Below are 57,231 nucleotides of genomic sequence, written 5' to 3'. Positions count from 1 at the left end.
CTCATCGGCGCCGTGGCCAACATCATCCTGGACCCGGTGTTCATCTTCGCCCTGAACATGGGGGTGGCGGGCGCCGCCGCGGCCACCGTCCTCTCCCAGTTTCTCAGCTGCGCCTTTACCGCCTGGTTCCTCTTCTGCAAGCCGCCCATCCGCATCGGCCTGTGCCGCCCGGACTTCCCCCTCATGTTCCGGGTGGCGGGCATGGGCTTCCCGCCTTTCCTCATTCTGGCCACTGACAGCATCATCCTCATCGCCATGAATGCCGTCCTCCAGTACTACGGCGGCCCTGAGCAGGGGGACGCCCTCATTGCCTGCGCCACCATCGTCCAGAGCTGCATGGCTCTCATCACCGGGCCCATGCTGGGCATCAGCAGCGGCACCCAGGCCATCCTCAGCTACAACTACGGCGCCTGCCGCAGCGACCGGGTCCGTCAGGCCGCCCGCTGCGTGCTGCGCATGTGTCTGGGCTTTACCGTCATCATGTTCGTGGTGTTCCAGCTGCTGGCGGGGCAGATCGTCCGCATCTTCACCTCCGACGCCTCCCTGCTGGAACTGTCCGCCTGGGGACTGCGGGTCTTTACCCTGGGCATCATCCCCCTGGCCGTCCAGTACGCCCGGGTGGACGGCCTCACTGCTCTGGCCCGCACCCGCACCTCCCTGGCCCTCTCCCTCTTCCGCAAGGCGGGCTTTGTGCTGCTGACCCTGGCCCTGCCCGCCTTTTTCGGAGCCCGGGCCGCCTTTTACGCCGAACCTCTGGCCGACGTTATTTCAGCCTGCGTCAGCGGCACCGTCTTTGTCCTGGTGTTTGAGCCCCAGCTGGCCCGCCGGGAGTTCCACGCCGCGGAGCAGCTGTTCCGGGAGGACTGACCTGCTGTTCGCCCTGTCCCGTCCCGCCGCCGGACAGGGAAGAGGGGATGGGATTTACAATTTCCTTACAAAAACTTCCTTTCCAAGCCCGAAAACCGGCCCGGCAGGCAGATTTTGCCGCTGCTGCGCCGGTTTTTTCACATACTGTTTCTTTACGAATTCGACACATCGTGCTATAATAGAAAGGTGTTCGCTGCCGCGAACGCCTCTTTTTTGTACGCATTACACAATTTTACATGTGTCGCTTTGGCCAGTATGACCGGGCGCGGCACCCATCCACAGTAAGAGGAAACATCCATGCAAACGCTCAAAACCCGCATTCTTGACCGCACCTTCTGGCTGCAGACCGTGCTGCCCTGCCTGCTTGCGCTGGCAGCGGCCTTCATTGCCCGGTATCAGCTGGAACTGTCCGACGGCGTCACCGCCGACTACATGGCCGGGCAGTGGCCGGTGTTCGCCCCTCTCAACGCCCTCACCGCCTTTTGCCTGACGCTGGTGCTCTTCGCCCTGCTGGGCAAGTGGTCCCGGGCCACCGGCATTGCCGGGGCGATCTTCACCGTGCTGTCCATCGCCAACTACTACACCCGGGACCTTCACGGTTCCGCCCTTATGCCCCAGGATGTGCTCAACATCGGCACGGCGGCGGAGGTCATGGGCAGCTACACCCTGCGTATCAACCAGACCGTCATTACCCTGGCGCTGCTGTATCTGCCGGTGCTGGCCATGGCCGCTTTGCAGGCATGGCTGGTGCACCCCCGCAAGGGCGTAAAAATCAGCTGGAAACGCCGGGGCATCCGCTATGCCGCCAGCCTGGTCTGCGCGGCGCTGATCCTCTACATCGGCTACTTCAGCCCGGCGCCCATCAAGCCCAAGGCCACCTACGGCTGGGCCTGGCAGGAGACCTACTACAAGTACGGCTATCTGGCCGGCACCATTGAGGCGGCGTCTCTGCTGGTGGACCCCATCCTCATGCCCGACGGCTACTCCAACGACGCCGCGGCGGAGGCTGCCGCCCTGGGCCAGGATTACCAGCGCACTGCCCCCGAGGTGGATGCCGACGAGTACCCCGACGTCATCCTGATTCTGTCCGAGAGCTTCTATGATCCCTCTCTCGTCACCGACCTGCAAACCGACGTGGAGTACATGTCCACCATCAAAAACCTGCCCAACAGCATTCTGGGCCACACCGTCAGCCCCCATGTGGGCGGCGGTACCAACTCCAGCGAGTATGAGATGCTGACCTCCAATTCCCTGATGCTCATGCCCAGCATCACTCCCTTCAACTGGCTCAACCTGCACAACGCCAACAGCCTGGTGAGCTATCTGGAGGACCTGGGCTACGCCACCATGGCAGCCCATCCCTACACCAACTCCAACTATCGCCGGGATTCCGCCTGGCTGGCCCTGGGCTTTGACGAGACCCACTTCCAGGAGGATTTCCCCACCCAGGAGTACTACGGTAACCGTCCCTACCAGACCGACTCGGCCACCTACAAGGACTTTGCGGCCCTGTATGAGGCCATGCCGGAGGATCAGCCCCGGTTCGGCTTCCTGGTGTCCATCCAGAGCCACGGCGACTACGACATGAACGACGCCTCCCTGGATCTGGTCCATGCGGCCACCGACTACGGCGAGTACGACGACGAGGTGGACGAGTATCTGTCCTGCATGTACATGAGCGACCAGGCCATCGGCGAACTGTGCGACTACTTCACCAAGGTCTATGAGGAGAGCGGCCGCAAGGTGATCGTGGCCCTGGCCGGCGACCACGCCCCCAGCTTCATCGACCACATTGCCGACCAGAGCATCCCCGAAAACGACCGGCAGCTGCTGGAGCGCAGCACGCCGTACTTCATCTGGGCCAACTATCCGCTGGAGAACGCGGGCTATGTGAACGAGAACGACGCCCTCAACCGCATGGACCTGTGCGACCTGGCTCCCACCCTGGTGGAGCAGGCGGAGCTGCCCCTGTCGCCCTTCTATCAGTATCTGCTGGCCATGAAGCAGGATGTCCCCGTCCAGACGGCGGGCAACGATTACATGGCCGCCGACGGCACCACCCGCACCTACGGCGAGAACGCCGAAAACGATGCCTGGATGAGCGGATATTTCTATCTGGAATACAACAACATCGGGGCCAAGGCCAGCCGGAATCAGAGCCTGTTTGCCCCCCTGACCCCCGCCGCCTGATTGCCGGACCGGGAAGAAAGTGTGAGGATATGGAGCAAAAACTCGGTCTTGTGCTGGAGGGCGGCGCCATGCGGGGCTTGTACACCGCAGGCGTGCTGGATGCCTTTCTGGAATCGGGCATTCATGTGGACGGCGTCATCGGCGTATCCGCCGGGACGGTACACGGAGTGTCCTATCTGTCGGGCCAGCACGGGCGCAGCATCCGGTATTATGAGAAGTACCGCAGCGACAAGAGGTTCATGGGACTCTACCCCCTTTTGACCACGGGGGATATTGTGGACAAGCAATTCTGCTACCATGACATTCCCTGGGAGCTGGACCCCTTTGACGACGATGCCTTTCAGGCGTCGGGGGTGCCCTTCTATGTGACCTGCACCAACGTGGAGACGGGCAAGGCGGAGTACATCCGCTGCGACTCCATGCGGAAAGGGGATAACATGGAATACCTGCGGGCGGGAGCCTCCATGCCGTTGGTCTCCCGCATTGTGGAGGTAGGGGGCAAAAAACTGCTGGACGGCGGCGTGGCGGACAGCATTCCCCTGGGGGCCTTCCGCCGGATGGGCTACCGCAAGAACATTGTGGTGCTGACCCGGGCGGCGGGATACCGCAAAAAACCGGCGGCCATTCTGCCTTTCAAGATGATGTATCACGACTATCCCGAATTTGTGAATGCCATGGCCCACCGCCATGAGGTCTACAACGCCGAGCTGGCCGCTGTGGAACAGGGTGTGGCCGACGGCGATGTCTTTGTGCTGCGGCCCAGCGTGGACCTGGAAGTCTCCCGCACCGAGCACAGCGTGAAAAAGCTGCGGGAACTGTATGAGCTGGGCCGGGCGGATACCCTTTCCCGTCTGGGCGAGCTGCGGCGGTTCTGCGCAAAGTAAAAACGGCCACAGCTTGCGCTTTTGTCCGCTGTGTGCTACAATATCGGGCGGACGATCGGTCTTTCCCGCAATTTGCGGTTCGTTGCCCGCAGTACGCCTCCTCGGCGGCGATGGCCTTTGCCATGCTGCCATGCGGCGGGGAAGATCTTTCCGTTTACCATGATCGGCGGGCGCGCCGCGGGGGAAACCTCTGCGGCGCGCCCGTTTTGGGTTTTGCGGGGGTTTGGGGGCTTGTTTGGCTTTGAAGTTTTTAGGCTGTTGTGGCTTTGGGGCAGTTGTGGATGTAAGGCTTTTCGTGTTTTTGGGGAACGGGCGGCGGGTGGAAGGCCCGACTTTATTAAAAGTTTTTATTTGGTAACCCGTTATATGGTTGAGGTACAACGCTTCGGACAAACGGCAAATAACAGCAGACTGCCGCTTTTTGACCGGTCAAAAAGCGGCGGAAAAACCCGCCCCTAGTTCCGAGGCGGGGGGCACGGCTTAAGGGGCCTGCGGGCCCCTTAAGAAACCCCGGAGCAAGATGTGGGTCGCGCCGAGAATTGCCTCCTGCAACTTGAGATAACCGGTCTATGGGTCGTGCCCCGTGCATCACAAGATAAGAGCTCACCCGGCCTCCCATATTTGTGCGGCGGCCCGCTCCCGCAGACCGCCGCCTGGGGGAAGTCAGTCGTTTTCATTTTGGGGGCGTGATTCCTCCAGACTGACGCCTGAGAGAAAGGCTTTTCCTCATCTATACAGACATAGGCTCTTGCAGGGTGCCTGGGGGAGAGCTCTCTATACCGCATCCAAGACCACTTCTAAGTTTCGGCCAGTACAAAGCCTCCACGGTGCTTTCACCGGACGGCCCATTGCTTTTCAGCCACCCGTTTTCCCTCACATCCCCAACGCCGCAGCGTTTCAGAGATGGAGAAGGCGGTTTTTCCGTTAAGAAAATGTACTGTGTTCATTTTTAGGAAAAATCGCCTTCGACCTCCTCTTTGGGGGTCTTGGGGGCGGGCAGCCCCCAAGTCGTGCGGCCGCCGCCTCGAAACCGGCGGCGGGTTTTTCCGCCGCTTTTTGACCGCACAAAAAGCGGCAGTCTCCCGACAGGAAATGTCTGCCCGAAGCGTCGTACCTAAACTACACAACGGGTTACCTAATAAAAATCTCAAATAAACCGGGCCTGTAAAAAGCCGCCCGTCCCCCCCTAATCCGACTAACCCAAAACAAACCTGCCCCTCCCCATAGAACAACCACCCTGTCAAAACCCATTCCTGTTTTTTGTAAGTTTTCGACAAAACTCGTGGCAGAAAATGGGTGCGGGTGGCGCGGGAGGGCGGCGGCGTGGTATATTGGTATCAGAATTTTCCCCTGCACGGCGGGTATGCCTTTCTCCCGGAACTCTTTCCGGGAGATTTCCCTGTGGTATGCCCCTTGCCCTGCAGGGTTCCGGCGCTCTGCCGCAGCCGGCGGCGCTGTCTTTTCCGGGAGATGAGAAAGTATGGAATTTCTTTTGACACGGGGTGTGGCCATCTCGTCCCAGTGGTCCAGCGAACCCCTGCGCCGGGGGATCACCCGCTTTCGGCGGGATTTGGAGATGACCCTCAACGAGGGCGACCTGATCCCTTCGGGCCGCATCCAGCTCTGTCTGGCCCGGGACCTGGCGCCTGAGCAGTTCTCCATCGACCTGCAGAGCAGCGAATCCATGATCATCCGTGCCGCCGACGATCTGGCGGCCATTTATGCCCTGCTTCACCTGAGCCGTTCGGCCCTGGGAGTGACGCCCTTCTGGTTCTGGAACGACCAGCAGTTTGAGCGCAAGGAACTGGCCGCCGTCACCACCGAGCACTATCTGAGCAAACCGGCGTCGGTGGCCCTGCGGGGCTGGAACTTCGACGGCGGCCAGCTGCTGCAGGGCTGGAACACCCCGGCCTCCCCCGACCTGGGCTGGGAGATGGCCTTTGAGGCCCTGCTGCGCTGCGGCGGCAACTTTGTCTCGCTGCCCCAGGGCAAGCCCGCCGCTCTGGCCGGCGCCATGGGTCTGTGGCGGATGCAGTGCGGGCCCTGCCCTCTGGACGCCGCCCCCTTTGACCGGGCGGTGCCGGGCAAGTCCCCCCTCTATGCCGAGAGTGCCGACGCCTACGCCCGTCTGTGGGCGGACGCCGTCTCCAGGCGCAAGCACGAGAAAATCATCTGGCGTCTGGGCCTGCCCGCCCAGGGCGGCGAAATTTTCGACCGGCGGGAGCTGGCCGCCGCCACTCTGGTCCGTCAGGGACAGCAGATCGGCCGGGTGCTCCGTGCCCAGTACGACGCTGTCCGTGCCGAGCTGCCCAGCGCCCCCGTCTGCCTTCTGGACGACGAGACGGCGGCGCTGGAACGGGCCGGCGTGCTGGATCTGCCCCAGGATGTCATCCGCATCTGGCCGGACAACGGCTACGGCAAGTTTGTCAGCCCCCGGGAGGGCAGCCGGGATTCCCGTACGCCGGTGCTTCCCGACCAGCCCACCGGGGGACGGGGCGGCGTCTTTTTCCATGCGGCCTGCAGCGACGGCCAGTCGGGCAACTGCCTGACCATGCGCCCTGCCGCCATGGAGCTGGCCGCCCGGGAACTGTGCGATGCCTTCGAGAAGGGCGCCCGGGCCATGTGGCTCATCTGTGCGGGGAGCGTCAAGCCCCATGTCTATCCTCTGGACGTGCTGGCGGCCCTGTGGCGCAATGTGGACGCCAACCTGGACGCCCACCGGGCAGGGTATCTGCGCACCTACTACCGCGCCCCCGACGGCTGGGCCCTGCAGGACCGCCAGCTGGACGACCTGGCCACCTGCCTGAAATCCTGGTTCCAGTCCACCGCCGCCTTCGGTCCCTGGCCCGACCAGCGGGCGGGGGAACAGCTCATGGCCTGCTCCGCCCGGGCGGTGGCCACCGCCTGGCTGTCCGGCCGGACCAGGAGTTCGCTGCCGGAGCTGCGCTGGGCGGCAGGGGACCAGTCCTTTGCCGAGCAGCTGGCCTGGCTGCGTGGAGTCTGCGCCGACGCCGTGCCCGGTTTCGACACGCTGCTCTCGGGCTGCGAGTACGCCGCCCGTCCCACTACCCGGCTGTGGGCGGACACGGTGCTGGGCCAGGTACGGCTCTACCGCTACTGTCTCAAGGCGGTGGTGGACCTGTGCGACGGCTGGCAGCTGTGGAACGCCGGGGACTACCGGGCCTGCTACCGCAAGGTGGGTCTGTCCGCCGCAGGCTTTGAGGCCGCCCGCCGTGTGGTGAGGGATTTTGCCCACGGACGCTGGGCAAACTTCTACCGGCAGGAGGAGACCCAGACCGACCTGGCCAAGACCGTCTGGGTGCTGCGGGGACTCACCGCTCTGCCCCGGGCGGCAGGGGACGGCCCCGACTACACCAACTGGCAGCGGGAGGTGCTGGGCAAGGACGCCCCTCTCTCGGCCATGCGGGACGAGGCTCTGCTGGCCATTCTGGAGCAGGCCGACGCCCGGGCCGGGCACTGACCCCACAGCCCCATTCTGTCACAACCGCCAAACAGGGAAGGGAAGCACTTTATGACCGTATCCTTTGACAGCATCCGCAAGAACACCGAGATCGCCGCCTACATCCGCAAGGCGGACGAATCCCTCATTGCCCTGGGCTACACCGAGCACAGCTTCGCCCATGTGGGCCGGGTGGCGGACACTGCCCGGCGCATTCTGCTGTGGCTGGGCCAGGACGAGCGCACCGCCGAGCTGGCCGCCATTGCGGGCTGGCTACACGACATCGGCAATGTGGTCAACCGGGTGGACCACGCCCAGAGCGGCGCCGTCATGGCCTTCCGCATTCTGGACAAGCTGGGCTTTGACCCCGACGAGACCGCCACCATCGTCACCGCCATCGGCAACCACGACGAGGGCACCGCCTTCCCGGTGAACGCCGTGGCCGCCGCCCTCATTCTGGCCGACAAGACCGACGTGCGGGCCAACCGGGTCCGCAACCAGGACATGGCCTCCTTCGATATCCACGACCGGGTCAACTTCTCGGTGACCGAATCTCAGGTGCGGTTTGAGCCGGGGGTCATCCGGCTGTCCCTCACCATCGACACAAAGGTCTGCCCCCTCATGGACTACTTTGAGATCTTCCTGGACCGTATGATCCTCTGCCGCAAGGCCGCCGAAAAGCTGGGCGTCCGCTTTGCCCTGACCATCAACGGCCAGGCCATGCTGTGAGGGGCTGACATCTTGTAGAACGCCGCCGGCCGCACAACAAGATATGGCCTGAAGAAAAAGTTTTCTTCTCTTTTTTCGGGAAAAAACACATACAACAGGCAAAAAATCCCTTTCGGGTGTTGACAAAGGCCTTGCGGATGGGCTATAATCATAGTCTGCAAGGCTGTCCCTCGATGGGGCGTAGCCCAGGCATCGAAATTCACCCCAAAATCGGGACAGGAGGATATGTAAAATGAAACAGACTTTCCAGCCGAAGAAGCGTCAGCGCAGTGCCGTTCATGGTTTCCTGAAGCGTATGTCCAGCAAGAATGGCCGCAAGGTCATCAACGCTCGCCGCGCCAAGGGCCGCAAGAGCCTGACCGTCTGATCGTCCTTTCGGGACATCGGCGTCATTGACGCACAGGCCCGGCTGCGGGCCTTCTTTTTGAAAATGTACGGTTTCTCGGGTATTTGCACAGGACTTCATGTCAGTCGACCCACGAATCCACCTTCAGGCTGCTGATCCTGGTCAGATGCAAGACCGAAAAAAGCCCGCCGGTATTTTTGCCGGAGGCTTTTTTCCTTGCGTTTGACCGTGCGCTCGGCAGCCTTTTTTCAAAGCCGCACGCCGCGGCGAAAGGGGTTTTATGCGCTACCGCACCATCTGCAAAAACAAAGAGTTTACCCGGGTGTATGCCCGCGGCAAAAGCTACGTCCACCCCCAGCTGGTGCTCTACGTCGCCAAAAACCGGGTGGGTCACACCCGCATCGGCCTGACCGCCACCAAAAAGGTGGGCTGCGCCGTGCTGCGCAACCGGGCACGCCGGGTCATGCGCGCCGCCCTGGCCGAGCATCTGCCCGCCGACATCGGCGGCTACGATGTCATCCTGGTGGCCCGCGCCCAGACCCCCCGCCTCAAGAGCACCCAGGTCAGCAAAACCCTGGCCAAGCTCATGCGGGCCGCCGGTCTGCCCGACCGCGCCGTTCCCCGCACATGACCCCGCCGCTGCTCACCCGGCCCTTCGTTGCCCTCATCCGGCTGTACCAGAAGTACCTGAGTCCCCACCTGGGACATCACTGCCGGTTTGTGCCCACCTGCAGCCAGTATGCTGTGGAGGCCCTGACCACCCATGGTCTGCTCAAGGGCGGCGTGCTGGCCGTGTGGCGGATTCTCCGCTGCAACCCCTTCGGGAAGTTCGGCTACGACCCCGTGCCCGAAAAGGGCCGCTGGCGCAATCCTGCCCGGCGTCTTACCCGGGAAAAGTAGCCCGCCCCATCCCCGGCGATGGGAGATCCCCATGTTTTTCGTCCCTGTGCTGCGCTGCGGGGGCTTTGGATAAAAACATAACGAAATGCCCTGTGCGCAGGCGGGGCGGATTGGACAGGCTATGACTGAAATTTTAGGTTTTCTCTCGATCATCCTCGGCCCCCTGATGGCCCTGATGTACCAGGCCATCCCCAGCTACGCGCTCACCATGATCATCTTCACGATCCTGATCCGCGTGGTGTCGCTGCCTCTCGCCATCAAACAGCAGAAATCCATGGCAAAGATGTCGGTCTACACACCGATGCTCAACGAGATCCAGCAAAAGTACAAAAACAACCCCGAAAAGCAGAATGAGGAACTGATGAAGTTCCAGCAGGAGTACGGCTACAACCCCATGGCAGGCTGTCTGCCCATGGTGCTGAACATGCTGATCCTCTTCGCCATCATCCAGGTGGTTTATCATCCGGTGCGCTACATTCTGGGCATCCCTGCCGACGCCATCAATGCCGCCTGCACCGCCCTGGGCATCAGCACCTCCAACGTCACCCTGGCTGAGACCCAGCTCATCACCGCCATCAAAGCGGGCACCGATGTGGCCACCAGCCTCACCGCCGAGCAGATCGGCCTGATCCAGGGCTTCAACACCAGCTTTTTGGGCATGGATGTCTGCACCACCGCAGGCTTTGCCCTGTCCCCGCTGCTGATTTTCCCCATCCTGGCCACCGTCACGGTGTTCGCCTCCAACATCATCGTTACCCGCATGTCCGGCCAGCAGGCCGCCACCCAGGGCAGCATGAAGATCATGCTGTGGGTCATGAACCTGATGTTCGCATGGTTCTGCTTTACCGCACCCATCGGCTTCTCCCTGTACTACACCACCTCCAACATCTGCATGATCCTGCAGTCGGTCCTTACCAACAAGATCTACAGCCCCGAGCGCTTCAAGAAAGAATATGAGGCCGAACTGGCCGCCAAAAAGGCCGCCAAAAAGGCCAAGAAGGAAGTGGTCGTGGTGGAGGAAGGCCAGGAAGTGACCAAGCAGGTCAACGAGGCCGAGCTCAACCGTCTGCGCCTGGAACGCGCCCGCGCCCTGGACGCCGAGAAGTACAAGGACGAGCGCACCCGTCCCCTCACCGAGGCCGAGCGCATGGAGCTGGAAGAACAGTCCAAGAGCAAAAAGAAGAAAAAGGGAGGCAAATAAACGATGCGTGAAATCGAAATGACCGGCAAGACGGTGGAACTGGCTGTTCAGGCCGCCTGCGACGCCCTGGGCGTGGACCGTGACGACATCAACGTCAGCTATGAGGTGTTGGATTTCCCCGTCAAGAAGCTGTTCAAGACCATTCCCGCCCGCGTCCGCGTGACGCTGGACGAGCCCGAGACCGCCGCCCCGGCTGCGGAGCCTGCCGCCCCTGAGGCAGCGCCCCAGGCCCCCAAGGCGGAGGAACCGGCCCAGACCGCCCCGGCTGCTGCCCCCGCTGAGGAGGCTGCTCCCCAGGAGCCCAAAGCCGAGCCCAAGGCAGAGGCTGCCGAGGTGGAACTGGACATTGCCGCCGACGAGCGCCTGACCGCCGCGGTGGACTACCTGCGTCCCATCTGCGAGATGATGGGCGCCTCCAACCTGGTGTTCACCGCCGTCAAGAAAGGGGAGGCCACCATCCTGCGCATCAAGGGCGACCACGTGGGCGTGCTCATCGGCCGCCGGGGCGAGACCATGGAGAGCCTGAGCTACCTGACCAGCCTGGTGGTCAACCGGATGGAAGGCAGCTACGTCAAGCTGGGCCTGGATGTGGCCGGCTACCGCGGCAAGCGGGAGGACGACCTGGCTGCTCTGGCCGGCCGCCTGTGCGAGCGCGTCAAGCGCACCGGCTGCTACTATGAGATGGAGCCCATGAACCCCTACGAGCGTCACATCATCCACACCGCCGTGGCCGCCATCGAGGGCGTCCGCAGCGAGAGCAAGGGCGAAGGCGCCGACCGCCGAGTGGTCATCTACTCCACCGATTCCGACGCCTGCAACCTGCCCGACCGCGAGAGCGGCCGCCGTGGACGTGGGGGCAACCGCAGCCGCGACAACAGCCGCAGCCGCAATGGCGGTCGCGGAAGCCGCGGCGGCTTCCGGGGCGACAGCCGCAAGGGCGGCGAGCGCGGCGAGCGCGGCGGCCGTGGCGGACGTTCCGGCGGACGCGGCGGCAATCGCAGCGGCAGCCGCGGGTCCTACGTGCCCGGCCGTGAGTTTGCGGATACCCCCCGCGACCCCAACGCCCGTCCCCAGGCGCCCGCGCCGGTGGAGCGCATCCATGACGGCGACGACTTTGCCATGTTCGGCAAGATCGAGCTGTAAGACAGCCTGAAACAAGTATCCCGCCCCTGACGGTCCGACGCCGTCGGGGGCGGGATTTTTTGTGTCCGGTTGCGGGAAACGGAGAGAGCGGGGAGATTTTTCGGAATTCCCGCTCTGTGTCCTGTGATCCGGAAACCGTTTGCCTTATGATACGGACAGAAAAGGAGGGATTTACTTTGGATCAGCAGAAATTCGGTGTCTTTTTGCGGCAGCTGCGCCGGGAAAAGGGTATGACCCAGGAACAGCTTGCCGAGCGGCTCTGCGTCAGCAACCGCAGTATTTCCCGGTGGGAGACGGGGGTAATCACTTAGATAAAGATACCACACCAATCCCACGCTGACTTTGACTTTATAAACATGAGCGAGTTTTCCACAGGGACAGAGGTGAGATAGCAGCTCTTCCACTAGAACAACTCCATCCTCAGGTACGCCCGATCCAGATTGTACTGCGCCATATGGATGATCCGCTCTTTACAAAGATTAAAATTGACAAATATATATCGCACTGCTATAATGAAATTGATATGTAGCAGTGCAATATAGTGCAGTGCAAGGTATGCATAGAAAGGGTCGTGACGAAGTGAACGCACATATTCGTAAAGTGTACATACCGATGACAGAAACGAGTTTTTATATCCTGCTTTGCCTCCGGGAAGAATCCCATGGCTATAATATCATCCGGAAAGTAGAGAAACTGACAGATGGCGAAATTCGAATTAGTCCCGGAACGATGTACGGCAGTCTATCCAAGATGGAGAAGGATGGCCTGATCCACTTTGTCCGGGAAGAAGAAAAACGAAAGATTTATTGCATCACAGAATTAGGTAAAAATGTGCTGGCATTAGAAATGAAGCGAATCGAAAGATTGTATCGAAACATGATGGAGGTGCGCTAATATGAAAGACAAAAGAACCGAGCTGCGTATTTTCACGATAGCGGAATGGGAAAAAGAAGAACAGTATCTTCGGAAGCGGCATCAGGAAGGATGGAAATTTACGAAAGTAAGCCTGCCGGGACTTTACCGCTTTGAAAAATGTCCCCCTGAGGATGTGGTTTACCAGCTCGATTATAACGAAGAAGGGCTGAAACATAGGGACGAGTATGTGCAGATGTTTAAGGATTGCGGCTGGGAGTACCTTCAGGAGTTTGCCGGATACACCTATTTCCGTAAACCAGTTGCCGAAATGCAGGGAGAAGAGGAAATTTTCTGTGACGATGAGTCCAGGCTCGACATGATGCGGCGGGTATTTGCAGGCCGATATGTGCCAATCCTCATTATTTTGATGTTGTTGATTTTGCCAAACATCTTTGATCAATTCCATAGCTCAGATGCAGATGCTCCTATACTACTGGTGCTGTTTTTGATCCTGCTCTCAGTTTACGTATGGGCAGTTGCGTCTTTTGCCTATCGTTATTGGAAGTTAAAGAGGCGGCTGAAAAAGTGATATCGTGATGGATAGGCTATAGTTGATAAAGTGAATAAGTAAAATCAGTATGGAAACGTTGTTCTATTAATTCAGGGGACAATGATTATGGGAATGGGGTTATACAAGGTAATTTTCATGAACACCCATATGGGTTTTATCAAATGTCCCCCCAAGTATTCATGGAAATGGCCATTTTGTTAAGGCTTTATTCGGTTGACTCGTCTGCCGCCATTCTTTTGAAAATCAGAATGCCCTTGGAAGATGGCATGATGGAGCAAGAAACGAGCTCAAAACCTTCCTGTTCCATTTTATTGGCTGCATCTTCTATTTTGACAGCCATTTCTTTAGCCTTGGGAGAATATTTGACTACCATCGTTTTGTACATTGAGTTCACCTCCTATCCACAAGAAAGTTCCTGAAATGTTTCAAACCGTGTGGAATACTTTTGTACTTATACTTTGAATTGTAACAGGAAGGAAAGCGCTTGACAACTTACAGTTTTAAAGCATATTTTTGTTTCTCCTATTCATATTGTCCCCCTCTGGATTTCGCGGGTGATCGGTTCCAGCGCACCGAAGTCTGTGAAATCCACCTGCTTGCCATAGGTTTCCAGAAACGCCCGGTTCTCCGCTGTCTGTTTTTCAAACGGCGTCCTTTGCAGGGATTGGTATAATAGTTTCATCATTGTCCGATGTCTGAAAGAGAGCTTTTGATAATCGATCCCGCCACGAAGATGAAAGATCTTCGCCCGATCAAGCAGTTCTGCGGGAAACTGCCTTTGCAGAGAAGTACGGATATTGTGCTGGTTTTCCGGCTCTCTGGGGTCGGCCAGCCCTACGGTAGCAAGGATTAGTTTTTGTCCGTCCTGAAGGGAAAAGCCCCGCAGGGTTTTCGCCAGGCCCAGAACACCACCAGCATACAGACTACCCAGATAAACGATGATATCTTTGTCCGAAAGGGCCGGCGCATCTTTGTAACTGGCCGCGGGAATGCCGGTTTGCTCGGACAGTTTTTCCGCATACGTTGAATGAGTAATAAAGCCTCAAACGCTCCTTTTGATTGCGTTTGAGGCTTTTTCTTATAGCCCAATATGTATTGCTCTGTTAGAGGCTTCCGTCGCCTTTGTTACCGCCGAACTCACAGCCATGCACATGACCATGACCATAATACCATCGTCCATAACGATAGCCATAATGGGGAGGACAGTTCGCACAATCGCCGGTACAATGTCCCGGATGAGAAGCATGAGAGGATGAGAGTGCATCAGCAATTCCGATTCCTGCGAAAAGCTTTGCAAAGAAGCCAATTTTAGGGGCAGAAGCAACCGGCTCATCGAAGAACTCTTCCTCGCCAGTCTCATTTTCAATTTCTTCGTCCTCGTCATCTTCAAAGAGGCGTATCTTGTTCCTCGCAGCTACTCTTCCAAGGACTTCATCATCAACTGCACCGTAAAGGTCTTCTAACTGCTCCTTTGTGAATCTGCATTTCGAGGAATCAAGAAGTACATTCATAGCTTCCGCACTCGACAAATGACCACGATACGGAGTGTCCGGTTGGCGAAAGATACAGCGAAGCATGGCTTGAGAATGCTGCCTACAATGCGATTGGGCAAATGCTCTGATGTTTTTGCGGGTCAGGGCGGCAAAGAGCGTTTCCTTGTACTGGGCCATGCCCTGATGGACAAAGCGGGACTGCAGGGGCGCATGGCCCATCTGGACCAGCCCCAGCCCCGCAATCAGCGCCGCCGCAATGACCGCATCCCGCAGGATGCGCTGCCGGCTGGGGGAGGCAATGACTTCGATCAGTTCACCCAGCAGCCAGGACTGCCCCATCAGGATGAGGACAATAACAAGGTACAGTGCCATGATCAGGGCGAACCGCAGCCGGTTGCCCCGGAAGATGGCCGCCACATAAGGGCGGATGTCCGGTGGTGTTTCCCCCTCTCCGCCCGGGGAGGAGGATTTCAGAAAAGAAAGTTTCATGACAATGATTTCTCCTCTCGCTCAGCCCCGCCAGTCAACGGGCAGCGGGGCTTTGCGCTGAGCCGCGCAGAGGTCACAGCAGCACACGGCAGACTGCCAGGACCGCCAGATGCGCGGGATAGAACAGATAGAAAAAGTACTTGGAAAACAGGGGATGGGCAATGGCAAAGGCGGATTTCCGCCCGTTATAGCCCAGCAGCACCACCGCCCCCGACACCAGGATGCCCAGACAGGAAAGTCCCGCGTGGAGAACTGCCTGTCCGCCGCCCATCCCTGCAAAGGTGTAGTTGCTCCAGTTGAACCAGAAAAACAGCGCCGCCGCCAGGGCATAGGCGATGACCCGACGGTTCCGCCGTTCCCCGGCCCAGGCAAAGAGCAGGGTATAGCAGGGGGCCAGCAGCGGCCAGTCGCAGAAGGCGGTGGCCATGGCCAGGCAGAAGATCACGCCGCCCCGCAGCAGGGGATGGGAGATGCTGTCTTTTGCCCACAGCATGAGGAAGCAGAGCAGCAGGGTGAACAGCATATTGAACTGCCCGATGCCCAGAGCCAGCCCGTACACCGGCTGGGCCAGCAGGGCAAAGAGCAGCAGGCGCAGGGCGTAGTCTCTGGGGGAGCGGGTATAGCGAAAGCCCTCCACCAGAAAACAGCACATGGTCACAGCGGTAAAATATCCAATATCGGTGAGAACCTCATAAGCCAGGGTCCCGGCAGGCAGCAGGGCAATGGCAAAATGGTTGCAGGCCATGGCAGCCATGGCGGCCAGCTTGATGCCGTCGCGGGAAAAAGGTCGGTCAGTCTGGGGCATGGATCCTTCCTTCCGGGAGCGTGGACCGACTCTGCCGCCCCGACCGGGGAAATGCTGTCCCGGAAACGGGTTGTCTCCGGGGATTTTTCTGCCGGAAAAAGAGGTGTGCAGAGGGCGTCGCGCCCTGTTTCAAGTCTTTGTATGAGAGGCTCTTTAACAATACACCGTTGGACCAATGGCCGTCAACAGGGTTTTCAACAAATAGTTGAAAACCCTGTTGAAACTCGTGGAAAACCCGTTGATTTTGGGGGAAAACCTCGTTGAAATCCGAAAAAGAGCCCTTTTTGGGGGTAAAAACAGCCCTTTTGGGGCAGTCTGACCCTTTTGATTGTGGAAAACTCCGGGTGAGTCCCCAGTTCCAGAAAGAGAAACTTCTTCCCTTACAGCGGGCGGACGACGGGAAATGTAACAGCCTTTCCGCTGCCTGCAGGCCATGGGGGCATGTCCTGCAGCCGGAGGCTCCTTCCCCGGGCTGCGGCCCTGTTCCGGCAGAGAAGAGCAGTTGCAAGGGGAGCTTTGTCGGGCTATACTGACAGGGAAGCGACCATACCATACTATAATGCACCAGTACAACGCACAAGGAGGAACATCCCATGCTGCAAACCGGAATCACCGGCGAGGCCCGCTGCCTCGTCACCGCCGAGACCACCGCCGCCAAGCTGGGCAGCGGCGAGCTGGAGGTATTCGCCACCCCCGCCATGATCGCCCTTATTGAGAAAGCCGCCTGGCAGAGCGTGGCCCCCCACCTGGAGGAGGGCTGCGGCACGGTGGGCACCGCCCTGCGGGTGCGGCATCTTTCCGCCACGCCGGTGGGCATGGAGGTCACCGCCAGAACTGAGCTGTATGAGATTGACGGCCGCCGACTGGTGTTCAAAGTGGAAGTCCGGGATGCCAAGGGCGTAGTGGGGGACGGCGAACACGAACGGTTTATCGTCAAAAACGAGAGCTTTTTGAGAAAAGCAAAGGGAAAACTGGAGTAATTCTCCTCCACATGCCGCATTATATATAACGAAATATCGTTATATATTTTGCAGTTTGGCGGCAGGTGTGGGACTTTTCCCGGGGATGCACGGTGCTTATGCCGATGCTGTTTTCCCGTCAGACCGGAGCTTTGGGGGCCGCAGGCTCAAACCAGAGTAGCCGGAGCGGCAGGGGAGCTTTTTCCCGGTGGAGAAGGCAGACTCCCGCGGCGGAACACTCTGCCGCAGTCCCCTCACGGCACAGCCCGTCCCGGAACAATGGCGCTCCTTTTTCCGCGACCCGGAGGGGGAGGGCGGACGTTGTTCCAGGGCGGGTTTTGTGGTATCATAGTGGTGTGTATGTCTTTTTGTCCCCGGCTGTCGCAGCCGGGAGATATCCCGCGAACGAAGGAGATTTTTCGGATGCTGCTGCGCAATACTGTCTGCGCGCTGGCCACGCCGCCCGGGGAGGGCGGCATTGCGGTGGTGCGCCTGTCGGGGTCGGATGCCTATTCCATTGCGGAAAAGGTGTTTCTTCCCCTGCACAAAAACAAAAAGGTGGCCGACGCCAAAGGCTACACTGCGCTCTTCGGGCATTTTGTGCTGAACGGCGCCGAGATGGACGAGACGGTGGCCCTGTTTTACCGGGCTCCCCACAGCTATACGGGGGAGGATGTCATCGAGTTGTCGGTGCATGGGGGCAGCGTCATGGCGGACGCCCTCATTGAAGCCCTGCTGGCCGCGGGGGCAGCTCCGGCCGGGCCGGGGGAATTCACCCGCCGCGCCCTGGAAAACGGCCGTATGAGCCTGACCCAGGCAGAGGCGGTCATGGAGATCATCTCGGCGGGGGGACGGCAGGGGGCAGCCCTGGCCAAGAGCGCCCTGGACGGACGACTGGCTGCCGAGACCGAGGAGATCAAGCAGTCTTTGCGGGGCCTGGCCGCCCATCTCACCGCCTGGGTGGATTACCCCGAAGAGGATGTGCCCGAGCTGGCCCCCGAGGAACTGCGCCGGACCCTCTCCCAGGCAAAGGAAAAGCTGGATCTCTGGCTGAAAAATTACGGCGCGGGGGCGGTGCTGCGCCGCGGGGTGGACTGCGTATTGCTGGGCCGCCCCAACGTGGGCAAGAGCACGCTGCTCAATCTGCTGGCGGGCTTTGACCGGGCCATCGTGACGCCGGTGGCGGGCACCACCCGGGATGTGGTGGAGCAGGCGGTTCTGCTGGGGGACACCGGCATCCGCCTCAACCTGTTTGACACGGCGGGGGTGCGCAGCGAGGAGGAGACCGACGACGCCATTGAGGCGGAGGGCATCCGCCGCAGCTGGAAAAAGCTGGAGGAAGCCGGGCTGGTGCTGGCGGTGTTCGACGCCGGGCAGCCGGTGACGGCGGCGGATGTGGCGCTGGCCAAGCGGTGCCAGGGCCGTCCCGCTCTGGCTATCTTCAACAAGCAGGACCTGGCAGCGGAGGATACCGCCTTTGACGAAACCCTGCTGCTGCCCTATTTCAAGAGTTCGGTGCGGCTGTGCGCCAAAGACGCCGCCAGCCTGAAGCCGTTGTGCGACGCAGTGGCGGCATTGCTGGGCACCGCCCGGCTGGACCCCGGCGCCGCGGCGCTGGTGAATGCCCGGCAGTTTGCGGCGGCATCGGCAGCCCGGGACGCGGTAGGGGAAGCCATCCGTGCGGTGGATACCGGGTTCGGGTTGGACGCGGCAGGGGTCTGCATTGAGGACGCCCTCCACGCTCTGGCCGACCTCACCGGCGAGGACGCCACCGAGGCGGTCATTGACCAGGTGTTTGAGACCTTCTGCGTGGGCAAGTAAGCCCGCCCGAAAAGCAATCCCATAACAGGGAAGGGGAGTCCTGTCATGAAAACGGCATTGAAAATCTGTGCGGCGGTGTTCGGTATCATCGGCGTGGTCTTTTTGGCTGTGGGCATCGGCGTATGTTATACCACCGGGCTGCGCTGGCCGATGATCCATGTGGGTCTTGGGGCGGTGTTTCTCATCCTTTCCATCAGCTTTGTGATCTACCTGTCTCGCCGCGCCGCCACGGAAAAACGTCTGCTGGAAAACGGTACCCGCATTCAGGCAAACATCGACGATGTGACCCTGAATTACTCGGTGCGGGTCAACATGCGGCATCCCTATGTCATCCAGTGTTCCTGGCTGGACCCTCAGACCCAGAAAGTCTATGTCTTTCACTCGGATTCCATCTGGTACAATCCCATGCCCTATCTGGGTGAACGCACCACTTTGCCGGTGTACATCGACCCGGACAATCCCAAACGCTATGTGGTGGATACGGAGGGCATTCTGCCGCCGAAGGGGTAATTTGAGCGTTTCTTTTTGACCCTGTTTGAAGGGCGGTTGCATTGGGGCGGGGGACAGGCCGCCTTCCGGGTTGTCTGATTCTTTCGGGTCCCCTGATTTAAGATTTTTATTTGGTAACCCGAGGCTCTTTTGAGGTGCGACGCTTCGGGAAAACATTTCCTGTTGGCAGACTGCCGCTTTTTGACCGGTCAAAAAGCGGCGGAAAAACCCGCCCCTAGTTCCGAGGCGGGGGGCACGGCTTAAGGGGCCTGCGGGCCCCTTAAGAAACCCCGGGGCAAGTAGTGGGTCGTGCCGAGAATTGCCTCCTGCAACTTGAGATAACCGGTCTATGGGTCGTGCCCCGTGCATCACAAGATAAGAGCTCACCCGGCCTCCCATATTTGTGCGGCGGTCCGCTCTCGCAGACCGCCGCCTGGGGAAAAGGCAGTCGTTTTCCTTTTGGGGGCACGCTTTTCCCAGACTGACACCTGGGAGAAAGGCTTTTCCTCATCTATACAGACACAGGCTCTTGCAGGCTGACCGGGGGAGAGCTATCCATATTGCGTCCAAGACCGTTTCTAAGTTTCGGCCAGTGCAAAGCCTCCACGGTGCTTTCACCGGGTGGTTCATTTCTTTTTCGACACCCGTTTTCCCTCACATCCCCAACGCCGCAGCGTTTCAGAGATGGAGAAGGCGGTTTTTCCGTTAAGAAAATGTACTGTGTTCATTTTTAGGAAAAACCGCCTTCGACCTCCTCTTTGGGGGTCTTGGGGGCGGGCAGCCCCCAAGTCGTGCGGCCGCCGCCTCGAAACCGGCGGCGCCTTTCTTGCTTCCTTCTTTCGGCGGCGAAAGAAGGAAGGCTACAAAACATTTGACGTTTTCCCGAAGCGTCGTACCAAAAAAGCGCCTCGGGTTACCCAATAAAAATCTCAAATAAACCGGGCCTGCAAAACGCCGCCCGTTTACCAAAAAGCCACAACTCCAACCATACTCACCAAACGATAAAAAACTCCGAAAGGACCGAACCATCTTGATCGATCATCTTGGCAGCTACGACGTTATCGTCGTGGGCGCGGGCCATGCGGGCATCGAGGCCGCCCACGCGGCAGCCATCCTGGGCGCCCGCACCGCCGTCTTTACCCTGACATTGGACTTCATCGGCAACATGCCCTGCAATCCCTCCATCGGCGGCACCGCAAAGGGCCATCTGGTGCGGGAGATCGACGCTCTGGGCGGCCTCATGGGCATTGCCGCCGACGCCACCTTCCTGCAAAGCAGGATGCTCAACCGGGGCAAAGGCCCCGCCGTCCACAGCCTGCGGGTCCAGACCGACCGCAAGCGCTATCATATGTATATGAAGCACGCTCTGGAACTCACCCCCAACCTGGACATCCACCAGGCCGAGATCGTGGGCATCGACGTGCAGGACGGCCGAGTGGCAGGCGTCTACACCAATCTGAACGGCTACTATGCCTGCAAGTGCGTGGTCATCGCCACCGGCACCACCTTGGGCGGGCGCATCTTTGTGGGCGACGCCCACTACGACGGCGGCCCCGACGGCCAGCACGCCGCCACCCGCCTGACCGAAGATCTGGTGGCCCACGGGTTCACTCTACGCCGCTTCAAGACCGGCACCCCCGCCCGGGTCCACCGCCGCAGCATCGACTTTTCCAAGCTGGAACGCCAGCCCGGCGACCCGGACGAGAGCCTGCAGCCTTTCAGCTTTCTCACCCGTACCCCCATGCACAACAAGGTGGACTGCTACATCGCCTACACCAATCCCGACACCCACCGGGTGATTCTGGAAAACCTCCACCGCTCGCCGCTGTACGGCGGCATGATCCAGGGCGTGGGTCCCCGGTACTGCCCCTCCATCGAGGATAAGGTGGTCCGCTTCAAGGACAAGCAGCGCCACCCCGTCTTTGTGGAACCCTGCGGGGAGGACACCGAGGAAATGTACCTGCAGGGCCTGTCCTCCAGTCTGCCGGAAGCGGTGCAGAACGCCATGTACCACTCCATTGTGGGCTTTGAGCAGTTGGAGATCATGCGCCCCGCCTACGCCATCGAGTACGACTGCGTCGACCCCACCACCCTGCAGCCCACCCTGGAAAGCAAGGTAGTCTCCGGCGTCTACGGCGCCGGGCAGTTCAACGGCACCTCCGGCTACGAGGAAGCCGCCGCTCAGGGGCTGCTGGCCGGTCTCAACGCTGCCCGCCACGCCCTGGGCAAGTCCGAGCTGGTTCTGGCCCGGCACACCAGCTATTTGGGCACGCTGGTGGACGACCTGGTCACCAAGGGTGTCATGGACCCCTACCGCATGATGACCAGCCGCAGTGAGTACCGTCTTTCCCTGCGTCAGGACAACGCCGACGAGCGCCTGGCCCCCATCGGCCGGGAGTACGGGCTGGTGGACGACGACCGCTGGGCAGTGTTCTGCCACGACCGGGACATCAAGAACGCCGAGCTGGCCCGGCTGGCCTCCACCAAGGTGAAGCTGGCCGACCTGAAGGCTGTGGCCGGGGATGCCGACATCGGGGAAACCGGCGGCACCGCCGAGGAACTTCTTCGCCGTCCCCAGGTTCGGTATGAGATGATTGCCAAAGTCATCGGCAGGGGAGAGGGGGTCACCCCCACCATGGCCCTGCGCATCGAGACCGAGATCCGCTACGCCGGGTACATTGCCCGGGAACAGCGCATCATCCGGGAGATCCAGCGCCACGAAAAGGTGGCCATCCCTGCCGACTTCGACTACGCGCCCTTGACCACCCTGACCCTGGAAGCCCGGGAAAAGCTGGCCCGCATCCTTCCCCGCACCCTGGCCCAGGCCGGGCGCATTCCGGGGGTGTCGCCCAGCGATCTGTCCCAGCTGTCCCTGGCGCTGCTGCATCACGGCGCCGCCAAAACCCAACCGGCCCAAACGCCCGAAACATCCCACAGGGAGGAACCCCAATGATCGACCGCGAACGCCTTGCACAGAAATGTTCCACGTGGAACATTACACTCACCCCCAGCCAGCTGGACCAGCTGGACCGCTATGCCCAGCTGCTGGTGGATTATAACGAAAAGGTCAACCTCACCGCCATCACCATCCCCGAGGGCATCGAGGACCGCCACTTTGCGGACAGCCTGCTCTTTGCCGCCCAGCCGGAGGTCTCCGGCCGCATGGTGGACGTGGGCACCGGGGCAGGCTTTCCCGGCGTGGTGGCCAAGATCTACAAGCCGGAGCTGGAGCTGGCCCTCATGGAGCCCACCGGCAAGCGGATGGATTTTCTCAAATATGTCTGCGCCGAGCTGGGCCTGACCGGGGTGGAGTTTGTCCGGGAACGGGCGGAGGAAGCCGCCCGCAAGCAGTGGCGGGAGGCCTTTGACCTGGCCAGCGCCCGGGCGGTGGCCGCTCTGCCGGTGCTGTGCGAGTACTGCCTGCCTCTGGTGAAGGTGGGGGGCCGTTTCATCGCCATGAAGGGCCCCGATGCCGACAACGAGCTGGACCTGGCCGCGGGTGCCCTGCGTAAACTGGGAGGCCGGGCGGCGGATGACCGGGCCTTCACCCTGCCCGACGGCAGCGCCCGCCGCCTGCTGGTCATGGAAAAAATATCGCAAACTCCGCCCGCTTATCCCAGAAACGGCGGAAAAATCGCAAAAAAGCCCCTGTAAGAGCTCCGAAACCCCACGATTTGCCCCGAACCCCGGCGAACGATTTTGCTGGCCGGTGGCCCGCGGCTGTGTTATGCTTTTCTTGTTGAAAAACGCAGCACAGGCCGCCCCGCCGTCGAAGGCGGCGGAGAAAAGGGTATTGTATCCCCGGTTCTGCCGCCGGACCCGCCCGTTCAAGTTCCGGCCCGGCTCCTCTGCGCCGGAAGTTTTGATTGCCCTTTTTCCCGCAGCAGGGAAGGAAACCGCTTCCGCATAAGGGGACCGAGGAGTTTGCCAACTGTACAGGACCCTTCCGGCCTGCGCCGCGTTTTGCTTGTTTCAAAACCGGCGCAGGCCGTTTTGTTTGCCATACGGAGGGACCAAAGATGATGGAAAAGCAAAAGCCGGGCAAGGTGCTCATGCTGCCCGTGGACGCCATTGAGCCGTCGCCCTATCAGGCGCGCACCGCCTTTGACGATACCGAGATCGCCGCCCTGGCAGTGAGCATTCTGCAAAACGGATTGCTGCAGCCCATCAGTGTGCGGCGCATCGGCATCCGCAAATATCAGCTGATCGCGGGGGAGCGGCGGCTGCGGGCCTGCCGTCTGGCCAAGCTGGAGCGGGTGCCCGCCATTCTGGCCGACTGGAACGACAGCGAGAGCGCCGCCCTGGGCCTTTTGGAAAACATCCAGCGCAGCCAGCTGGACCCCTTTGACACCGCCCGGGGTATCCGGGAGGTCATCCGGCTGTGGGGCTGCACCCAGGCCGAGGCCGCCCGCCGTCTGGGCCTGAGCCAGCCCGCCCTGGCCAACAAACTGCGGCTGCTCTCCCTGACCACCGAACAGCAGCAGATCTGCACCGCCAACCATCTCAGCGAGCGTCACGCCCGGGCGGTGCTTCGCCTGCCCGAAAACCGCCGCACCGCAGCTTTGGAGAAAATCGCCCGGGACGGTCTGAGCGTCCGGGAAGCCGACAAGCTGGTGGAGACCATGCTCACCGCCGCACCGGGGGAGGCATCCCCCTGCCGCAAGACCACCCCCATGGTCAAGGACGTGCGGCTTTTCGTCAACACTTTGCAGCACGCCGTGGACCTCATGGCCCAGAAGGGCATTCCCGCCACCACCACCTGCGGCAAGCGGGACGGCTGCCTGGAATACATCGTGCGCATCCCGGTGGAGGCCGCCGAGACGCCGCCCCTGACCCTGCCTGCCCCCATCCTCACCGTTTCCGACGCCCGGGAGGAAGAAGATTCCATCCCCGGGGAAGATTCCGACGCCTCCGACGCCTCCGCCGACCCCCGCCCCGCCCTCTGCACCGTGGACTGAAGGGCAGACCCGGGCATCCTTTGCCATCCTCCGATCCATTCCCCATAGATGACAGAACCCCCTGACCATTGTTTCCTTTGGTCAGGGGGTTCTGTCGTACGGGGGAGGGGATGGCGTTTTGGGGAAGCAGAAGGATAAAGCAGGCTGCCGGGTCAATCCTCCAGCGCCCGGGACAGGCGGCGGTATACGGCGGCGGCATCCTGAACGTGGGCGGTGTCGGTGTGGCTCTGGCCGGGGGCTCCCGCTGTGACCAGGATGTACTCCTCGCCGTCGGCCCCGGCCAGGGTGGCAAGACAGAGACCTGCCTCGTCGGTAAAGCCGGTCTTGCCTCCCAGCAGCGTCATGCCGCCCAGGTCGGCGTCCTGCATAAGGGAAAAGACCGAGCTGGACACCGTGATACCGTCGGGGTGAAGGTTGGTAGGCTGGGTAGAGTACCGCTGGGCAGTGAATACCTCCCGAAAGGTGGGGCTATCCAGTGCGGCGTCCAGCAGAAGGGCCAGGTCCCCCACGGTGGAGACATGCTGGGCATCCTGCAGGCCGGTGGCGTTGACAAAGTGGGTGTTTTCCATGCCCAGCTCCTGAGCACGGCGGTTCATACGCAGGGCAAAGGCTTCCTCGCTGCCATCCAGCTCAACGGCGATGGCGGCACAGCACTCGGCGCCGGAGGGAAGCAGCGCCCCATAGAGAAGGTCCCTCACCGTCACCGTCTCCCCGGGTTCAAAGCCTGCCATGGAGGCGTTGGCCGCCCAGAGAGGACCAAAGAGGTCGTCCCCCAGGGTGACGGGGGCATCCAAATTGTCAAAGGCTTCGGCGGCCAGCAATACCGTCATCATCTTGGTGAGGGAGGCGGGGTAGATGGTCTCGTCGGCGTTCACTTCTCCCAGGGTGCCGCCGCCCCGCTCCAGAAGAATACCCTCCCGGCTGTTCAGGCCGGACAGATCCACGGTGAGGGCAGCCGGTTCCGGGGAGTTTTCTGGTTCGGAGGAGGTATCGGCAGAACCCCCCGCCCCCAAACTTTGGGCGGCGGAGGCCGGGTCGGTGCTGTCTGCCGGATGGGTGGCCCGCCAATAGAACCCCACGCCCAGGGCGCAGGGCAGCACCACCGCCATGGTGATCAGAAAGGTGACAAGAAAGCTGCCCACCGCCCGGCGCCTTTGTTCCGACCGGCAACGGGTCGAGTGTCCGGTGGAAACATTCCCCGGACGGGGAGAGCGAGCGGCGCCGGAAGGAAGAGCAGGGGGATGTGCAGGCTTCACGGCACACTGGGGAGAGACAGATCTTTTTGCCTGGGCGGACGCGGGAACGGAACGGGTGCCCTTGCCCTGACCTGACGAATGCCGGGGGCCTGCCGCCCGTTGACGGGCCGAAGGGGAGGGCGGTGTTGTGCGGTTTTGTGAAGTAGGAAAAGATTTATTGCCCGCCATGGAAATGGGTCACTCCTTTTTGGATTTGGATATGGGATGCCTGCTGCCGTGGGACTCCTCTGCGGCCCCATCGGGAAGGCCATCCGCACGCAGGGCCCGGGGACAGCTGTGCCGATGACCGGGGAAGCCAACCGACCATCGACTCTGCCCCCGCAGTCCGGGACAGGGAAGGCCGTCTGACACAAGACAGCCGACTGTGACGCAGAGCCTTTTCCTTTTTGTTGATTAGGGCGGAGGGGAAGAATCTTCCACTAAAAGGCCTGCCCCGGTGGTCTGCTTACAGTCTAGCAGAACAGCCCCAAAAATACCTTGAGGAATCCTTACGGCGGGCTTGTGATTGTATGGTGTTTTGACGGGCTTTGTAAATGTTCCACGTGGAACAAACTGGGAGAGGCCCCGAGGCAGGAAAGGGGACAAAATCCAAATGACGCCGGGAAAACCGGCAGAGGAAACCGGAGTGGACAGGCAGGGAGGAAAGTTTCTGTCCAGACCAAACAGTCAGCCAGGGAAGAGGGAGAGAGCTTTTTCCCGTCTGGCTCAAATTGGATTGCTTTGGAGCACCTGTACAAAAGCCCCTGCGAATTTCTGCGGCAGTCATGGGGTGGGGCAGGGCGTTGGCAGGACTTGTGCCTTGTGAATGTTCCACGTGGAACATTGAGAAAGTCTCTGCCATCACGCACGACGAAAAGTAACTGTCCTTGGAATACAGAAAGCGAAAGCCCCGCCCTGCCAAGGTGGTTTGTGATGCCAACTTTCCGGGAATAAAAGACAAAGTCTCGTCATCAGGTATCCGCCGGCAAGACCTGATGCTTGAAAAGGGAAGAGGATGCTTTTTCCAAAAGAACCCGAAAAAACTCTGTCCTCCTCACACGAAAGAAAAGCCCTGTCCCCAGGCGGTGGTCTGCGGGGCCCGACCGCCGCACAAATATGGGAGGCCGGGTGAGCTCTTATCTTGTGATGCACGGGGCACGACCCGTAGACCGGTTATCTCAAGTTGCAGGAGGCAATTCTCGGCCGACCCACCACTTGCCCCGGGGTTTCTTAAGGGGCCCGCAGGCCCCTTGAGTCGTGCGGCCGCCGCCTCGAAACTTCTGCGCGGTTCCATAAGAAAACAAAGTGGCAAAACTCTGTCTGCAAGGCGGCATCTGCTGCGTTATCGGGCTTTGCATTCCACAAAGGAGTGCCGGGGTGGCGCAGCCACGAAAGCCCCGGTGGGGCTTTCGACCGGCCAAACCGGTCTGCGCTTCGCGCAGATACCGCCCGTCATTTTTGGGCGGTAAGGTTATAGGCCCTCTGCCTTGCATCTGCCGCCTTGCAGCGGGTTTGCCATGCTTCACAGTTCTTGCAGAACCTTTGTTTTCTTATGTCACTCGCGCTGGGGCGCCTTTCTTGCTTCCTTCTTTCGGCGGCGAAAGAAGGAAGGCCACGGAAAAGCTGCCGCCTGCCCAAAGCGTCGCACCCAAACCACGCAACGGGCTACCAAATAAAAACCTGTAATAGTTCGAGCCTGCAAAACGCCGCCTGTCCCCCAAAAAAAACATGGCCTCCCGTCGCCTCCCAACCATCCCCAATTTCAAAAAATCGCAAAAATCACTCCCTCCAACCCCGCAAAACCCAAGTTTTCCGCCCCGAAAGCCCTTCCAAAACCGGAAAAAACGCCAAAATTGTATTTGTGCCCTTTTTATTGTACGGTTCCTGTGCTATAATTTTAGCATTGATGCAATGAATCAAACCGGAAAAGGAAGGAAAGGGCGCAATGGCTAAAGTCGTGGCAGTGGCAAACCAAAAGGGCGGCGTGGGCAAAACCACCACCGTCGTCAACCTGTCGTCCTGCATCGCAGCACTGGGCAAAAAGGTGCTGGTGGTGGACCTGGACCCTCAGGGCAACACCACCTCGGGCTACGGCGTGGCCAAACATACCCTGACCTCGGGCATCTATCCCTGCCTGCTGGGTGAGACCGACGTGCGGGAAGCCATTGTCAAAACCAAGTTCAACGCCGATCTCATCCCCTCCAACACCGAACTGGCCGGTGCGGGCATTGAGCTGGTATCGGTGGATCGCCGGGAATTCAGCCTGCGGTCGGCACTGGCTCCTGTGGTGCCGCTGTACGACTATATCTTCATCGACTGCCCGCCGTCCCTGGACCTGCTCACCCTCAACGGCCTGTGCGCCTGCGATACCGTGCTCATCCCCATCCAGTGCGAATACTACGCCCTGGAAGGCCTCTCGGAACTGATGAACACTCTCAAGACGGTGCGCAAAAAATACAACCGCTACCTGGACATTGAAGGCGTGGTCTTTACCATGTATTCCGGCCGCCTCAACCTGACCATGCAGGTGGTGGCCCAGGTCAAGAAATACTACGGCAACAAGGTGTACAAGAGCGTGATTCCCCGCACCGTCCGCCTGTCCGAGGCCCCCAGCTTCGGCATGCCCATCAATTTCTACGAGCCCAACGGAAAGGGCTGTGAGGCCTACATGGCCATGGCCCGGGAATTTCTGGCCGCCAACGAAAAAGACTGATCCCGCAGGGAAAGAGCACGAAAGAAAGGGGTAATCCAGAATGCCAAGACCCAAAGGCGGACTGGGCAGAGGGCTGGACAGCCTGTTTGCCGACCTGCCCGAACCTTCCGCCGACGACGCATCGGTGACCAGCCTCCCTCTGCGGGAGATTGAGCCCGACCCCGAGCAGCCCCGCAAAACCTTTGACGAGACTGCTCTGGCCGAGCTCTCCCAGAGCATTGCCGAAAACGGCCTGCTTCAGCCCATTGCAGTGCGGCCCAAAAAGGCGGGGCCGGGGTATATCATCATCGCGGGGGAACGCCGCTGGCGCGCCGCCCGCATGGCCGGACTGGACGAGGTTCCGGTGCTGGTCAAGGAAGTTACCGACGAACAGGCCGCCGCCCTGGCCCTCATTGAAAACCTTCAGCGGGAGGACCTGGACCCCATCGAGGAGGCGGAGGGCTGCCAGCAGCTCATGGACAAGTACGGCCTGACCCAGGAAGTCGCCGCCAAGCGTCTGGGCAAGAGCCGCAGCGCCCTGGCCAACACTCTGCGCCTGCTGGCCCTGCCCGACCCGGTCCGGGAACAGGTCCGCACCGGCAAGCTGAGCACCGGCCACGCCAAGGCTCTGCTGGGCCTGCCCGACGCCAGCCTGATAGAGGCCGCCGCCGAACAGGTGGAGGCCAAGGGCATGAACGTCCGCCAGACCGAGGCCCTCTGCCGCCGATTGTCCCGCCCGCCCAAGGCCCCCAAACCGGCGGAGGATGCCTTCACCCGTCCCAAGATCGCCACCGAGCTGGAAGCCGCCCTCAAGGACGTGACCGGCAGCGAGGTGCGCATCCAGTACAAGGAAGGCCGGGGCACCTTGCAGATCGACTTTTACTCCGACGCGCAGCTGTCCAAATTTGCCGAGCTGCTGGGCCAGTACGACCCTGAGTCCGCCGACGGCCAGTAAGGCCGTATCACCCATAGAACCCCCAGTAATTCCAATAGAAATTCACTGTTATTGAAGGAGTGGGAAACCATGTTGGATATCCGTTTTGTCCGGGAACATCCCGACGAGGTCAAGGAGAACATCAAGAAGAAATTCCAGGACGCCAAGCTGCCCCTGGTGGATGAGGTCATTGCTTTGGATGCCGAGTACCGCGCTGCCATCGGCGAGGCGGACAGCCTGCGCGCCAACCGCAACAAGCTGTCCAAGCAGATCGGCATGCTCATGGGCCAGGCCAAGAAGGACCCCTCCAAGGCTGCCGAGGCCGAGGAAGTGAAGAAGCAGGTCACCGCCCAGGCCGACCGCCTGAAGGAGCTGGAGGCCAAGGAGGATGAACTCAAGGCCCGCATCCAGGAGATCATGTACACCATCCCCCAGATGATCGACCCCAGCGTGCCCATCGGTCCCGACGACAGCTGCAACGTGGAGGTCCAGCGCTTCGGCGAGCCGGTGGTGCCCGACTATCCCATCCCGTACCACGTGGATATCATGGAAAGCTTTGACGGCATCGATCTGGACGCTGCAGGCCGGGTGGCCGGCAACGGCTTCTACTACCTGCTGGGAGACATCGCCCGCCTGCATGAGGCGGTGCTGGCCTACGCCCGGGACTTCATGATCGACAAGGGCTTCACCTACGTGATCCCGCCCTTCATGATCCACGGCAACGTGGTGCAGGGCGTCATGTCCTTCCCTGAGATGGACGCCATGATGTACAAGATCGAGGGCGAGGATCTCTACCTCATCGGCACTTCGGAGCATTCCATGATCGGCCGCTTCATCGACCAGACCATCGACGGCGCCAAGCTGCCCCTGACCCTGACCAGCTACTCTCCCTGCTTCCGCAAGGAGAAGGGCGCCCACGGCATCGAGGAGCGGGGCGTCTACCGCATCCATCAGTTCGAGAAGCAGGAAATGATCGTCGTCTGCAAGCCGGAAGACAGCATGGCCTGGTACGACAAACTGTGGCATAACTCCGTCGAGCTGTTCCGCTCTCTGGAGATCCCCGTCCGCCAGCTGGACTGCTGCTCCGGCGACCTGGCCGACCTGAAGGTCAAGAGCTGCGACATTGAGGCCTGGAGCCCCCGTCAGCAGAAGTACTTCGAGGTGTGCAGCTGCTCCAACCTGGGCGACGCACAGGCCCGCCGTCTGCGCATCCGCTACAAGGATGAGAACGGCAAGACCCAGTTTGCCCACACCCTCAACAACACCTGCGTGGCCCCGCCCCGCATGCTGATTGCCTTCCTGGAGAACCATCTCCAGGCCGACGGCACCGTCACCATCCCCGAGGTCCTGCGCCCCTACATGGGCGGCAAGGCCCTGCTGGTGCCCAGCAAGAACAAGTAAGTTTCGCTGCAGAATCCGGACGATGCCTGACAGCGGGGCAGCGTATTTCTCCGCTGCCGGAATATGCCGGCACACAGCATAAAAGAAAAAAGGTCTCCCGGCCTGGCGCACTGCCTGACCGGGAGGCCTTTTTTTGTTGGCGCTGCCGAGGGGAAGGGGAGCTGTAACGGGGGAGCAATTTCGGAGAAATTGTCCGGCTGTCCATGACACTTATGGCGGCGGATTCCGGCAAAGAGGCAGGGGAGAGGTCAGCTGTTTCATGGCGGTTCTTTTGTATCTTTTACCGAGTAATGTCGTGAAACATTTCTCTTGCATTTTTGTGGAACGCGACTGCTTATATACAGAAAAAAGGCAGGAAAGCTTCCCTTCTTTTTTCTGTATTTTCGTCATTTTCTCAGGATTTTATCCATAGATTTATCTTTGGCAAGCTCATCCACCAACTTGTCCAGATACCGCACTTCCCGGAGAAATTCATCTTCGATTTTCTCCACCCGTACCCCGCAGACGGTGCCGGTGATCTTGACCCTGTCGGGATTTTTGGCGGGGGCATCCCGGAAGAATTCCCCGTAGCAGATGCCGCTGCCGGACAGGGATGCGATCTGCTCCGCCGTGTAGCCGGTCAGCCAGGTGATGACCTCGTCCACCTCGGCGCGGGTACGGCCTTTTCTCTCGGCCTTATTTACAAGAAGTGGATAAATTTTAGAGAATTCCATTTTATATATTTTCTCGTTGGACACAGTGCAAACCTCCCGCAGCGTTTTTTTCATTGTACCATGGCAGGGGAAAGGGGTAAAGAAGGGAATGAAACGGCTTTTTCCCGGGGTCTTTTTACCGAGGCAGCCGGGAACAAAGCGCACCGACGCAGGGGAGAGGCTCCTGAAAAAAATGGATCACGGGTCTTGCGCCGGAGTTTTTGACGTGATACAATAAACCTGTTCCTTTTGAGGAGCTTACAACCGAAGATCAACAAACGGTAATGCGGATCCTGCGGGATTCGTGTACCGTTTTTTCTTTTGTCCTGCTCTTTGAAAGGAGAATACTTATGGTCAAACAGATTCACTATGGCAACATTGGATGCCGCATCACCACCAGCGACAAAACCGTTTTGGAGACGGGCGGGCTGCCTCTGGACCCCCGGGTGCTGGAATACGCTGCCTGGCGCTGGCTGTACCGCTGTCAGCCGCTGCAGGGGCCCCTCTGCCGCATGTCGCTCCGGTTCCGGCTGGGATGCACCCGCCGCAAGTCAATGCGCCTTGCGGTGACGGTGCCCGCCCAGGCGGCGGGTCTGCCGGGAGACGGCTGGCTGCATCTGCTGCTGGTGGTTTCCGGGGAGGTATGGATCGCCTCGGCAGGCTGTTCCCAGTGTTCCACACCGGCGGGGCTTTCCCGCCGCATCCGCCGTGTGGTCTTTCACTGACCGCCCGGCGCCATCTTTCTGAGGGCCCTTTGGGGCCCTCAGAAAGATAAAACGCCCCCGCGAAGACACGGGCCTTTCCGTGCCTCTGCGGGGGCGTTTTTATGTGTATGGGATGGATATAAAGAGGATGCAGGCATATCAATCCAAAATTATCAGGAATCCTCTTGACTCTCACGTTACGTAATGCTGTATTCTTTTCTCAGGAAAAGCAAAATCCGTTGATCGGGTCCAATAAGCTTTTTTCTGAAACGAAAGGAATTTCGCAATGAAAAGTATAAGCCAGGTTGCCAAGCTGACAGGCATCAGCGTACGAACCCTCCAATACTATGATGAAATCGGGCTGCTGAAACCAAGCAAACTCACCTCAGCCGGTTACAGAATGTATGATGACGACGCATTGCAGACCCTGCAGCAAGTTCTGTTTTTCCGTGAACTGGGATTTTCTTTGAAAGAAATAAAGCAGATTTTACAGCAATCGGATTTTGACAGAATCCATGCGTTCAAGAGGCAAAAAGAGCTTTTCCTTCTGAAACGCAACCGGCTTGACCGGCTTATACAGCTTCTGGAACGCCTTGAGAAAGGAGAATCCTGTATGAGTTTCAAAGAGTTTGACTTATCAGATTACATCAGCGCATTGGAAGAGTTTAAATCCAATCAGTCACAGGCCGTGATCCAGCACTGGGGCAGTATTGCAAATTTTGATCTGTTCATCCAAAAAATCAAGGAGGAGGAAGACCAGGTAGCCAGAATGGCTGTCCAGCAGTTTGGCAGTATTGAAAAATATACGGAAGCCATGAAGCATAACCTCCAGCATTTTTCTGAAATTGTGGATCACTGGAAATTGCAAATTCCCCAAGAGATGCAAACGGACGATAAATTTCTTGCATTGGCTTCTCACAAAGAGGAGGATGCAGCTTCAAAGACTGTCCAACATCTGGTTGAAGAAATCATTGCAACCGCGCAGAAAACCGGTCCGGATCCACAGATTGAAAACGCGGGGAACTACTGCCAGCTGCTGATGGATATCTATTCCAACGACTACTTCAGCAGAATCATCGATGCCAAGTACGGCGAAGGAAGCAGTGCGTATATTGTACAGGCCTTCCGCTTTTATTTTGAAAGCAACTGCTTGCAGTTCAATGAATGAGAAAAAGCAAATCCGCCTCCGTCGCCTGCGCAGCAATTCCTCGTACGGAAGCAGCGGCTTGTTCCACGGCCTGCAAGAAAGCCCGCGGCCGGGCGGTGACCCGTACGGGAATCTCCCGCGGGCTAAAAAACAGTCCACTGGACTGTTTTTTGCGCGCTGCGGCGCGCCGCCCTGTTTGCTTCCTCGTACGGAAGCACAAAAATAAGCCCTCCAGCCTGAGCTGGAGGGCTTATTTTGGTGAAGCATTATCGTCTAAAATCGAACTTTTTACTTCTTCGAGGGTGACCAGCTGGTCACCCTCTTTGTAGTTAAAGACAAGGACAATTTTGTCGTCAAACAGGTACACCGCATTGACAAAGCAATCAATGACCTGTTGTTGAAACGCCGGGTCTTTCGGATCACCGTGACGGAAGTGGTCAAACCAGAATAGAATCTGCTCCCGTGTGATGGGCGGTTTTTCGATCTGCTCCTGCAAAATACTGGTTTCCAGCGTCTGGCGCTGCTGTTCCAGCTCATCCATTCGTTGTTTGGTGGATGGCGTCAAGATGCCCTGTTCAATGGCCGCAATCAGATTTCCGATTTTCTTTTTTACTTCCTGCAACTGTTTTTGCAAAAGTGGAAGCCGGGTATTTTCCTGTTTTTGATAGGCCAGCAACAAATCGCACAGACGGTCCATCACTTTCGGCTGGAGCACTTTCTGAACAGCGGCTTTTACCACAAAAAGCTCCAATGGCTCCTTGCGAACGGCCTGCAAATCGCAGGCGGCGCGGCCATTTCGCTTGTGGTTTCCACATTTATAGTAATAGTGGACTGTACCCGTATGACTTTTGCCGCTTTCCCCACTGACCATCGCGCCGCATTTGCCGCAAAACGCCTTGGTCGTCAGCATAAAGTTGACCTGTGTTTTTGTATGCGCCGGAGCCTTTTTGTTGCGTTCACAGCGGCACTGCACCTGCTCAAACAGTTCCGGGTCAATGATGGCCGGAATAGCGTCCGGGATGACTGTATCTTTATAGCGGTATTCGCCCAGATACCGGCGGTTTTTCAGCATGGTTTGAAAACTGCCTTTGGTAAATGGCCTGCCCAGGCTGGTTCGGATGCCACGGCCGTTAAAATCTGTCCAAATGGCCTTGATACTCTCCCCGTCGGCATACCGCCGGAAGGCCTCCTGCACCACCGGTGCGGTGGCTGGGTCGAGCTGGTAGTGCTGTTCGCTGTCGATGCGGTAGCCCAGCGGCACCGGGCCGCCGTTGAACTTGGCCTTGAGTGCATTTTCCTTGTGGCCGCGGCTGACCTTCTCGGCCAGGTCGGCCGAATAATACTCGGCCATGCCTTCCAGCAGGCTTTCCAGCATGATGCCCTCCGGCGTGTTGGAGATGGGCTCGGTCACCGACACCACATGGACCCGGTTGTTTTTAAGGATGCGCTTATAGTGGGCCGAGTCGTACCGGTTGCGGGAGAAGCGGTCCAGCTTCCACACCAGCACTGCCTCAAAGGTGTGGGTGGCGCTGTCGTGGATCATCTGCTGGAACTGCGGGCGGCTGTCGGTCTTGGCAGAAAACGCCCGGTCAATGTACGTGCCAATCAGGTTGATGCCGTTTTTGTCGGCATACTCCTTGCACTCCCGCAGTTGGCCTTCGATGGATTCCTCACGCTGGTTGTCGCTGCTGTAACGGGCATAAATGACGGCATTCACGGCGCGCACCTCCTTACTTGTGCTTTTCCTCCTCGCCCATGTTGAGGATCATCTGTTTCAGGCGGCGGTTCAGCTCGCTGCCCGGCGTGAAGCAGGCTTCGACAAACTCGCCCCAATCCGGCTTGCACTGCACCACTTCCTGCGCCCCCTCCGGCGTGACGCAGACATACCGCCCGCGGGGGTCCTCGCACAGGCCAAAAATATAGTCCAGCGATACGTTAAAATAGGTCGCATACCAGACCAGGATACGGTAAGGTGCTGCCGCCCTGTCAGTTTCATACCGGTTGATGGCAGCCTGGTTGGTGCCAGCCAACGCCGCCAGTTGGGCCTGGGTCAGCCCCGCGTCCTTGCGCAGCACGCGCAGCCGGGTGCCGATGGATACGTCCATAGTGTTCCTTCCTTTTAATTTGATTTATAATTCAAGTATAATCAGTATTGGCATATTCGTCAAGTGTGGATACCGCGTTACACAAATTTTACCAAAATATAACGCGCACATGGTCGAAAAATACGCGGGGAGGGGGGTAGAATATAAGCCGATTTTAAGGTTGAATCGAGGAAGTTTATGGAAATCCGCCTGACCAACATTACCAAGTCGTTTGGCAGCAAGCAGGTCATCGCTCCCACCACCCTGACGGTGGAGAGCGGCAGCTTTACCACGCTGCTGGGTTCCTCCGGCTGCGGAAAGACCACGCTGCTGCGCATGATCGCCGGGCTGGAGACCCCCGACACCGGAGAAATTTGGTTTGATGACCGCTGTATCTTTTCCAAAGAGAAAAAGATCGACACCCCGCCCGAAAAGCGGGGCCTTGGCTTTGTGTTCCAGGATTTTGCCCTGTGGCCCCACATGACGGTGTTTGAGAATGTCGCCTTCGGCTTGCGGGCGCAGAACCGCACCGACGGGCTGCGCGACAAAGTAATGGAGGCGCTGCGCAGCGTCCACCTGGAGGAGCTGGCCCAGCGGTATCCGCACCAGCTCTCGGGCGGGCAGCAGCAGCGGGTGGCTTTTGCCCGGGCCATCGTCATCGAGCCGAGCTGCATTTTGTTTGACGAGCCGCTCTCGGCGCTGGACGCCCTGCTGCGGGAGGAAATGCGCCACGAGCTCAAGGAGCTTGTCTCCCGCTTGGGCTTTACGGCGGTGTTTGTCACCCACGACCAGACCGAGGCCATGAGCATGAGCGACAAGATCGCCGTGCTGGACGGCGGCGTGGTGCAGCAGTATGACACGCCGGAGGAGATCTACCACCACCCCGCCACCCGGTTTGTGGCGCATTTTGTGGGCAAATCCAACTGGCTGGACGCCACCCGCCTGTTCCGGCCCGAGGCCATGACGGTGGACCCGGCGCCCGGCTGCACCGAGTACAAACTGCCGGTGCAGAGCGTGCAGTACCTGGGTGACTGCTATGAGGTGCAGCTGACCTATCAGCCCGATGTGACCTGGATGCTTCACTGTGGCCGCAAGGCGGCTGTGGGCGAAACACTTTCAGTTTACATAGACCCGAAGCAAATTATCACAGTAGAAGGAGTGAACGGAAAATGAAACGTAGTACCATGAAACGCGCCGCGGCCCTGCTGGCTGCCGGCTGCATGACGGTGAGCCTGGCGGCCTGCGGTAGCACAGCCACCAGCGGAAGCAGCTCCACGGCGAGCGAGAGCGCCCCGGCTTCCTCCTCGGAGGCGGCCAGCGAATCCACCACCACGTCGGAAGCTTCGTCTGAGGCCACCGCTACCGGTTCCGGCAAAGTGACTGTCTATATGCCCAGCCCGGCCGGCCTGGCCGACAAGCTGGCCGCCGCCTTCACCGAAGAGACCGGCATCCAGGTGGAGCAGTTCCAGGGCACCACCGGCGAGATTCTGGCCCGTCTTGAAACGGAGGAGGCCAACCCGGTGGCCGACGTGGTCATTCTGGCTTCCTGGTCGGACGGCCTGTCCATGAAAGCCGACGACAAGATCGTCAGCTACACCCCCGCCAATGCCGACAAAATCCAGCCCGGCTGGATCGACGATGACAGCATGCTGTTCGGTTACAGCGCGTCTGCCGTGGGCGTGATCTACAACACCACGATCTACCCTGAACTGAACGCCGACTGGGCCGACCTGGCCGACAGTCAGTATGCCGACGACATCGCGATCCCCGACCCCGAAAAGTCCGGCGCCTGCAAGGACTTCCTGGCCGGCCTGGTCACCGGCCTGGACAACGGCGAGGAGATCATGCAGTCCTGGGCGGACAACGGCCTGACGGTGCCCGGCGCCAATGCGGCCGCGCTGGAAGCTGTCACCACCGGTGAGAAGGGCATCCTGATCGCCGGCGTGGACTACAACGCCTACTCTTCCATCGATGACGGCGAGCCCATCAACATCTACTACCCGGCCAGCGGCACCGTCATCAACCCTCGCCCGGCCATGATCATGAAGACCGCCCCGGATATGGACAACGCCAAGGCCTTTGTGGACTTCCTGTTCAGCGACGAGGCTCAACAGCTGGTGGCTGACGCCTACCTGTTGCCCGGCCGCACCGACATCCAGTGCTCCAACCGCACCAACGTGGCCGACATCCCGCAGCTGCCCACCGACTGGGATGCGATGGTGCCCGTCGCTGACGAGACCGCTGCCAAGCTGAACGAGATCTGCCAATAAAATCAAAATAGAACCCGGAGGAAGTATGCGACAGTCAACGACCCGGAGCGTCAGCCCCATCTTGTGGGTGCTGCTGCTTGTTCTGGCGTTTTTGATCGTCTGCCCCCTGGTTTCGGTATTCGCCGAGGCGGTCATCATAGATGGCCGCCTCGACCTGTATCGCGCCTGGACGATCATCGCCGCCCCTGAAAACCTGCAAACCATCTGGAATTCCCTGCTCCTCGGCGTCTGCGTGGTGGCCCTTTCCACCGTCATCGCAGCGCCCACCGCCTACCTGCTGGCCCGCAGCCAACTGGGAAAACACAAGTGGCTGGACATCGTGTTCATGGTGCCCTTTATGACCCCGCCCTACATCGCGTCGATGGGCTGGATCCTGTTCATGCAGCGCCGCGGGCTCTTTCAACAGTTGTTCCCCTTCACCGGCCGCATCTCAGAAGGCTTCTTCTCCTTCGGCGGGCTGGTGCTGGTCATGACGCTGAACGTGTTCCCCTTTATGATGACGATCTTGAAAAACGCCATCCTGAACATCCCCGCCAGCCTGGAGGAGAGCGGCGCCGTGTTCGGTGCCGGGTTCGGCCTGCGGCTGCGCAAGATCTTCGCCCCGCTGCTCACCGGCAACTATGCCATCGCAGCTCTGCTCGTCTTCGTCAAGACCCTGTCGGAGTACGGCACCCCCTATACCCTTGGCCGGCGCATCGGATTCTATGTCTTTACTACCGATATTCACCGCTACGCCACCACCGCGCCGGTGGACTTTGGTAAGGCGGCCAGCCTGTCCTCGGTGCTGGTCCTGATCTGCATGGCGCTGTGGCTGGCCCAGAACGCCATCACCAACCGCACTTCCTACCGGCTGGTCAGCGGCAAGGGCAGCCGCCCGGTCGAGACCCACCTGTCCGGCGGCGGTCTGGCCGCGGCCTGGGGGTGGGTGGCGCTGGTGCTGGTGGTGTCCATCGGCATCCCGTATTTTTCCATCATCGCCAGCTCGCTCATCAAGCTGCGCGGCTACGGCCTGGCCCCCGGTAACTTCACGCTGGAGCACTACGCCGAGCTGTTCACCACCGACCGCAGCCTGGGCGCCATCGGCAACAGTATCTTTTTGGCCATCGCCTCGGCCTGCATCTGCTCGGTGCTGGGCACGGTGGTGGTCATGGCGGTGCGCCGCGGCAAGGGGCAGCTCAAAAAAATCGTGGAGGGCGCCAGTATGCTGCCCGAAATGCTGCCCGCCATCGTGCTGGTCATCGGCATCATGCTGTTCTGGAACGCCATCTACGATGTGCTGCCGCTGTACAACACAATGGGCATCATGGTGCTGGCCTATGTGGTGCTGTACCTGCCCTATACGGTGCAGTATGTGACCTCCTCCTTCACCCAGATTAACGACAACCTGATCCAGGCCGGCCGTACCTTTGGCGGAAGCCCGTGGTACGTGTTCCGCCGCATCACGCTGCCAATGATTGCCCCCGGCATCCTGACCGGCTGGATGATGATCTTTATCATCGCCTTCCGGGAACTGGTCACCGCCAGCCTGATCGCGCCGCCCAACGTGCTGGTGGTCTCCACCTACATCAACCGGGAATTTGAGCAGGGCAGTGTGTCGCTGGGCATGGCGATGGCGGTGCTTTGCGTGGCCATCACCACCACAACACTGCTGATCCTCAACGCAGTCACCAGCCGAAAGAAGGCATCCTGATGCGGGTGACCTTTGCCGGCGGCGTGGGTGAGCATGGTCGCAACTGCTTTTTGGTGGAGGGGGAGACGCTCTCCTTTTTGGTGGACTGCGGGCGAATGGCCGGGGCGCAAGACCCTTACCCGGCGCTGACGGCCGCCCAGGCCCGCGGGCTGGACTTTGTGTTTTTAACCCACTCTCACGCCGACCACACCGGCGCGCTTGCCTGGCTGGCGGGTTTGGGCTGCTCCGCTACGGTGGTGGCCACGTCCGCCACGCTGTCGCAGGTAGGCCGGCTGCCGTTTCCGACGGTGTGCCTTGAAAATAATCCGCCCCCGGCCGGGCTGGAGCTTGGCTGGGGGCGGGCCGGGCATTGCGCCGGCAGCGTGTGGTATGCCTTTGGGCTGGAGGGCGAGCGGCTGTTTTTCAGCGGCGATTATACCGAGCACAGCCCCGTCTACGCGGTGGACCCGGTGCGGGGCCAGGCTGCCCGCCTGGCGGTGCTGGACAGCGCCTACGGCCCGGACCCCCGCAGCGACGGCGCCATGCGGCAGGATTTTCTTGACGCGGTGTCGCCCTGGGCCAGTGCCGGGCAGCCGGTGCTGTTCCCGGTGCCCAAATACGGCCGCGGGCAGGAGATGCTTTTGCTGCTGCACGCCCGCTGGCCGCAAACGCCGCTTTATGGCGATGCGCACTTCTGCAAGCAAACGCAGGTGCTGGCCACAGACCAAACCTGGGTGCGCCCTGAAGCCCGCGCCGCGCTGCATGAGGTATCGGTGCTTTCCTTGGGAACGACGCCGCCTGCCCATGGGTTCTGCTTTCTCAGCGGGCCGCAGCTGCGCACGCCGGCGGCGCTTGCCTTGGCCGAAGCCTTTGCCAAAGCCGGCGGTGTCGTGCTAACCGGCGCTGTGGACCCAGGCTCCGGGGCTGCCCGGCTGGCGGGGCAGGGCCTGGCCCGGTTTGCCCGCGTGCCGGTACATTGTACCGACCGGGAGCGCCAGGCCCTGGCAGAACACAATGCCTTCCAGCAGGTGGTGCCCTACCACACCGCCGACCATCCCTGCCCGCAGCGGACCATCTGCCTGGGTACAGAACCATAACCGACATTTCCTCTCTCCCTTTTTCATAAAAGCCCGGAGCACAATCTTTACTGAATGTGTGCTCCGGGTTTCTTATTGTTTCGCTTTCCACTCCTCGAACAGCCGTTGTCCCTCCTCCGACTGGTAAAATGCCTGGATCTTGGGCAGCAGGAACCGGGCGAACCTCTCCAAATCTGCCTGGGGCACCCCGTCCTGCTCCGGGGCGGCAGGTGCCGGTTGCTGCTTGCTCATCGTGTTCTTCTCCTGCAAATTCTCCGTAGCGGCTCCTTTCTGCAGGGCTGGCCCCTGCTGCCTGGCTGTGGTTTGTCTCATCGTTCCTGGCCCTTGGCACGCTGGCGGCGCTGTGCCCGGTTCAGTTGCTGCTCTGCCTGCTGGCGGCGCTGGATGCCAAGCAGGAATGTCTGCACCTGCTGCGGCGCTGTGCGCATTGCCTCGCGGTAAGGGGCTGTCTCCTCCCTCAGTGCGGCCAGCCGCACCTCGCACCGCTCCAAACGCTGGCGCAAATCCTGGGCCCTCATTCTGCTTTGCTCCAACTGCTTGCGCAGGCTGCGGTTTTCGGCCAGCAGTTTGCCGCTGGCTTTTGCCATCTCGCATAAGGTTCGGTAATCCTGCGGCGGCAGTTCCACCCGCTTTTCCAGCACACCCTTGACCTTGGCATTCGCCTCAATGTCCTGCACATCGCGGATCGACCCGGAGATCGCCCCGATTTGGGACACAAGTTCCTTTTTCTGGCCTTGCAGTTGCCTCTTCTGGTCAGCCAGCATCGTTACCGCTTGCCGGTCCTGCTGGACCTTATACTCCAGCACGTCCAGGTGTTGGGCGGTGCTGCCCTGTATGCCGCGCTCAAAGTCGGTAAAACCGGCCTGCTGCATGTGCTCGAAAAACCTGGTTTGCAGTTGGCTGTAAGAGCTCACCAGCCGTGGCTTGCCGTTCTTTTTCAGCACCGGCTGGCCCTGCTCATCGGTCAGGGGGATCATCGGCCACTTTTTGCTGTGGCTAACCTGCATGACCGTCTCCCGCACGGTGCCGCGCAGCGCAGGGTCCTTGCACCGCTTGGACCAGCGGATCTGCTTTTCCACCACCGGCAGGTAGACAACATGAAGGTGATAGTGGAACACATCCCTTCCCAGCCGGTCACTGGCTTCCCGGTTGCGCTCATCGGCGTGCATGACCGCCGAGATGATGTACTGCTCCCCGCCCGCGATCTCCTTGGCCAGCTTGTAGGCTTCGGCGTAGAAGCTCTTGGCGTACTCATACCCGCCATGCGTCTCGAAATAGTCGGTGTTCACATCAAACACCAGCTCGTCAAAGACATAGGCGTCCGGCTTGAGGCCGCGGGTGGAGACGATGCCATCCGCCACCATCCGGTCAAACTTCTGCGCATAGGTGGGGGCCTCGCAGGCTTGGAAGATCACATTGTTGTGGCTGTGTTCCAGCAGCACATCCGGGTTGGAGTAGACTTCGTTTTTGCGCTCGTTGTGGCGTTCCCGCACCGAGATCGCGTTTTTGCGGTAGCGTTCGTTGCGCACCACGGTTCGATTGATTTTGCTGATAGGCGGCTCCTTTCTTGGGTACGGTTTTGTGGCGGGGTCCGCGGGGTACGCAGATACTCCCTTTTATAAAGGAAGTATCTGACCCACTATGACACTTTCCGGCGTTGCCGGCAAAGTGCCTCGTGGGCCCGCTGCGGCGGGAGGGGATTTACGGGGCGCTGCCAACCATCCGATTATGCAGCATCCCCGACAAGGCTGGAACAGTTGTGCTTTCTATCCGGGTGGGTACATCTTTGTACCAGCCTTTGAAGCGGCACATTCCTTTCGCCTGTTTTCCTTCCCGGCCTGCCCTTTACCAAAACGCGGGTGGTGGAATCTGTCTCTATCTATCTTTTAGAGATATAATATAAATCTATCTATATCGTGCCGGTTTTTCCGGCAGGTCAGTGTCGGGATTTCCGGCGGGTAGCTGCCGGATGTTCCGGCGGGTTATGCCGGGATTTCCGGCAAGCGGTCACAGCTCATTCGGCTCCTTTGGACGGGGCAAATTCATGTAATACCGCCGTGCCTTGCCGTTTGGCTGCCCCGGCACCGGCTGCAACAACCCGCAGGCTTCCAGCGCGGCAAACAGCCCGGCTGCCTTCTCCCGGTGGCAGTGCAGCATCCGACCCACGCTGGCCTGCGAGAGGCTGACACAGGGCCTGTGTCCGGCTTTCCAGTGCCCGGTGGTATCCTGGGCCGACAGCCGCAGCAGCCCCAGCAGGCGGCCGTACAGCAGCTTGCTCTCACTGGGCAGGCTGCGGTAGGGTTCCTCTGCAAACAGGCTGGCGGGGATCATCAGGAAACTGTCGATGCGGTTCAAGTTTTCCTCTGCGGGGACAAGTTCATGGTTCAGTTGGCACCTCCTTGAGTCATGGGTGGTTGCGGGTTTGGTCTGTCTCTCCTCCTCTCTGCGCCGTTGCCGCCTCAGGTCCGGCAGGCAACCTCCTCGGCTGGCGCTGTGCCGTTTTCTCCCGCCTTGGCAGGCTCCCACATCGCTGCGATCTTTGCGCTGCTTCCCCGGCAGGGTCACTGTTCGGTCGTTCCTTCTGTTCTCGGAAGATGTTTGATTATTTCGTTATAGTTTCTTCCGACACATTCAGTATACGGCCCCTTGTCTATCAATGCAAGATGTGTTAGACTGTTTTCATGTTGGATGATTCACACGCTTTTCTGCACAAAGACTGCAACACGGCAAAACACAGCGCTGTTTGCAAGCCACATTTCCTCCAACACAGGGCGGTGAAGGAATTTTGAACTACCAGACGTATCTTTTCTTTGATGGCCGAACCGAGTATATTCAGGGCTACGACACGCCCCAGCACACCTTCCCGCTGGGATCACTGGTGTTCGAACTGCTGGATATGGAGTTTGCTCCCTATCTGGAACAGGCCACCGGCTTGCTGGACCGGTTCCGGGATGCGGATTTTCCTTCTGAGCGCACGATGGCACAGAGCCTGGCCGAGCCGGAAACCTGCGTCTACTACCAGGCGGCTTCCTTTTATCACGGGCTGGCGGAGGCCGTTCGGACAACTTCCCCGGCCTTGTTTGACCTGCTGGAGGGATACTGTTCAGCAACTTTTCGCCGTTTTAAGCAAGAACTGGATCGGATGACCGGTCAGCTCTCGCGGGCAAGCCAGGGGCAGGCCAGTGGCAGCCGTTTGTCTACCAATTCACTATTCCAGCGCGCCGTCCAAACCGGCAACCTGGCGCTGACCAGCGACTTGTTGGAAGGCTACTGCCGCAGCTTTCCTGCTTACACGGAGCAGATGGAGGTATTCATCGAGCTGGATACCGAAGACGCCTCCCTGTGTGAAACCGCCCTGTTGTTTTTAGAGTCCTTTGCGGAGCTTCTCCGGCAGCTTACCCAGGCGGCAGAAGATTTTCGCAGCCTGATCGCCGCCACGCTGGTAGATGAGGACGGCCGCCCCCGGACAGAGCATGGCCAGAGTCCTTCGGAGCTGCTGGCAGAACTGGCCGAACATGGCGATTCAACCTATCAGAAATACCACAACCTGGAGGATGACATCCATATCCAGACTCGCTACAAACGGCCAATAGACAACAAAAAAGGCGGCATTTCTGCCGCCACGTTCTACGCGAGCGATACGCTGCCCGCGCTACTCTTTTTGGAATTTGTACAGATGTGTGCCCAGAATCTGCCGGTCGCCGTCTGTGAAAGCTGCCACCGGCTGTTCGTGCCCTTCTCCAGCCGCGCCAAGTATTGCGAGCGGGTTCTGGACCCGGAAACCGGCGCCACCTGCAAGGACATTGCCGCCAAGCTGGCATACGCCGAGGAGCTGAAGGCCGACAAGGCCAGGGAGCTCTACAACAAGACTCGCAACCGCTACCAGATGCGCTGCTCCCGCGCCCCTGGCAACCAGAAGATGCGCGTCGCCTACAACGCCTGGCGCAAGCAGGCACAGATGGCGCTGAGCAAGTATCAGTTGGGGGAGATCGGGTGGGAGACGTTTGAAAAGGTCATCCAAACAGGATTATAAAAGGGGCTGGGCAGCGCAATTGTTTATTCTGCGCTGTCCAGCCCCTTTTGCTTAGCAAATGACCGTTGAATAAAAAACAAACCCGAACCCATGCTCAAAGAGCAAAAAGTTCGAGTTTGGCTTATTTTGGTGAAGCGCCAGCCCGCGAATCCGAACCGAAGGCTGCGAAAACATCGGCCAGGCTCACGGTCTGGCTGCCGTTCTTGTAGTTGTAGGTGAAGACCAGCTTATCGTCAAATACATAGATTGAGTTGAGGAAGATGTCGATGATCTGCCGCTGGTAGGCCTTGTCGTTGGGGTCGCCTCCCTTGAAGCGGGAGATCCACTGGATGATGTCCTCCCGGCTATATTGGGGCCGTTCCAGCTCCGCTTGCAGGATGCTGGACTTCAGCTCTGCCCGCAGGTTTTCCAGCTCCTCCAGCCGCTGCCGGGTACTGCTGGTGAAGATGCCCTGCTGGATGGCATTGAGCATATTCTCAATGCCCCGCTCGGTGTCGGCCAGTTGACGGCGGAGCAGCGGCAGGGCGCTGTCCTCGGCGCCTTGCAGCACTACCAGTTCGTCTGCGATCTGGGCAATGAGGTCGTCCTGGAACACCCGCTGGATGGTGTACTGCACTGCCACCCGCTCGATCCAGTCCTTCTTCACGGCCTTTTTGTGGCAGCCCAGCCTTCGCTTGGCCCCGGCGCATTTGTAGTAGCGGTGGATGGTGCCGTTGCGGCCCTTGCCGCTCTCGCCGATCATCAGTCGTCCGCAGTGGCCGCAGAACAGCTTGGTGGTCAACAGATATTCTTCCTCGGCCTTTGCCCTGGCCGGGGCGTGCTGATTCTTCTTCATCCGCTCCTGCACCCTTTCAAATAGTTCTTTGGGAATAATGGGCGGCACCGCATCCGGGATGACCACGTCCTTGTAGTGGTACTCGCCGATATACTTCCGGTTTTTCAGCATGGTGTTAAAGCTGCTGTGCCGGAAAGGATAGTTCCGGCTGGTGCGAATGCCCCGCTCGTTCAGCGAGCGGATGATGGTCCGCAGATTCTCTCCGTCCGCATACCGCTGGAATACTTCCCGCACCACCGGCGCAGTCAGCGGGTCTATCTTCAGCCGGTGTTCCTCATCCAGCCGATACCCCAGCGGGATGGTGCCGCCGTTGCTGCGGGCCTTGAGGGCATTTTCCCGCATCCCACGGTTCACCTTCTGGGCCAGTTCCGCCGAGTAGTATTCCGCCATGCCCTCCAGCATGGATTCCAGGATGATGCCCTCCGGGCCGTCGGCAATGCTCTCGGTGGCCGAGACCACCTTCACCCCGTTTTTTCGCAGCTGGGATTTGTAGTGGGCGCTGTCGTACCGGTTGCGGGCGAAACGGTCCAGCTTCCAGACCAGTACCGTATCGAACAGCCCTTTGGCGCTGTCCCGAATCATCCGCTGAAATTCCGGGCGGTTGTCCGTCTTGGCGGACAGAGCCCGGTCAATGTAGCTTTGCAATATCAGGATGCCGTTCCGCTCGGCGTATTCCTTGCATTCCCGCAGCTGTCCCTCGATGCTTTCCTCTCGCTGGTTGTCGCTGCTGTATCGGGCATAGATGACTGCTTTCATTGGCATTCCTCCTTCTGGTCACTTGTGGGGTTTGGGGCGCCGCCCCAAGGTTTGCGTTTGGTGGATATCCAAACGCTATGCTTGCAAAATCAGTCGCGGCAGATGGGCGCGGCTTTTCAGCTCAACACAGTACCACAGGAGCCCGCTGAAAGCTATCACCAATCTGCACAACCTTTTCTGCCGGATCTATGCAAAAGAGTACCGGCTGGAAAGGAATACCCTTCCCAGCACGGCGGGAGTTCTCAACCCTGCTGCTCCCGTTCTGCACGCCATTGTTTCAGAGCGGCTTGTCCTTCGTCGCTGGCAAAGTAGGCTCGCATCTGCGGCAGCAATGCGCGGGCCAGACTTTCCACCGCCGTTTTTGGCAATCGCTCTGTCTGGTTTGTCTTGATGACCTCGGTGGCAGGCACCCCTCCTTTCCTGTAAGCATATTCCTCTTTCCCAGTCGGTACAGGTGGGTGGTAAGCGATAGCTTGCCACCCCCTATAGTCCCCCTCCATGAGACTGTTTGACAAGAAAATTCGTGTTCCCAGCATAGCATCCGGGAATTGCAATTTCAAGGCTTTTTGGGTATACTGTAAGTAATCATATTTTTGCAGAATTATAATTCCCATAAAAGCACAGCATACAGGAGAAGATACACAGGAGGATACATGGAAGGATACGCCTTTGTAACCAAGGAACCGCTGTTGGGGCCTGTTGTACTGGCTCTTCGGGTGGATGTACCTGGCCGGAAAGAACAGCTTTGGCTGGGAGAAGAACAGGATGTGGAGGCTGCCCTGCGAGGAAAAGAGCGTTCGCTGTTTCTGGCCCAAACCCGCCCGCTGGGGGCCTTTTGGTGTGAGTTCGGGCAGACAGCCGCCGAGGGCTGGACCCAGGCCATTTGGGCCCTTTCCGACGCCCTGACGGCGAAGAAACGTTCCCAGCGGGAAGAACGGGAGCAGGCCGCTGCCCACCTTCTTTCCCAACAGGCAGAGGGAAACGGCACCAATGCTGCCGCTTGGTATGTGGCCATTCAGATCTGGGAGATGTATCTGCGCTGCCGCCGGGGCCGGGACAGCCAGCAGGCGGCTCAGTCCCTGCGGGACTATGCCCAGCTGCTGACTCTGCCTTTTGGCCAATATACCCCGGAGATGGTCCACTGGCTCCGGGACAAGCCGGTGATCCCCGTCTGGAATGACCGGCGGGACGGAAAGCTGGAGGTGTGGTATCCCCAGGGGCAAATGCTTTTTGAGTGCGCCGTGGTGAAAGAATCCTTGCGGCCCGCCCTCATCTACTACCGCCAGCGCATTCTGGATGCCGGGCTGCTCATGCGCCGGTGCAGCCAGTGCGGACGCATCTTCTTCGGCCCGGACGCTCGCAGCACCCTGTGCAGCGACCGCTGCCGCAAAGCCAGCCGAAAGGCCGCCAAGCGCCAGTTTGACGGCCGGGCCAAGGGCAAAGACTACGAGCAGGCCTACGACCGGGAGTACATGTTCTGGTACAACCGCATCACCAAACTAAAAAAGGCCGGCGCACCACCCGAACAGATCGGGCGGGCACAGGCCGCACTGAAGGAGTTCCGCAAAGAAGCCCTGCTCCGTAAACAGCAGGTCAAGGAGAAAAAGCTGCCCGCCAGCCAGTTCATTAGCTGGATGATCGGGCAGGAGGCGGTGATTGAATCTATCTAGGCAGTAATAATTCATATTGCCATTGATTTAATGTTTTTACAATGATAAGATGGTTACAGGTGCCAGAGCAATGATATGAGTGCAGTATACTCATGCCATATGGAGGAGCAATGGAGAGAAGGAAAACGCAGGCTATGGCGTCGCATAGCGCCATATTTTTATTGCTGAGTATTTTTACATTTGTGTTTCTTGGTTCGGAATATCTATATGTCAATATGGTCTCCCGCATTGTCGAGGAAAGCCAGACGGTCATTGCACAAAATTATGCGCTGGGCGTCAATGCCCTTGGATTTCTTATATACCCGCTGATAAACCGCTCTGTCCGCGAGAGGAACAAGACGATCCTTATATTTTCCCTATCGTTCCTCTCCATTATCTGCATATTTTTGATCCAACAGCACATCTCGTTTTCCGTCACGCTTGCGGCAGGCGTGGTTCTGTTTCTGTTGCTGGGCGTTTTTGGCGGCTCCGTTCATTATCTGGCTGCCTGCACGATCCGGACCGAACGCATAGCCGGCCTGGTGGGAATCTCCTACGCGGCCGGCATCCTGCTACAGTACGCAAACAACAATTTGGTAAATATAGAGATCGCGGAGGCCGCGGTACTCTCTGTTTCCCTTGCGGTACTGAGTGTTTTGATCATGCGCACACGCCGCATCCACAAAGAAGCACTCGCATCGGATGAAACGGCGCCGCTCCGAACCGCGCTCCGCCCCGATGAAATGTCCAGAAAGAAAATACCGGCGGGACTGCTCCTGGTACTTCTGGTGGCCCTGATGGCCTGCGTATTCAGCACATTGGATAACGCGATCACCCTGGGCCATGCGGCGGGCACGATGGACATCGGGCAATGGCCCCGTATGCTGCTGGCCCTGAGCGGCCTGGCTGCCGGTTTCCTCTTTGATATCCGGAAAAGAAAATATATGACGCTGATGATGTACTGCGTGATGGTGCTCTCGGTGCTGTGTGTGATTGTTCTCCGGTGGGGCGGGCCATTCCTGACCGGAGTAGCGGTCGCCTATGTGGCCTCCGGATTTTTTGTCGTGTTTTTTACCACCAGTTTTTTGGAGCTCGCTGCCTGTATGCGCCTGCCGGACCTCTGGGCCGGCATGGGACGGGCGGTGAATAATCTCGTGGCGGCGCTGGTTACCAACGGCTCGGTGACGCTGCTCCTTGCCGGCAGGAGTATTACGCTGATCGTCCTCATGCTGGTGCTGTTTGTCGCGGCCAGCATCCTGATGTTTGCCTACACGGTCAAGGCTTATGCCGTATTGGCGCCGCCCCCGGCTCCGGCGGCGGGCTACACGCCGAAGGAAAAGTTCTCTTCCTTTGCCAGCCTCTATTCATTGACTGACCGGGAGCGGGATGTGCTGCAGTATTTACTGGTCTCGGACGGCAGCGTGCAGGATATCGCGCAGCAGATGGCCCTTTCCCGTCCTGTGCTGTATCGCCATATCAGAAGCCTGAATGAAAAGACCGGAACCCAGAGCCGGATCGGCCTGCTGCAGTTCTATTATGAGTGGATGCCGGAGAACAAGGGCGTTACCCCTGAAAAAAGCCCGGATTTCAAGGCGTGAGACAAATGTACCCCCCCTGTCATTCGAAAAAAACGATGTAAAATAAAAAAAGAGACAAATGTAACCTTATATTTTAAGGCCATCTATGCTACGCTTTCCACAGATACTGGCGCAGCATCCCGGCCTACGACAAACCGCGTCAGGATCTCCTGGCGCGGTTTTTTGCGTCCACCCCGTCCGCAGCGGTGTGGGACGCTCAGGCCAGGCAGTCGCTGTATAAGGAGGAAATGAAATTTGAGAAAAACAGGATCTATTTTAGTGGCCCTGCTGCTCCTGTTTGGCCTGACTGCCTGCGGCGGTCCGGGAAACGAACCGGAGAGCGAAAGCGTGCCGAAGGGAGATGGTCAGATAACATCGGAGCCTGCCCCATCTTCCCGGGAACCCGCGGTGTCGATCACGGAAACGGCGGCCAGGACTGTGGATTTGGAACTGTATGAAACCCCAGATTTCAGCATCCAGATTCCCAAGGGCTGGACGGTCACCAGCGGCGGTACAGGGATGTATCACTCCATCCGGATTCAGGACCCCGCTGAGCCCCTCAATCAGATGTTCGTTCTCTTGAAGGCGGATATCCTGCTCCACAGTCAGGAGGGAAAGGACGCCTGGACCTATTATTCCGGCGTGACCGGTATGCCTGATATGCAGATATTTGCCCAGGCTCCCGTGCTGTCCAGCCCATCTACAGAGAATTTTTATCAGATCTTCCCGCAGTACGCCGACTTTGCCGCCCAATATGGCCCCGGCTATGCCGGCTATACCTTCCCCCAGTTTGAGGCCTTCACTGTGACCGAGCGTTTCCCGTCCACCGGCAGCCTGAGCGCCTACGCGCTGGGCGATGAGCTGCTGCGGGCCACCTTCACCGAAGACGGCAGAGAGGGAGAGGGGATGTTTGCCGCGTCGGTCGTGGATTTTGGCAGTGTTCCCATCGCGGCCGGCCCGCCGGTAGGCTACCAGCTCCCCCAGGCGGACGGCGGGTATTATATGGCGTATAACATCATGGCGGTCACAGCGGCCAAGGACACCTTCGTTGAGTGGGAGGGCATTTTGACCGAGAGCCTCGGCACACTGGAGTACTCGGAAAACTTTGTAAACGCCACCATCCAGGCGGGGCAGGAAGTGGTACAGCAGGCCATGGACTTCAGCCGAAATGCAAACGAGGTGCTGAACGGGATCATGTCTTCCTGGAAGGCGCGAGACACCAGCGTGGACATCCAGAGCCAGAAGCAGAGCGACGCCACATTGGGATATGAGCGCGTTTACGACACGGAAACAGGTGATATCTACCGGGCGGAGAACGGCTGGAGCGACAGCTATTCTGGGGAGCGCTATCAGCCGGTGACGGAAGACGAGATGTACGTACAGCCCATCAGCGGCTATATTGAGTGAAAACTGCCCTTCTTACAACGACAGGTAGCTGCATTTTTTTAACGAACAGGAGGAGCGTGAATGAATTATAGCATCTCGAAGATCATCCCATATGTCCGTCGGTATGTGCTCCTTGGAATTTATGACGTGCTGGACGGCGAAAGAGTGCCTTATCAAAAGAAAGAGGACACGGTCATGGCCAAAGCGGAGGTATACGGCAATCTCAGCACCTTTTCTATCTCTGCCGAGGAGCAAGAGATGGGGACCGAGCTGAAGGTCACCATGCTGCAGTCCTGCGTGGGATTGTCTGAGCAGGGAAAAGAGCGGGCCATGACCGCTGTGATGGATCGAATCGTACAATATCTGGAAAACGAGCTTTTGATGAATAATCGCGCTGCTATAATAATGCCGCAGGAGGATAAATATGGATAAGAAACGTGCAGGAGTAGTCCCGTTCTGTTATTTTGCGTTCAGCGTCATGGATCTTTGAATGATACCTCCGGATCTTGATCTTATATTCGGTTGGCAACGCACCATAAATGGAATCTACTTGCGAACGGTAGGGACAATAAACAAGAGTTTTTTCTCCTTTAGAAACATATTTGATTATGCACCTATGGATGTTTTCGACCGGCCTGTACCATGGAGATAAAAAACTACATTACTTGTGTAAAAGAACTTTATAAAGACCCCGTTTGCTTTGGGTGCTTTGTCTACTATCTAATGCTGGAGCAAAAAATACCTCTCCCTCCAAAGAGCGAGCGCATTCCTGAGCATTTAGGTTTTCAATACGCCTATAAAAAAGTAAAAGAGGATATTGCTCCTGTGGCGAAAGATTTCTTTGATAATCTTGAAGTTCTGCAATTAGAAAAAGAACTCGCTTCTGATAGTAGCCGTTCTACAATGGCTGTTGAGGATTATGATTTGATGAGTGGGCAAGAATTTGAGCAGGCCATTGCTAAAATCTTCAAAAACATGGGCTATCAGGTAACAATGACCCCCACTACCGGTGACCAAGGAATAGATATCATTGCAGTTAGAAATGGCATCCGCATCGGAATACAAGCGAAGTGCTATACCGGAAAAGTTGGCAATTCCGCAGTTCAAGAAGTTGTAGCTGGAAAACAATACTACAATCTCAACCGCTGCATGGTCGTTACTAACAGCGTCTTTACAAGTGCTGCTGTTGCGCTGGCCAAGGCAAACAATGTTACCTTGTGGGATCGTCATGTCCTTGAGGAAAAGCTGCTTTCTTTAAGTTGCGAAGAAAGTGATTGAATGAGAAGGGGAGGCACTTGTAATATGCCTCCCCCTTCTTAATGAATGATTTGGTTTCTAGTCTTTCTTTTCAACTTGAATGCTATCAGAAACACCAAAGTCATCAAATATCTTCAAAAAATCATCTAGTGGTCTGTTACCTTCCTGTGCCAAATCAGGTATTATGTTACAAGCCAAATGGTACATGAGCAGTTTACATTGATGCTTTCTCTTTGCTGTTTTACTTCTCTCTACAAGATTTTTTCTATCTAATGCAATCAAGCGATTCTCCGCTCGCCCATGGTGATATGCTATTACTCCATCTATTTGTTCGTAGGCGAGTAGCATTTCGGTGCATTCAAGGATATCTAATACTGTGAAATTTTCACCCTCAATAACCGTATTTTCTTCTTCTTCGATAACAAAAATAAACTTGTATTCCTTGACAAAAGCCTTTTCTTTTTGGATGATTTCTTCTGCTCCCCTTAAATAATCATTGTAATGCTCCATGTGCTTTTTTGTACTACTGCTCAAAGCACAACACAAATTATCGACAGATGGATTAAGGGGCACCTTTTCCCCATTTGGATTTTTCGATAACATCTTATCAACTGGAGTATTCAGCGCTCGCTTTAATAAATCTTGGTTTCCCTCTCTATATGGGGATACTTCAAAGTGTTCCAACATGTAAGCAACATTACCGATTGCGACTACGCCATCAGGGCAATTATGCTTCTCTGTTTCTGGAAATTGCTCGATAATCTTTGCAAAGTCAATACTATCGGAGAAATACTCGCAATGTGCGTTGGAGTCTTTTATAGAGTTATATAACCTTTTCAGCTCTTTCTTTGCATCCGACATTCAATGTTTCCTCTACTCGTATCGTCCCATAAAGTTAATTCTGAATATAACAAACAAATCCGAACCCGTCGCCAACTGGCGTAAGGTTCGGATTTGTTTTGTTTGGTGACCCGTACGGGAATCGAACCCATGTTACAGCCGTGAAAGGGCCGTGTCTTAACCGCTTGACCAACGGGCCATTACAATACAAGATTTCGCTAAAACAGCAAGCTACTCCCCGGCCACGATTGCAACCGGCCCCCAAGTATTTTAGCGAAATCTTGTATGATGGTAGCGGTAACTGGATTTGAACCGGTGACACTTCGGGTATGAACCGAATGCTCTAGCCAACTGAGCTATACCGCCATAAAATTGTCTGCACCATCAAAGGTGCTTTATTATTATATGCAAACTTGTCCCCTGTGTCAACCCCTTTTGCCGGTTTTTTGCGGTTTTTTCTGGAAAAATCAAAAAAGAAAGGGCCGCCGCGCCCTTGAGCGGGCGGCCCCGAGGCTTACATCGGGAAACTCAAATTTACTTGTGGGTCTTACAGTCCCAGGGCTGCCAGATAGGCGGCTTCACGGGCGGCGATCTGTGCCTGGTAGGCCCGGATGGAATTCAGATAGGCGTCGTTGCGGGCGTCGGCGGCAGCCTGCAGAGCCTTGCCCTGGGCCTCGATGGCGGCGTTCTGGGCCAGCTGTGCATTGTGGGCGGCCTTGCCTGCGGCGATGATGGCGGCGGCATCTGCATCAGCCTTCGCCTTTGCCTGGGCGGAATATGCCTTTACGGCGTCAAGGTATGCCTGCTCCTTGGCAGCGATCTGCGTCTGGAATACCTTGATGGCGCCCATATAGGCATCGTTTTTGGCCAGCTGGGCGTTGTGGGCAGCCTGGCCGGCAGCCACAATGGCGTCATTCTTTGCCAGCTGAGCATTGTGAGCGGCTTTGCCTGCGGCTACGATGGCGGCAGCGTCTGCATCGGCTTTTGCCTTTGCCTGTGCCGTATACGCGCCTACGGCCTTGATGTACGCATCCTCCTTGGCAGCGATCTCTGCCTGGTAGTCTGCCACAGCGGCGGCGTAGGCTGCCTCACGGGCATTCGCCGCGGCCTGGACGGGGTTCTCGGCCATGACAGGGACGGCCAAGGCTGCAATCAGCCCCAACGTCAGCAGCAGCGAGATCAGTTTCTTCATACCTTGATTACCTCCTTTGTTTCCGTCCCACTGTCCGGAGCCTTTCCGGACCCTCAACGGACGGCTTTTCTCTTATGTGGTAATTTCAGTATAGTACACAATTGTGAAAATTGCAATGCTTTCTTGGTTTGTTTTACTATATTTTTTTCACAATGTTGATATATTTTTTATATAGATTCTCTCAAAAAGCTGTTTTTTCTGCCCCCATCCCCAGTCCTGACCCGGCAAAAGAAAAAGACCCCCGCCCCCTCCTCTCGGAAAGGGCGGAAGTCTTTTTTTTACAGCACAGGCAGGCCGGGGGCATTCTCCCCCGGCCCTGTCCCGGCAGGAACCTTCTTACTCGGCGTCGTCGGGTTCGGGATCTCCGGCACCCTCATCGGCCTTGGCGTCCTCCGCCTCCATGCGGGCGATCTCCTCGGCGGAGAGTTCCTCGCTGTCGGCGTCCTCCTCCGGCTTGGCGGTCTCGGCGCCGTTGTCCCGGTCTACCCGGGCCACCATGACCAGGCGGTCGGCCTCATCCAGGCGCATGACCCGGACGCCGCTGCCGTAGCGGCTCTGGACGTTGATGTCGTCGGCGTGCATGCGGATGATGATGCCCTCCTGGCTGATGAGGATCAGGTCGTCGGTCTCATCCACGATCTTCACCGACGCCACGCCGCCGTGAGCGTAGTTGCGGATGCCCTTGCCGCCGCGGCGGGTGATGCGGTAGTCGTCAATGCGGCTGCGGCGTCCCTTGCCGTTCTCGGTGACGGTGAGCATGGTGGCTCCCGGACGGCAGACGCAGACGCCCACCACGTAATCCCCCTCGCTCAGGCGGATGGCCCGCACGCCCCGGCTCTGACGGCCCATGGAGCGGGCGTTGGACTCGGCAAAGTGAATGGCCATGCCGTCGTGGGTGGCCACGATGAGCTCATCGCTGCCGCCGGTGAGGTGGCACCAGGTCAGGGCGTCACCCTCGTTCAGGCTCAGGGCAATGAGGCCCGCCTTGCGGATGTTGCGGAACTGAGACAGCGGCGTCCGCTTGATCAGGCCCTGCCGCGTCACCATGGTGATATAGCTGTTTTCCTCGTCGATGCCCGCAGGCTGGCGCATCATGGTGGTGACCTTCTCGTCGTTCTGCAGCTGGAGGAGGTTCACAATGTTGGTGCCCTTGGAGGTGCGGGCGCCTTCCGGCACCTGATAGCCCTTGAGGCGGTAGACACGGCCCTTGTCGGTCATGAAGAGCATATAGTCGTGGGTGGAGCCGACGAACAGTTCCTCGGTGAAGTCCTCGTCCTTGTGGCTCAGGCCCGCAATGCCGCGGCCGCCCCGGTTCTGGGCGGTGTAGGTATCGGCGGCGGTGCGCTTGATATAGCCCGCGTGGGTGAGGGTATAGACGCACTGCTCCTCGGGGATCAGGTCCTCGATGTCCACCTCGCCGGAGACCGCCTCAATGGAGGTGCGGCGCTCGTCGCCGTACTTGTCCCGCAGGGCGATGAGCTCGTCCTTCAGGATGGCCTTGACCCGGGCGTCGTCGGCCAGGATTTCCTTGTAATTCCGTATGCTGGCGTGCAGCTCGTCCAACTCGGCCTCGATCTTCTTGATTTCCAGACCGGCCAAACGGCCCAGGGGGAACTTGCAGATGGCGTCGGCCTGGACATCGTCAAAGCCGAACTGCTCCATAATGGCCACCTTGGCCTCGGCCTGGCCGCCGCCGCAGTGGCGGATGGCATAGATGACCTCGTCCACGATGTCCACGGCCCGCTTGAGGCCTTCCAGAATATGGGAGCGTTCCTCCGCCTTTTTCAGGTCGTACTGGGTACGGCGGCGGATGACCTCGTCCTGGAAGTCCACATACTTCTGCATCATGCTCTTGAGGGGCATGATCTTGGGGACGTTGTGGTCCAGAGCCAGCATGATGACGCCCACCGTGTCCTGCAGCTGGGTATAGCGGTAGAGCTGGTTGAGCACCACCTGAGGGTTGGCGTCCTTCTTGACCTCAATGACGATGCGCATGCCCTTGCGGCTGGACTCGTCGTTCAGGTCGCTGATGCCCTCGATCTTCTTGTCCTTGACGTAGTCGGCAATGGACTCGATGAGGCGGGCCTTGTTGACCATATAGGGGATCTCGGTGACGATGATCTCAAAGCGGCCGTTTTTCTTCTCCACGATCTCGGCGCGGCCCCGCAGGGTGATCTTGCCGCGGCCGGTGGCGTAGGCGGCACGGATGCCGGAGCGGCCCATGATGATGCCGCCGGTGGGGAAATCGGGGCCCTTGACATACTCCATCAGACCGGGCAGGTCGATGTCGGGGTCATCAATGAGGGCAACGATGCCGTTGACCACTTCCCGCAGGTTGTGGGGCGGGATGTTGGTGGCCATGCCCACGGCGATGCCCTGGCTGCCGTTGACCAGCAGGTTGGGGAAACGGCTGGGCAGGACGCTGGGTTCCTTTTTGGTCTCGTCAAAGTTCAGGGCCCAGTCGATGGTCTCCTTGTCGATGTCGGTAAGCATCTCGCAGGCCATCTTGCTCATGCGGGCCTCGGTATAACGGTAGGCAGCCGGGGGGTCGCCGTCCACCGAACCGAAGTTGCCCTGGCCGTCCACCAGCGGATACCGCAGGCTGAAATCCTGGGCCAGACGGACCATGGCGTCGTAGACGCTGGCGTCGCCGTGGGGATGGAACGAGCCCAACACGGCACCGACGGTATCGGCGGACTTTCGGTAGGGATGCTGGGGGTCGTTGCCCCGGATATGCATGGTGTAGAGGATGCGCCGGTGGACCGGTTTCAGGCCGTCGCGGACATCGGGCAGAGCGCGGGAGACGATGACCGACATGGAGTAATCCAGAAAGGCCGACTCGATCTCTTCCTTGACATCGCGGACGATGACCTTTGTGCCGGACCCCGGCACCATCACGATATTTTCTTCCATTTGTTTACCACCTTAATCGGGTTAATCACAAAAACGAACGCAGAACCAACAGACAGCCGCCAAAATCACACGTCCAGATTGGCGTAGATGGCGTTCTGTTCGATAAAGCGTTTGCGGGGCTCCACCTGGTCGCCCATGAGGACGGTGAAAGCCTCGTCGGCGCGCTCGGCGTCCTCGATGGTGATCTGGACGATGACGCGGTTATCGGGGTTCATGGTGGTCTCCCACAGCTGTTCGGGGTTCATCTCACCAAGGCCTTTGTAGCGGTTGATCTTGGCGCCGGGCATCTCGGCGGAGAGAGCCTTCATTTCGTCGTCGTTGTAGGCATACTTGACGGTCTGGCCTTTCTGCAGCTTGAACAGCGGCGGCTGGGCCACGTAAACGTAGCCGTGCTCGATGAGCGGCCGCATATAGCGGAAGAAGAAGGTCAGCATCAGGGTGCAGATATGGCTGCCGTCCACGTCGGCATCGGCCATGATGAAGATCTTGTGATAGCGCAGTTTGGTGATGTCGAACTCGTCCCCGATGCCGGTGCCCAGGGCGGTGATGACGGGGGTGAGCTTGTCGTTGCCGTAGACCCGGTCCACCCGGGCCTTCTCCACGTTGAGCATCTTGCCCCACAGAGGCAGAATGGCCTGGATGTTGGAGTCACGGCCCTGCTTGGCGGAACCGCCTGCAGAATCGCCCTCGACGATATAGATTTCGGTC

Annotated in this window: 52 protein-coding genes and 2 tRNA genes (2 of these 54 running past the window's edge); 34 read left to right on the top strand and 20 right to left on the bottom strand. The window is 58.8% G+C overall.

All coding sequences use genetic code 11. The annotated features are described in order from the left end of the window. The 13 genes from INF35_RS09000 to INF35_RS08940 all read left to right on the top strand — a co-directional run. Window positions 1–867, top strand: partial view of an MATE family efflux transporter gene (locus INF35_RS09000; RefSeq protein WP_193501637.1) — the 3' portion only. It extends 519 nt beyond the left edge of the window; only the last 867 of its 1,386 coding nucleotides appear in the window; its start codon lies beyond the left edge, outside the window; it ends in the stop codon at window positions 865–867. Between the two features lie 297 nt (window positions 868–1,164). Continuing rightward, on the top strand, window positions 1,165–3,057 hold the full coding sequence (locus INF35_RS08995; protein ID WP_193501635.1) for an LTA synthase family protein: 1,893 nt from the start codon (window positions 1,165–1,167) through the stop codon (window positions 3,055–3,057). 29 nt (window positions 3,058–3,086) lie between these two features. After that, window positions 3,087–3,941: a patatin-like phospholipase family protein gene (locus tag INF35_RS08990; protein ID WP_193501633.1), complete on the top strand. Its 855-nt coding sequence runs from the start codon at window positions 3,087–3,089 to the stop codon at window positions 3,939–3,941. Window positions 3,942–5,421: 1,480 nt separating this feature from the next. After that, window positions 5,422–7,422 carry a glycosyl hydrolase 115 family protein gene (locus INF35_RS08985; protein ID WP_193501631.1) on the top strand — a complete coding sequence of 667 codons (2,001 nt, stop codon included), beginning with the start codon at window positions 5,422–5,424 and terminating at the stop codon, window positions 7,420–7,422. A gap of 51 nt (window positions 7,423–7,473) precedes the next feature. After that, on the top strand, window positions 7,474–8,130 hold the full coding sequence (locus INF35_RS08980; protein WP_193501629.1) for an HD domain-containing protein: 657 nt from the start codon (window positions 7,474–7,476) through the stop codon (window positions 8,128–8,130). 232 nt (window positions 8,131–8,362) lie between these two features. After that, window positions 8,363–8,497, top strand: a complete 135-nt coding sequence (gene rpmH / locus INF35_RS08975) for a 50S ribosomal protein L34 (protein WP_193501627.1) — start codon at window positions 8,363–8,365, stop codon at window positions 8,495–8,497. A gap of 259 nt (window positions 8,498–8,756) precedes the next feature. Next, on the top strand, window positions 8,757–9,107 hold the full coding sequence (rnpA, locus tag INF35_RS08970) for a ribonuclease P protein component (protein ID WP_193501625.1): 351 nt from the start codon (window positions 8,757–8,759) through the stop codon (window positions 9,105–9,107). Continuing rightward, window positions 9,104–9,376, top strand: a complete 273-nt coding sequence (gene yidD, locus INF35_RS08965; protein WP_193501623.1) for a membrane protein insertion efficiency factor YidD — start codon at window positions 9,104–9,106, stop codon at window positions 9,374–9,376. The genes rnpA and yidD overlap by 4 nt, the downstream gene beginning before the upstream one ends. A 121-nt stretch (window positions 9,377–9,497) precedes the next feature. Continuing rightward, a complete protein-coding gene (locus tag INF35_RS08960; RefSeq protein WP_193501621.1) occupies window positions 9,498–10,577 on the top strand; it encodes a YidC/Oxa1 family membrane protein insertase in 1,080 nt (359 codons plus the stop codon). A 3-nt stretch (window positions 10,578–10,580) separates the two neighbouring features. After that, window positions 10,581–11,720 carry an RNA-binding cell elongation regulator Jag/EloR gene (gene jag / locus INF35_RS08955; RefSeq protein WP_193501619.1) on the top strand — a complete coding sequence of 380 codons (1,140 nt, stop codon included), beginning with the start codon at window positions 10,581–10,583 and terminating at the stop codon, window positions 11,718–11,720. A 176-nt stretch (window positions 11,721–11,896) separates the two neighbouring features. Then, window positions 11,897–12,031, top strand: coding sequence for a helix-turn-helix domain-containing protein (locus INF35_RS08950; RefSeq protein ID WP_193501617.1), 135 nt, complete (start codon window positions 11,897–11,899; stop codon window positions 12,029–12,031). A 301-nt stretch (window positions 12,032–12,332) separates the two neighbouring features. Continuing rightward, the gene (locus INF35_RS08945; protein ID WP_235983194.1) at window positions 12,333–12,614 is read left to right on the top strand and encodes a PadR family transcriptional regulator; all 282 of its coding nucleotides are present in this window, start codon (window positions 12,333–12,335) and stop codon (window positions 12,612–12,614) included. A gap of 1 nt (window position 12,615) precedes the next feature. Continuing rightward, window positions 12,616–13,164, top strand: a complete 549-nt coding sequence (locus tag INF35_RS08940) for a DUF2812 domain-containing protein (protein ID WP_193501613.1) — start codon at window positions 12,616–12,618, stop codon at window positions 13,162–13,164. Window positions 13,165–13,351: 187 nt separating this feature from the next. On the opposite strand, the gene INF35_RS08935 is transcribed toward INF35_RS08940, so the two are convergent. The 4 genes from INF35_RS08935 to INF35_RS08920 form a co-directional block, all read right to left on the bottom strand. Next, entirely contained in the window at window positions 13,352–13,531 is a 180-nt protein-coding gene (locus INF35_RS08935) for a hypothetical protein (protein ID WP_193501611.1), read from the bottom strand. A 141-nt stretch (window positions 13,532–13,672) separates the two neighbouring features. Next, complete coding sequence (locus tag INF35_RS14125) at window positions 13,673–14,182, bottom strand: flavodoxin domain-containing protein (RefSeq protein ID WP_193501793.1); 510 nt, start codon at window positions 14,180–14,182, stop codon at window positions 13,673–13,675. Window positions 14,183–14,249: 67 nt separating this feature from the next. Continuing rightward, entirely contained in the window at window positions 14,250–15,128 is an 879-nt protein-coding gene (locus tag INF35_RS08925; RefSeq protein ID WP_193501609.1) for a hypothetical protein, read from the bottom strand. Between the two features lie 73 nt (window positions 15,129–15,201). After that, on the bottom strand, window positions 15,202–15,933 hold the full coding sequence (locus INF35_RS08920) for a TraX family protein (RefSeq protein ID WP_193501607.1): 732 nt from the start codon (window positions 15,931–15,933) through the stop codon (window positions 15,202–15,204). 593 nt (window positions 15,934–16,526) lie between these two features. Between INF35_RS08920 and INF35_RS08915 the strand changes: the two genes are divergently transcribed. The 6 genes from INF35_RS08915 to INF35_RS08890 all read left to right on the top strand — a co-directional run bounded on the left by INF35_RS08915 (window position 16,527) and on the right by INF35_RS08890 (window position 24,160). Further along, window positions 16,527–16,913 (top strand): thioesterase family protein, encoded by a 387-nt coding sequence (locus tag INF35_RS08915; RefSeq protein ID WP_193501605.1) that lies wholly within the window; start codon window positions 16,527–16,529, stop codon window positions 16,911–16,913. Between the two features lie 402 nt (window positions 16,914–17,315). Beyond that, on the top strand, window positions 17,316–18,713 hold the full coding sequence (gene mnmE, locus INF35_RS08910) for a tRNA uridine-5-carboxymethylaminomethyl(34) synthesis GTPase MnmE (RefSeq protein ID WP_328740640.1): 1,398 nt from the start codon (window positions 17,316–17,318) through the stop codon (window positions 18,711–18,713). 45 nt (window positions 18,714–18,758) lie between these two features. Continuing rightward, window positions 18,759–19,223, top strand: a complete 465-nt coding sequence (locus INF35_RS08905) for a hypothetical protein (RefSeq protein WP_193501603.1) — start codon at window positions 18,759–18,761, stop codon at window positions 19,221–19,223. A 1,012-nt stretch (window positions 19,224–20,235) separates the two neighbouring features. Then, window positions 20,236–22,155, top strand: a complete 1,920-nt coding sequence (gene mnmG / locus INF35_RS08900; protein ID WP_193501789.1) for a tRNA uridine-5-carboxymethylaminomethyl(34) synthesis enzyme MnmG — start codon at window positions 20,236–20,238, stop codon at window positions 22,153–22,155. Next, window positions 22,152–22,856, top strand: coding sequence for a 16S rRNA (guanine(527)-N(7))-methyltransferase RsmG (rsmG, locus tag INF35_RS08895; RefSeq protein ID WP_193501601.1), 705 nt, complete (start codon window positions 22,152–22,154; stop codon window positions 22,854–22,856). The genes mnmG and rsmG overlap by 4 nt, the downstream gene beginning before the upstream one ends. Window positions 22,857–23,221: 365 nt before the next feature. After that, the gene (locus INF35_RS08890) at window positions 23,222–24,160 is read left to right on the top strand and encodes a ParB/RepB/Spo0J family partition protein (RefSeq protein ID WP_193501599.1); all 939 of its coding nucleotides are present in this window, start codon (window positions 23,222–23,224) and stop codon (window positions 24,158–24,160) included. A 152-nt stretch (window positions 24,161–24,312) separates the two neighbouring features. On the opposite strand, the gene INF35_RS08885 is transcribed toward INF35_RS08890, so the two are convergent. Continuing rightward, on the bottom strand, window positions 24,313–25,302 hold the full coding sequence (locus INF35_RS08885) for a D-alanyl-D-alanine carboxypeptidase family protein (RefSeq protein WP_193501597.1): 990 nt from the start codon (window positions 25,300–25,302) through the stop codon (window positions 24,313–24,315). Between the two features lie 2,038 nt (window positions 25,303–27,340). Between INF35_RS08885 and INF35_RS08880 the strand changes: the two genes are divergently transcribed. The 3 genes from INF35_RS08880 to serS all read left to right on the top strand — a co-directional run bounded on the left by INF35_RS08880 (window position 27,341) and on the right by serS (window position 30,422). Further along, the gene (locus INF35_RS08880) at window positions 27,341–28,108 is read left to right on the top strand and encodes a ParA family protein (RefSeq protein WP_193501595.1); all 768 of its coding nucleotides are present in this window, start codon (window positions 27,341–27,343) and stop codon (window positions 28,106–28,108) included. 40 nt (window positions 28,109–28,148) lie between these two features. Next, window positions 28,149–29,042 (top strand): ParB/RepB/Spo0J family partition protein, encoded by an 894-nt coding sequence (locus INF35_RS08875; protein ID WP_193501594.1) that lies wholly within the window; start codon window positions 28,149–28,151, stop codon window positions 29,040–29,042. Between the two features lie 69 nt (window positions 29,043–29,111). Continuing rightward, window positions 29,112–30,422, top strand: a complete 1,311-nt coding sequence (serS, locus tag INF35_RS08870; RefSeq protein ID WP_193501593.1) for a serine--tRNA ligase — start codon at window positions 29,112–29,114, stop codon at window positions 30,420–30,422. 386 nt (window positions 30,423–30,808) lie between these two features. On the opposite strand, the gene INF35_RS08865 is transcribed toward serS, so the two are convergent. Then, on the bottom strand, window positions 30,809–31,159 hold the full coding sequence (locus tag INF35_RS08865; RefSeq protein ID WP_193501592.1) for a DUF2200 domain-containing protein: 351 nt from the start codon (window positions 31,157–31,159) through the stop codon (window positions 30,809–30,811). 305 nt (window positions 31,160–31,464) lie between these two features. Here INF35_RS08865 and INF35_RS08860 point away from each other — a divergent pair, with 305 nt between their 5' ends. After that, window positions 31,465–31,839, top strand: a complete 375-nt coding sequence (locus tag INF35_RS08860; protein WP_193501591.1) for a hypothetical protein — start codon at window positions 31,465–31,467, stop codon at window positions 31,837–31,839. 265 nt (window positions 31,840–32,104) lie between these two features. Beyond that, window positions 32,105–32,986 (top strand): MerR family transcriptional regulator, encoded by an 882-nt coding sequence (locus INF35_RS08855; protein ID WP_193501590.1) that lies wholly within the window; start codon window positions 32,105–32,107, stop codon window positions 32,984–32,986. Between the two features lie 229 nt (window positions 32,987–33,215). Here the strand turns inward: INF35_RS08855 and INF35_RS14060 are convergent, their stop codons facing one another. Then, window positions 33,216–34,682: a recombinase family protein gene (locus INF35_RS14060; protein WP_193501589.1), complete on the bottom strand. Its 1,467-nt coding sequence runs from the start codon at window positions 34,680–34,682 to the stop codon at window positions 33,216–33,218. Window positions 34,683–34,695: 13 nt separating this feature from the next. Next, complete coding sequence (locus INF35_RS08845; protein WP_193501587.1) at window positions 34,696–35,070, bottom strand: helix-turn-helix domain-containing protein; 375 nt, start codon at window positions 35,068–35,070, stop codon at window positions 34,696–34,698. A 177-nt stretch (window positions 35,071–35,247) separates the two neighbouring features. On the opposite strand from INF35_RS08845, the gene INF35_RS08840 reads away from it, so the two are divergent. From INF35_RS08840 to INF35_RS08825, 4 genes are read left to right on the top strand one after another with little or no spacing between them, the layout of a single operon-like run. Next, on the top strand, window positions 35,248–36,222 hold the full coding sequence (locus INF35_RS08840; RefSeq protein WP_193501585.1) for an ABC transporter ATP-binding protein: 975 nt from the start codon (window positions 35,248–35,250) through the stop codon (window positions 36,220–36,222). Beyond that, entirely contained in the window at window positions 36,219–37,319 is a 1,101-nt protein-coding gene (locus INF35_RS08835; protein WP_235983167.1) for an ABC transporter substrate-binding protein, read from the top strand. The genes INF35_RS08840 and INF35_RS08835 overlap by 4 nt, the downstream gene beginning before the upstream one ends. Window positions 37,320–37,344: 25 nt before the next feature. Then, complete coding sequence (locus INF35_RS08830; RefSeq protein WP_193501583.1) at window positions 37,345–39,009, top strand: ABC transporter permease; 1,665 nt, start codon at window positions 37,345–37,347, stop codon at window positions 39,007–39,009. Further along, window positions 39,009–40,085, top strand: coding sequence for an MBL fold metallo-hydrolase (locus INF35_RS08825; RefSeq protein ID WP_193501581.1), 1,077 nt, complete (start codon window positions 39,009–39,011; stop codon window positions 40,083–40,085). Before INF35_RS08830 ends, INF35_RS08825 begins: the two co-directional genes overlap by 1 nt. 72 nt (window positions 40,086–40,157) lie before the next feature. Here INF35_RS08825 and INF35_RS08820 read toward each other — a convergent pair whose 3' ends face one another. From INF35_RS08820 to INF35_RS08810, 3 genes are all read right to left on the bottom strand, one after another. Further along, window positions 40,158–40,316, bottom strand: a complete 159-nt coding sequence (locus INF35_RS08820; RefSeq protein WP_193501579.1) for a hypothetical protein — start codon at window positions 40,314–40,316, stop codon at window positions 40,158–40,160. A gap of 77 nt (window positions 40,317–40,393) precedes the next feature. Continuing rightward, window positions 40,394–41,617 (bottom strand): plasmid recombination protein, encoded by a 1,224-nt coding sequence (locus tag INF35_RS08815; protein WP_328740634.1) that lies wholly within the window; start codon window positions 41,615–41,617, stop codon window positions 40,394–40,396. A 475-nt stretch (window positions 41,618–42,092) separates the two neighbouring features. Then, on the bottom strand, window positions 42,093–42,440 hold the full coding sequence (locus INF35_RS08810) for a hypothetical protein (RefSeq protein WP_193501577.1): 348 nt from the start codon (window positions 42,438–42,440) through the stop codon (window positions 42,093–42,095). A 430-nt stretch (window positions 42,441–42,870) separates the two neighbouring features. On the opposite strand from INF35_RS08810, the gene INF35_RS08805 reads away from it, so the two are divergent. Next, the gene (locus INF35_RS08805; RefSeq protein WP_193501575.1) at window positions 42,871–44,118 is read left to right on the top strand and encodes a DUF6076 domain-containing protein; all 1,248 of its coding nucleotides are present in this window, start codon (window positions 42,871–42,873) and stop codon (window positions 44,116–44,118) included. A gap of 121 nt (window positions 44,119–44,239) precedes the next feature. Here INF35_RS08805 and INF35_RS08800 read toward each other — a convergent pair whose 3' ends face one another. Further along, complete coding sequence (locus INF35_RS08800) at window positions 44,240–45,709, bottom strand: recombinase family protein (protein ID WP_193501573.1); 1,470 nt, start codon at window positions 45,707–45,709, stop codon at window positions 44,240–44,242. 242 nt (window positions 45,710–45,951) lie between these two features. Continuing rightward, the gene (locus tag INF35_RS08795) at window positions 45,952–46,119 is read right to left on the bottom strand and encodes a hypothetical protein (RefSeq protein WP_165858971.1); all 168 of its coding nucleotides are present in this window, start codon (window positions 46,117–46,119) and stop codon (window positions 45,952–45,954) included. Between the two features lie 243 nt (window positions 46,120–46,362). Between INF35_RS08795 and INF35_RS08790 the strand changes: the two genes are divergently transcribed. From INF35_RS08790 to INF35_RS08775, 4 genes are all read left to right on the top strand, one after another. Further along, window positions 46,363–47,379 (top strand): hypothetical protein, encoded by a 1,017-nt coding sequence (locus tag INF35_RS08790; protein ID WP_193501571.1) that lies wholly within the window; start codon window positions 46,363–46,365, stop codon window positions 47,377–47,379. A gap of 134 nt (window positions 47,380–47,513) precedes the next feature. After that, window positions 47,514–48,956 carry a helix-turn-helix transcriptional regulator gene (locus INF35_RS08785; RefSeq protein ID WP_235983166.1) on the top strand — a complete coding sequence of 481 codons (1,443 nt, stop codon included), beginning with the start codon at window positions 47,514–47,516 and terminating at the stop codon, window positions 48,954–48,956. 234 nt (window positions 48,957–49,190) lie between these two features. After that, window positions 49,191–50,342, top strand: coding sequence for a hypothetical protein (locus tag INF35_RS08780; protein WP_132587296.1), 1,152 nt, complete (start codon window positions 49,191–49,193; stop codon window positions 50,340–50,342). 60 nt (window positions 50,343–50,402) lie between these two features. Continuing rightward, entirely contained in the window at window positions 50,403–50,753 is a 351-nt protein-coding gene (locus INF35_RS08775) for a hypothetical protein (RefSeq protein WP_193501567.1), read from the top strand. Here the strand turns inward: INF35_RS08775 and INF35_RS14120 are convergent. After that, complete coding sequence (locus INF35_RS14120) at window positions 50,719–50,928, bottom strand: helicase-related protein (RefSeq protein WP_407925639.1); 210 nt, start codon at window positions 50,926–50,928, stop codon at window positions 50,719–50,721. The genes INF35_RS08775 and INF35_RS14120 overlap by 35 nt on opposite strands. A 35-nt stretch (window positions 50,929–50,963) precedes the next feature. Between INF35_RS14120 and INF35_RS08770 the strand changes: the two genes are divergently transcribed. Further along, on the top strand, window positions 50,964–51,599 hold the full coding sequence (locus INF35_RS08770) for a restriction endonuclease (RefSeq protein WP_193501565.1): 636 nt from the start codon (window positions 50,964–50,966) through the stop codon (window positions 51,597–51,599). Window positions 51,600–51,656: 57 nt separating this feature from the next. Here INF35_RS08770 and INF35_RS08765 read toward each other — a convergent pair whose 3' ends face one another. The 6 genes from INF35_RS08765 to gyrB all read right to left on the bottom strand — a co-directional run. Next, the gene (locus INF35_RS08765) at window positions 51,657–52,439 is read right to left on the bottom strand and encodes a hypothetical protein (RefSeq protein ID WP_193501563.1); all 783 of its coding nucleotides are present in this window, start codon (window positions 52,437–52,439) and stop codon (window positions 51,657–51,659) included. A 103-nt stretch (window positions 52,440–52,542) separates the two neighbouring features. Continuing rightward, a tRNA-Glu gene (locus tag INF35_RS08760) sits at window positions 52,543–52,617 on the bottom strand. 90 nt (window positions 52,618–52,707) lie between these two features. After that, window positions 52,708–52,784: transfer RNA gene (locus INF35_RS08755), tRNA-Met, on the bottom strand. A 181-nt stretch (window positions 52,785–52,965) separates the two neighbouring features. Further along, window positions 52,966–53,610 carry a hypothetical protein gene (locus INF35_RS08750; protein WP_193501561.1) on the bottom strand — a complete coding sequence of 215 codons (645 nt, stop codon included), beginning with the start codon at window positions 53,608–53,610 and terminating at the stop codon, window positions 52,966–52,968. 336 nt (window positions 53,611–53,946) lie between these two features. Continuing rightward, window positions 53,947–56,523, bottom strand: coding sequence for a DNA gyrase subunit A (gyrA, locus tag INF35_RS08745; protein WP_193501559.1), 2,577 nt, complete (start codon window positions 56,521–56,523; stop codon window positions 53,947–53,949). A 65-nt stretch (window positions 56,524–56,588) separates the two neighbouring features. Further along, window positions 56,589–57,231: the 3' portion of a DNA topoisomerase (ATP-hydrolyzing) subunit B gene (gene gyrB / locus INF35_RS08740; RefSeq protein WP_193501557.1), read on the bottom strand. 1,319 nt of this gene lie beyond the right edge of the window; 643 of the gene's 1,962 nt are visible here — the last part of the coding sequence; its start codon lies beyond the right edge, outside the window; its stop codon occupies window positions 56,589–56,591.

It is taken from the genome of Gemmiger gallinarum, assembly GCF_014982805.1.
Classification (GTDB): Bacteria; Bacillota; Clostridia; order Oscillospirales; family Ruminococcaceae; genus Gemmiger; species Gemmiger gallinarum.
Note: the sequence above shows the minus strand (reverse complement) of the source record. Positions and strands in the feature narration are given on the sequence as shown.

Bases quoted from the DNA above. Each gene is read 5' to 3' on its own strand.
- INF35_RS08860 (WP_193501591.1), top strand. From the start codon at position 31,465: ATGGTCAAACAGATTCACTATGGCAACATTGGATGCCGCATCACCACC.
- INF35_RS08825 (WP_193501581.1), top strand. From the start codon at position 39,009: ATGCGGGTGACCTTTGCCGGCGGCGTGGGTGAGCATGGTCGCAACTGC.
- INF35_RS08940 (WP_193501613.1), top strand. From the start codon at position 12,616: ATGAAAGACAAAAGAACCGAGCTGCGTATTTTCACGATAGCGGAATGG.
- INF35_RS08925 (WP_193501609.1), bottom strand. From the start codon at position 15,128: ATGAAACTTTCTTTTCTGAAATCCTCCTCCCCGGGCGGAGAGGGGGAA.
- INF35_RS08750 (WP_193501561.1), bottom strand. From the start codon at position 53,610: ATGAAGAAACTGATCTCGCTGCTGCTGACGTTGGGGCTGATTGCAGCC.
- INF35_RS08800 (WP_193501573.1), bottom strand. From the start codon at position 45,709: ATGAAAGCAGTCATCTATGCCCGATACAGCAGCGACAACCAGCGAGAG.
- INF35_RS08855 (WP_193501590.1), top strand. From the start codon at position 32,105: ATGAAAAGTATAAGCCAGGTTGCCAAGCTGACAGGCATCAGCGTACGA.
- INF35_RS08765 (WP_193501563.1), bottom strand. From the start codon at position 52,439: ATGTCGGATGCAAAGAAAGAGCTGAAAAGGTTATATAACTCTATAAAA.
- INF35_RS08995 (WP_193501635.1), top strand. From the start codon at position 1,165: ATGCAAACGCTCAAAACCCGCATTCTTGACCGCACCTTCTGGCTGCAG.
- INF35_RS08835 (WP_235983167.1), top strand. From the start codon at position 36,219: ATGAAACGTAGTACCATGAAACGCGCCGCGGCCCTGCTGGCTGCCGGC.
- rsmG (WP_193501601.1), top strand. From the start codon at position 22,152: ATGATCGACCGCGAACGCCTTGCACAGAAATGTTCCACGTGGAACATT.
- INF35_RS08980 (WP_193501629.1), top strand. From the start codon at position 7,474: ATGACCGTATCCTTTGACAGCATCCGCAAGAACACCGAGATCGCCGCC.
- INF35_RS08845 (WP_193501587.1), bottom strand. From the start codon at position 35,070: ATGGACGTATCCATCGGCACCCGGCTGCGCGTGCTGCGCAAGGACGCG.
- INF35_RS08985 (WP_193501631.1), top strand. From the start codon at position 5,422: ATGGAATTTCTTTTGACACGGGGTGTGGCCATCTCGTCCCAGTGGTCC.
- INF35_RS08875 (WP_193501594.1), top strand. From the start codon at position 28,149: ATGCCAAGACCCAAAGGCGGACTGGGCAGAGGGCTGGACAGCCTGTTT.
- INF35_RS08905 (WP_193501603.1), top strand. From the start codon at position 18,759: ATGAAAACGGCATTGAAAATCTGTGCGGCGGTGTTCGGTATCATCGGC.
- INF35_RS08770 (WP_193501565.1), top strand. From the start codon at position 50,964: ATGGAGATAAAAAACTACATTACTTGTGTAAAAGAACTTTATAAAGAC.
- rnpA (WP_193501625.1), top strand. From the start codon at position 8,757: ATGCGCTACCGCACCATCTGCAAAAACAAAGAGTTTACCCGGGTGTAT.
- gyrA (WP_193501559.1), bottom strand. From the start codon at position 56,523: ATGGAAGAAAATATCGTGATGGTGCCGGGGTCCGGCACAAAGGTCATC.
- INF35_RS08960 (WP_193501621.1), top strand. From the start codon at position 9,498: ATGACTGAAATTTTAGGTTTTCTCTCGATCATCCTCGGCCCCCTGATG.
- INF35_RS08880 (WP_193501595.1), top strand. From the start codon at position 27,341: ATGGCTAAAGTCGTGGCAGTGGCAAACCAAAAGGGCGGCGTGGGCAAA.
- INF35_RS08890 (WP_193501599.1), top strand. From the start codon at position 23,222: ATGATGGAAAAGCAAAAGCCGGGCAAGGTGCTCATGCTGCCCGTGGAC.
- INF35_RS08820 (WP_193501579.1), bottom strand. From the start codon at position 40,316: ATGAGCAAGCAGCAACCGGCACCTGCCGCCCCGGAGCAGGACGGGGTG.
- INF35_RS08775 (WP_193501567.1), top strand. From the start codon at position 50,403: ATGAATTATAGCATCTCGAAGATCATCCCATATGTCCGTCGGTATGTG.
- rpmH (WP_193501627.1), top strand. From the start codon at position 8,363: ATGAAACAGACTTTCCAGCCGAAGAAGCGTCAGCGCAGTGCCGTTCAT.
- INF35_RS08840 (WP_193501585.1), top strand. From the start codon at position 35,248: ATGGAAATCCGCCTGACCAACATTACCAAGTCGTTTGGCAGCAAGCAG.
- mnmE (WP_328740640.1), top strand. From the start codon at position 17,316: ATGCTGCTGCGCAATACTGTCTGCGCGCTGGCCACGCCGCCCGGGGAG.
- INF35_RS08915 (WP_193501605.1), top strand. From the start codon at position 16,527: ATGCTGCAAACCGGAATCACCGGCGAGGCCCGCTGCCTCGTCACCGCC.
- INF35_RS08830 (WP_193501583.1), top strand. From the start codon at position 37,345: ATGCGACAGTCAACGACCCGGAGCGTCAGCCCCATCTTGTGGGTGCTG.
- yidD (WP_193501623.1), top strand. From the start codon at position 9,104: ATGACCCCGCCGCTGCTCACCCGGCCCTTCGTTGCCCTCATCCGGCTG.
- INF35_RS08945 (WP_235983194.1), top strand. From the start codon at position 12,333: ATGACAGAAACGAGTTTTTATATCCTGCTTTGCCTCCGGGAAGAATCC.
- INF35_RS08790 (WP_193501571.1), top strand. From the start codon at position 46,363: ATGGAAGGATACGCCTTTGTAACCAAGGAACCGCTGTTGGGGCCTGTT.
- INF35_RS08990 (WP_193501633.1), top strand. From the start codon at position 3,087: ATGGAGCAAAAACTCGGTCTTGTGCTGGAGGGCGGCGCCATGCGGGGC.
- INF35_RS08920 (WP_193501607.1), bottom strand. From the start codon at position 15,933: ATGCCCCAGACTGACCGACCTTTTTCCCGCGACGGCATCAAGCTGGCC.
- serS (WP_193501593.1), top strand. From the start codon at position 29,112: ATGTTGGATATCCGTTTTGTCCGGGAACATCCCGACGAGGTCAAGGAG.
- jag (WP_193501619.1), top strand. From the start codon at position 10,581: ATGCGTGAAATCGAAATGACCGGCAAGACGGTGGAACTGGCTGTTCAG.
- INF35_RS08935 (WP_193501611.1), bottom strand. From the start codon at position 13,531: ATGTACAAAACGATGGTAGTCAAATATTCTCCCAAGGCTAAAGAAATG.
- INF35_RS08785 (WP_235983166.1), top strand. From the start codon at position 47,514: ATGGCGTCGCATAGCGCCATATTTTTATTGCTGAGTATTTTTACATTT.